This window comes from Alistipes timonensis JC136 (assembly GCF_900107675.1).
Taxonomy (GTDB): Bacteria; Bacteroidota; Bacteroidia; order Bacteroidales; family Rikenellaceae; genus Alistipes; species Alistipes timonensis.
Genome location: NZ_FNRI01000002.1, coordinates 461,374 through 519,044, shown reverse-complemented (window position 1 = coordinate 519,044; position 57,671 = coordinate 461,374). Strand labels below are relative to the sequence as shown.

Below are 57,671 nucleotides of genomic sequence, written 5' to 3'. Positions count from 1 at the left end.
CGACATCACCTTCGGGTTCCTGCCCGCCGCCGTGATGTATGTCCTTTACCAGCGGATGCCGGGTGTATGGCTGCCGGAGGGGAACCTCGGGCTCGTTGTTTTCGCCTTCACGGCCTTTGCGGCGCTGCGGTTGGCGAAATTCAACATCGACGACACGCAGCGAAGCGAGTTCTGCGGGCTTCCTTCGCCGGCCGCGGCGATGCTCTGCGCCTCGCTCGGCCTGCTGGCCGAATGTTACGGACTGACGCTACACCGCGAGACGGTACTGGCCGTAGCCGTGGTCGTGGGGCTGCTGATGATCTCGAACGTGCGGATGTTCGCCCTCAAATTCCACGGCTTCGGCTGGAAAGGAAACGGTTTGCGCTATACGTTCATTCTCGTCAGCGCCGTGATGGCCGTTGTTTTGCGCGGGTACGCCGTGCCGCTGATCATCGTGCTTTACATTCTGATTTCACTCGCCCGGGGGCTTGCCTGCCGGGTAAGCGGCTGTGAGAAAGCCGAATAGTTGGGTATTTAAAATTTTTTAATTAACTTTGCCGCGGATTTCCGCTCTTTGGCTGAATATGTCGGGTTTTTCGAATCGCATATTGCTGGTGTTCCTGCTCGGTCTGCTTTTTGCAGTGCCTCAGGCAGTGCATTCCCAGGGCTTCGATGCGAAGACCCTGCAGCGCGCCCAGCAAAACGGCCAGTCGGGGAACCTCTACGGCAACAACCCTTTCGAACAGCCCGAAGGCGAGGAGGGGGAACAGCAGCCGCAGGATACGACCAAAAAGGAGCGGAAGATCCGCAAGCCGTTGGAGTCCTATCTGTTCAATGACTCGATACGTGCGCTGAACAATTTCAAATGGCACGTGAGCCGCGATTTCAACCGCGTCGAGATCGGGCCTTTGGACACCACGCTGACCGATTACCGGATCGACTATCCGTTCTATCGGGAGGAGGTGGGCGACATCGCCCAGGGAGCCCTGGGGCAGACGTCGCTGCCGCTGAACTACTTCCGGCGGCCTCAGTTCTTTGACTTCAGTTTTGCGAGTCCCTACTACGCGTACACCTACAATATGGAGAACGTGGCTTTCTACAACACGAAGAAGCCGATAATCCGCATGAGTTACGCCGAGTCGGGGCAGAAGCGTTTCCGCGAGGAGAATTTCAACATCATGCACGCCCAGAACGTCTCGCCGACGACGGGTTTCAACGTCGACTACAAGGCGCGGGGCACGCGCGGGCAGTATGTCTGGTCGCGGACCAAGAACCACAACCTCGCGGTGGCCGTCAACCATACCGGAAAACGCTATTCGGTGCACGCGGGTTACTACAACAACCACATCGAGCAGCAGGAAAACGGCGGCGTGGTCGGCAACTGGGCCATTGCGGACACCGTTTTCGAGATGCCTTCGGGCGTGCCGATGCGGCTGGCGGACGCCGAGGCGAAGAATGTCTACCGCAACAACGCCTTCTTCGTCACGCAGTCTTACGGCATTCCGCTGCAGCGGCTTACCGAGCACGATTTCTCGATGGCCAACCTCTCGGCGGTCTACGTGGGCCACTCGTTCGAGTACAGTTCGTGGAGTAAGGTCTACACCGACCGGAACGAGCCCTATACCAACGAGCGCGACCACCGCGACGAGAACGGCAATTACGTCTCGGCCGAGGGCAACTACTACGACAACTGGTACATCAATCCCGTGGAGACGCGCGACTCGATCTACGAACGGGTCGTCTCGAACCGCTTTTTCGTGCAGGCGCAGCCCTGGGACCGCAACGGGGTGGTCGGAACGCTCGACGCCGGCGTCGGCATCGACATGCACACCTACTCGCAGTTCGAACTGAAAGATTACCTGACGGGGAAGTATACGAAGGTCAACAAGACGAGTTACTTCTTTTACGGCTCCGTCAGCGGAAAGATAAAGAAATATGTCGACTGGGACGGAAATCTCAAATTCTACCCGTCGGGATACAGAGGCGGAGACCTTTCGATCGGCGCGCACCTCGCGCTGAAAGGGTACCTCCGCGGACACCCCCTGATTCTCGAAGGACGGTTCACGATGGACCGCCGTTCGCCGAACTACTGGCAGGAGAATCTATTCTCGAACCATTATATATGGAACACTCCTTTGAACAAGGAGAATGAAACTCGGTTCGAGGTCAAGTTTTCGGTCCCCGACTACGCTTTCGAAGCGGGGGCATGGCAGGGAGTCGTCTCCGACAAGATTTACTACGCGTCGGACAGCAACGTCGCCCAGCATAGTGGAAACGTCAGCCTCACGAGTGTGTATGCTCGCAAAGATTTCCGCTTAGGCGGACTTCATTTGGACAACAGGGTATTGTTGCAGTGGAGTACGGATCAAGATGTTGTACCCGTTCCGCTTTTGAGCGCCTTCCTTTCGTATTACTACGAGTTCTGGGTCGTGCGCGATGTGCTGCGCCTGCAGATCGGTCTGGACGGACGCTATAATACACGGTATTATGCGCCCGGTTACAATCCGGCACTGTCGGTGTATTACAACCAACGGGAGGTCGAAGTGGGGAATTATCCCTACGTGGACGCTTTCGCAATGGCAAAGTGGAAGAGAATGCGGATATTTTTGAAATATCAGCATGTGAACAAGGGACTGTTCGGTAACGGAGAGTATTTCTCGGCGGCTCGTTATCCGCTGAATCCGGGCATGTTCAAAATCGGTATCTCGTGGGGATTCTATGATTAGCGTGCTGTTCTGCGCGGTGTAAGCTGCCCGCAAAACAACCTTTTATGTTAAAAAAGACCGTATTAACGTTTGCGTTCTTAACCATTCTGACTACTTTTTACGGCTTCAACGCGCAGTTCAGCGCGCCCGCGACGAACAGCGCGCTGAACGACGAGACCGTGATGGACTATTCGCTGCTCCCCGAGGGCAGCTACCTCATCTCGGCTTACGACAACCTGATCCGCAACATCAGCGAACAGGAGGGGCACGACTGGCGGCTGATGAGCGCCATCGCCTACCACGAATCGCGTTTCACGCCCGACATCACCTCGCGCAGCGGGGCCCGCGGGCTGATGCAGATCATGCCTTCGGTGGCACGTCAGTTCGACGTTCCCGTGACGGAGGTCTCCAATCCGGAGACCAACGTCTGGCTGGCCAACAAGCTGCTGTCGAAGATCATGTCGACGCTCCGTCTTCCCGAGGGCATCTCCGAGAAGGACCGGATGAGCATCGTCCTGGCATCGTACAACAGCGGCATTGGCCATGTGAGCGATGCGCGGCGTCTGGCGAAGCTGAACGGGGAGAACCCCAACTCGTGGGAGGTCGTGGCGCGTTACCTCAGCCTGAAGGCCGACCCCGCGTATTACGAGAGCGAAGTGGTCAAATGCGGACGTTTCACCGGCAGCCGGCAGACGCTTGCCTATGTGAACGACGTGATAGGACGCTACGACCGATACTGCCGCGTTGCCGGGAGGTAACCGCAGGCAGGTGTATAGTAAAAGCAGAACCCGTTTCCGGATTCTGCTTTTTTTGTGCCGTGCAGGGAGGGCGGTTGCGTTGCCTTCGGTCCGTGCCGGCAGATTGCTGGACGGCGTCTCAGAAAGCGTATCCGAACCCGATGTTCAGGTAGATGGGATACATGTTGAAGGAGATGGTTTCGAAGTCCTTCTTGAAAATATTGTTCAGTCCCCACATCAGGTCGCCCGAGACGGTCAGGTGCCGGAAGGCTTTCCAGTTCACGCCGGCCTGTACGCCGTATTGCACCGTGCGGAGGTTGTCTGAGAAGTCGTACAGCGCGATCCGGTCGCCTTCGAACTGCACCTTGTTTCCCGTGGGGTTGTTTTCGCGCAGGTAGCCGTCGTAGACGTGCCCCGAGAAATCCCCGCTCGTTTTGAACGACACGTAGGGACCCGCATTGAGCCGCAGCCGGTTGTTGACCTTGTAGGCCGCCACCAGCGGGATCGAAACGAACGTGCTCCGGTATTTGGTCTTGACCATGCCGGTCCAGTTGCCCTTGATGCGTTCGCCGCCGTCGCCGAAAATCTCCATGCTGTAATTTTTCGTCTGGGCCTTGGTCTGCATGCCTTTCGTCTCCAGGCGCAGGCCGAACAGGAATCCCCAGCGCTGCTTCTCCCCGAACCACTTGATGACATCGCCCTCGATCGAAAAACAGAACGTCGGCGAGTAACCCTCGATTTTGCGGATTTCCTGGGGCAGCGGAAGCGGCGAGGTGCCTCCGATGCTGACGCCCGCTTTCACTTCATATTCCAGTCCGAGGAGCAGCGAACGGATAATTCCGTCCGAACGGTCCTCCTGTGCGTATGTACGGGTTGCGGCGCAGACCGAGACGACCAGCAGAACGACCGCGATAGCATATTTTTTCATGTTCAATTTCTTCGTTTCGGGGTTTATTCGTCTCTGTACTCCATCGTCACTTCGTCCACGCAGAGCGTACTGCCGGGTGCGCCTGAAAAACGGTCGCCGTCGATACTCGATGAGAATACGATGGCCAGGCTGTACTTACCTTCGCTGAGTTTGACCGGGTCCACCGTCTTTCCCGCGCGGAAAACGAACGGGAGATCGAACTCCGTCCACTCGTCCGTCTCTTTCGCATCGGTGATCCGTGCGACAGCGAAGATGTTCGGGTTGTCTTCCGCGAGGGCGTTCGTGCCGTCGAGGGTCTTCATATCCTCCGTACTTTCGTAGAACACGGCGTAGATGTTGAAAATATCCGTCTTGTCCGGTACCGGTTTCAGTTTGTCCGGCCTCGATTTGTCCAGCTCGTAGAACGTTTCACCCGCTTTGTATTTGTAATATCCCTGTATCCTGCTCGGGACCGCGTCGGTCGGGATTCCGAATTTCGTCGCTTTCAGCGGATTGGTGAGGGCGTTCAAGACCTCGAACGTGCCGAGGAAAAGGTTGCCGGCTGCAATGGGCATGTTCATGTCTGCGCCGTATTTGCCGGTTTTGCGGGTCGTCAGCGCCAGGCATTTGTTCCGATAGCCGATATTCGACTGGTAGGTCGGGTAGGTGTCGGCGCCGCTTCCGGCTCCGGTCAGCGCATAGCCTGAGTTTCCGCTGGCCCATACGATCGTCTCTTTTCCCGAATTGTCCGTTTCGTAGAAAATCTGGTATTCGCCTTTGGCCGTTTTCGTCGTGCGCACCTTCTCGAACTGGAAGAGGGTGGGTATGTTGTAGGAGGTCGTGGCTTCGACCTTGTACCGCTTTTTCCATCGGCCGTCCTCGGAGATCACCTCATAGTACTGCGGCGACGAGAAATCGAGTTTCGTGCCGCTTGCGGGTGAGATCGTGGCGCCGGGCGTCAGCGTGAATTCCGGGGCGAGATCGGACAGGTCCGCTGTTTTTTTCAGGTAGAGGGTGACTTTCTCATTTTCGATGACCGGGTCCCGGTTCAGCACGTCGCCTGCAAGCGTGCAGCTTTCGATGTCGGCTTCCGTATTCAGCGCTTCTTCCCGGATACACGAGACGCAGGCTGCGCCGGCAAGCAGCAGGGAGATTGTGAAAATTTTCAATTTCATATCGTTTCAACTTGGAAGTGAACTATATTCGGTACAAAGGTAGGGCCATTTCGCAGAAAATCAGGTATTTTCATCCTATCCCGCGATTGTTGTCACTGAGCCAGGGAGGCTGTGTCCGCGGTTCGGGTTTTTCCGGCGGGATCAATAGACCCATTGGAAATCCTTCACGTAGAATGAATTTTTGCTTCCGTTCAGATAATCCCCGTAACGGCTGCTCGAACAGGAGATGATGATTGTGTAGTTGCCGGTCGGGATTCCCGCATCCTTGTCATAATAATTGAGCGGGATGGTCAGCAGTGTGTCGTTGGCTGCATCCTGATCCGGATAAGCGGCTCCGTAAGCGATCAGACCCGCTTTTTCGGCGTCGGACAATCCGGTCAGGGATTCCGGGTCCCAGCTTCCTGTCGGAGCTCCGTTGTTGCCCGAGGTTACGCTGTGACGCGCATCCCAGTTGATGATGCACACCATAACGCTTGCCTGGTCGTGGTCACCCTCCTTAAGTTCATTTTCATGGGTGTATTTAGTGCATATCTTAGACCCGAATGAAGCTTTGTAATTCAGTTGAAGGGCTGTCGGACGCGCCGTATAGGTATATTTTTGCCCGAATCCGACCGTTCCGTAAGAGGTCGCGCCGAGAAAACCTTGTTTGACGAACGTGAATGTTCCCGTGAAAAGATTGCCGGGGGCCAATATGCCGATAATCTCGTTGGCCTGCATATAAGCATAGGGGCTGCTGAAAGTGCAGAGTTTCGATGCCATCGAGTTGTTTCCGCTGCCCCAGAAAGCTGCGGCCGTGTTGTCTGTTGTAAAACAGCTCAGGTCGGTGGCCAAAACGGGGATTGCGTCGCCCGAGTTGTTGGCCGGCGTAAAGGTCCCTTCGGCTGCTTTGGTTTCGTTGACCAGCAATTGGTATTGATACTCCTTTTGGGCGAAAACGCCCGTTTTCGAATCGACTGCCTGCACGGTCTGTCCCGCTCCGTTCTGTACCGGGGTCCATGTGGGGGCGATCGTCGCCGTGAGCGTGCCGTCTTCGTTGGCGGTCAGGGAGGCCGTTTGCCACCCCTCGTCGCCGACGGCCCGGTATTCCAAGACGGATGCCGCCAGGGCCGCATTGCTGACGGTCAGCGTGGCCGTATTGGTCCAGAGATCGGCGTCGTTGTTGTAAACCACTTCGGCGGGGGCCGGAGCCGACTCCGGGACCTTAAAGGTCAGCGGTTGCACGGTCTCCTGCCCGGCAAGGTCGGTCACATGGACTTCGAAGACGTGCAGGCTGTTTTCCGCACTGCCCATGAGGATCATCGGCAGGAGCCGGGTGATGTCGAACACCGTGGATTTCTTGTACTGCACCTGCGTCGTGCAGGCCAGTTCGAGCTCGGAGAACGGAAGCTCTCCGATGTTGGACTGAATGGCCTCGTCATTGAAGATATCCATGCCGGTTATACCCATCATGACGTTGAGAAATTCCGAAGTGACCTCGATACGAAGCCCTGCGATGCCTGCCGGGGCGTCGATCGTGATCGCCGCAGAGTAGGTCAGGATTTCGTTCCCGTCCACCGTGATCTCGTGCACGTCGTTCAGTTCGCGGTCCGGCCAGTTGAGCGAAGGCGCTTCGGCCGGTCGGAACGTGATGTCGGCGGCCTCTTTCCGGTAGAGCATTCCGGCTGCGAATTTCCGCTCGGGATCGTCGCGGGTGACGGTGACCGTGCCGATTTGTTTCGCTTCGGTGATGACGTCGAACGTGAGGCGGTCGTAGTTGCCGGGCAGGATGTTGAAATAAGCTTCGAACGCGTCGGCTGCGGGAGCCGTTCCGGGGTCGAAGCCCAGAGCGATGACGTTCGACCGTGCCCCGGCGTTGAGGGCGACGTCCGCTCCCAGCGTCGAAATGTCGAAGTCGATGCTTTGGGCCGAGAGCGGCTGCCCGTTGTTCTCCGATGTCAGCAGGATGTGGCGGACCGCGTCGCCGGCGCCTGCTCCTCCCTGTACCGACAGGTTGAGGATCGAGGTGAGGCGGTTGAGGCGGAATTTCACCGGTTCGCCTTCGTCGGTTTCACCTTGCTTGGCATTGCTGAATCCGAGCATTTCGGCCACGAGGGCGTCCGATGCACAGTTGAACTCACTGCCTTTTTGGCTCCGCAGGTTTCCGAAGGGAATGCTGGCCGTGTTTCCGCTGACCGCTGCATGGGGGTAGAAGGCCATGTACTGCCACTCGCCGGTCGCGGTGGGGAGCTCGCCCTCGAAAGCGAATGCGTTGTCGTTGTAGACGAACCGCCCGGGTTCCGAGAATGCGGAGCTTCCGGGGACGGAATAGAGCACGCCCATGGCATCCCCCTCTTCCCACGTTCCGGTGAACCGGTCTCCGTCCACGTCGATGTTGGCGCGGGTCTTGTCGTCGGTGTCGACTGCGGCCTGGAATCGGACAGGGGTCATGCCGCCGGGCGTTGCCGGGGCGTTGGTCTCGTCGCTGTTGCAGCTTGCGAACAAGGCGACGAGAACGATCGAAATTGCCTGGTAAATCGTTTTCATGGTTTGTCGTTTTGTTCGTTATTCGGGATCTTCGTAATTCCTCCAGACGGAGCTCAGGGGCTCTACGCCGCCGCCGGGGTAGGAGTCGGCAAATCCTTTCTCGATCTGCACGTCGATTTGTTCGAGCAGGGGTGCGACATAGCGCGATTTCCCCTCCTCAGTGGTGGATACTCTCTTCATAGTCAAATATTTTAATCGTCGGAAGCAAAAATAGAGCAGGGGAGTTCCAGATGAAAATAAATTCAACGAACCGGTGGATGTTCCCCATGAAGAGGCCGATTTGAATAATGGCGTCGGGGCTGAAAGGATATGGCAAAGGGCGGAAATGTGTATTAAAAAGGCCGCCCGGATTTCCGGACGGCCTGTCTGTGAGCGTTTTGGCCTGTTATTTCACGTATTTGTCGAGCCAGCCGAAAAATTCGCGGTTCCAGACCAGCGAGTTCTGGGGTTTGAAGACCTGGTGCGCCTCGTTCTCGAACTCCACGAGCCGCGCCGGGATGCCCCGTACGCGGGCAGCCGTGAAGGCTTCGAGCGACTGCGTGTAGGGAATGCGGAAGTCCTTCTCGCCGGTGATGATCAGGATCGGGGTGTCCCATTTCGTGACGAACTTGTGCGGCGAATTGGCGTAGGACCGCTGTGCCGTGGCGTTTTTCGTGTCCCAGTAGGGGCCTCCGTAATCGTTGTTGACAAAGAACAGCTCTTCGGTCTCGCCGTACATCGAGTCGAAGTCGAAGATGCCGCAGTGGGCGATGAAGGCTTTGAAGCGCTTCTCGTGGCATCCGGCGAGGAAGTAGACCGAGTAGCCGCCGTACGAGGCGCCCACGCAGCCCATGCGGTCGCGGTCGGCCCACGGTTCGCGGGCCACGTCGTCGATGGCCGAGAGGTAGTCGCGGATGTTCTGTCCCGAGTAGTCGCCCGAGATCTGGTCGAGCCACTCCTGACCGAACGAGGGCAGGCCGCGGCGGTTGGGAGCCACGACGACGTAGCCCTGCGCGGCCATCAGCTGGAAGTTCCAGCGGTAGCTCCAGAACTGCGAAACGACGCTCTGCGGACCGCCCTGGCAGTAGAGCAGCACGGGGTATTTCTTCGAGGCGTCGAAATCGGGCGGCAGGATGACCCACGTGAGCATCTGCTTGCCGTCGGTGGTCTTCACCCAGCGTTTCTGCACCTCGCCCATTTTAATATGGTCATAAACGGGCTTGTTGACGGCTGATATCTGGGTCAGCGTACCGTCCGCAGGGTTCACCTCGAAAAACTCCGTGGCCATCGAGATCGTGCACATCTCGGCGGCGATCCGGCCCGAGGCCATCGTAAAGGCGTTGATGTCGTGGTCGCCGCGGGTGACGACCTCCACCTCGCCGACCGACGGCGAGACGCGGCAGATCTGGTGCGTGGCCTCGATCGGGGCGATGAAGTAGAGCATGTCGTCGCCCTCCCAGACGACGTTCATGGCGTTGTAGTCGAAATCGGCGGTAAGGTCCTGCATTTCGGCGGTGTGGCAGTCGTAGAGGAACAGCCGCGTCTTGTCCGCCTCGTTGCCCGGACGGCGCTGCGAGAGGAAGGCGATTTTCGAATCGTCGGGCGACCAGACGGGGTATTTGTCGTAGCCGACCATCTCGGCCAGGTCGAGGCAGGCCTCGCCTTCCGCGGCGGGTTTGCCCGTGAGCGGTTTGCAGATATTCTTCGTTTCGCCCGTCGCAAGGTCGTAGACGAAGATGTCCGAATCGGTCGACACGGCGTATTCGGTGCCCGTCAGCGGTTTGCAGGTGTAGGCCAGCTTGTCGCCGGCGTTGTTCCAGGCGATCTCGGCCATGTCGAAATAGGGGGCCAGCGGGGCGTCCCACTGTGCGTCGGGCATGATGTCCTTGCCGCCCGTCACGAGCCCCTTGCCCAGCTCGCCGACGAAGATATGGCGGTATTCGCCTTCGTCCCAGTAGTCCCAGTGGCGGGCCATCAGGTCGTCGTAGATGCGGGCCTTCGATTTGTCCATGTCCTTGTAGATGTCCGACGAACGGCGGTCGGCCGTCTGCACGGTCTGCACCCACCAGATGTGTTTTCCGTCGGGGCTCACGCCGAAGCCCTCCACGTCGGGAACGCCCTCGCCGTCGCCGTTGCCCGTGATCTGCGTCGCGTCGCCGCCCGAGGCGTTCATCCGCCACACCTGCATCGAACCGCCGCGGTCCGAAAGAAAATAGATTTGCAGCCCGTCGGCGCTCCATTTCGGCGAGACATTGTTCGACGTGTAATCGGTCAGGCGCGTTACGGCTTTCGACGCCAGGTCCTCGGTCCAGATCGTCGTCACGCCGCGGTTTTCGGCCATGTTATAATCGGTCTGCTGGTACAACAGCGTTTTTCCGTCGGGCGAGAGCGACGACGCGCCCGCGCGGCTCATCTTCCACATCACCTCGGGAGTGAGACGCCCGGCGGCGATCTCCCCGGCCGTCAGCGCATTGTCGATCTTCAGGGGCTCCGGACGCTTTTCGCATCCGCCCAGTCCCACAGCTGCAATAGCCATCATCAGGATAAGTTTTTTCATTTTCATTGAGGTTCCCTTATTTATTCGTAATTTTGTCGTCAAATCTTTTCGAACATGAACCGTACCGTCTATTTCGCCGACAAGGCCGTGCTATTCACGGCCGAAACCCCCGGAGGGGCGTGGTACGCCGTTGCAGCGGATGCTGACGGCGGCGTATCACGGGACAAGATACTGAATTTTCTCGAATCGCACAATAGCGTGGCCGTCGTGGCGGCCGATCCCGACGCGGTGTTCGCGGCGTTCGCGGCGGAGTTCACGCCCGTCGAAGCGGCGGGCGGCGTCGTGGTGAACGGCTGCGGGGAGTGGCTGATGATTCACCGCAACGGCCGCTGGGACCTGCCCAAAGGGCATCTGGAGTGCGGCGAGCGCATCGAGGAATGCGCCGCGCGGGAGGTCTGCGAGGAGACCGGCGTGGCGGCCGAGGTCGTGCGCCCGCTGTGCGAAACCTTGCACGCCTATTATTTCCCGAAAACCGCGCGCTGGGAGCTGAAGCGCACCCGGTGGTACGAGCTTTACACTCCCGCCTGCGCTGCCCTGACCCCCCAGACCGAAGAGGGGATCGACGCCGTGGCGTGGTGCTCCCCGGAGGAGGCCGCGGCCCGTTCCGCCGAATGTTATCCGACCGTCAGGACGGTTCTCGCCTGCCTGAGAGGCGGGATTTAGGAGACGGCTGATGCTTGCATTTTGCAATACGCCCCGGAACTCGATGTCGGTTTCCGGGGCGTATTTTGTTGCGGGACGGGATTTAGCGCTTGTCCTGCTTCCAGACGTAGGCCGGGATGCGGTGGCTGCGCTTGCCGATGGGCACGCCCAGTCCGAGCGTGACGTTCATCATGCTTTGTTTGACGGGTATCCACTGCGGCGTATGCTTGGCTGTCACCACATCGGTGGCGATGAAGAAGTTGATCCAGCTCGGGCAGAGGTTCAGGGCCAGGCCTACGGCTCCGCCGCGGTTGTCGATCACCGAGTAGCTGCCCGTGAGCGTGAACCAGCGCACGGGGTGGAAATTGACCGATCCGGTGATGTTGTGCAGGGTCTTGTACTCCCAGAAGCGGGCTGTGTAGAGCAGGCCGATGCCGATTTTGTGGCGCCACACCTCGTACTCGAGTCCGGCGTTGAGCGACGCGCGCAGCATCTTCGAGGCGCTTTTGGCGTCGGTCGGTCGGAATTTCAGCATCTCGAAGTCGAAATCCGGCGTGGGGTCCGAACCGTCGTCCGGCACCGTTACGCCCGAGAATTCCAGCGTTTGGGTCGATACGCCGGCGACGCTGTTTTTCTTGCTCCAACTGATGAAGCCCAGGTCGGTCACGGCCAGCGATGCCTGCAGGTTGGGCAGGATGTCGTACGTGGCGCCCAGGTCTACGGCAAAGCCGTATCCGGCGGGTTTGGTGGGTTTGATGTCGATATCGCCCGGTTCGAAAATGCCGGTCTCGGGATTCACGTCGACCTCGGCTCCGCCGGCGGTGATGTCGATCGAACCCTGCGTGTCGACGTACCAGCGGTCCTTTTGGAGCGAGACGTTGAAACGGTCGTAGTTGACGTTTGCCCGGGCCAGTCCCGCGAGGAATTTACCCCGCACGCCGACATAGAGCCGGTCGTTCATCAGCGGGAACGAGTAGCTGAAAGCCGCTTCGGCATAGGCACTCGCCGAGGCTCCGAAACCGTTGATGTTGCCCTCCTGGCCGAGTTTGATGAACTCGAAGAGCGAACGGGGCAGGTTGGTGTCCTCGTTGACCCGCAGGTTGAGGTCGAACGACCAGAAATTCTTGTGATTCTTGGTGAAAGCGCCGAATCCGATGACGTTGATACGGGAGCCGATCCCCAGCAGGTTATTGGCTTTGAGGTTTCCCAGCGCTTCGTTCGCCGATACGGAGCCGTCGAGCAGCGTCACCAGCTTGCCGTTGCGGGGGTAAAGGACGTTGTCGAGGGCGAGGTTGCCGCTTACGTTGATATCCACGCCGCCCAGTACGGGGATGTTCACATAGCCGCGCAGCGGCGCGAAAGCGGGGTTGAACTGCGATCGGAAAGTCGAACCCTCCATGAAATAAGCCGAGGGATTCTGCGCAGCGGCGCCGGTCGCAAGGAGCGCCGCCGCGATGAGGGTGTATAGTTTTTTCATGCGATGGTGCTGTTTAGATGTCGAGTTTCAGGCCTCCGTTTTTGATGAGGTGCAGGTTGATTTCGATTTGGGGATTGGCCTTGCCCTCGGGCGTGGTGCCCGTTTCGAAACCTTTGCCCGGATAGTACTTCTCGAGCGTTACCGGAATGTTGATCGCGGCATTGTTGAGCAACTGCCGCAGGCTCTCGGCATAAAGCCGGGTATCCTCGGAATCTTTGATTTCGTTGGTCTCCTGCGTGGCGTCGACTTTGACGTCGAATTTCAGGATCGTCGCGGCGGGAGAGCCGTCCTCGGATACGGATTTCAGTTCGGGCTCGAGGTGCAGGGATATGGGCAGTTTGCTGGTGATCTCCCCGGCGAGGTAGAGCGAATTTTTCGAACTGCCGGATCCTTCGGGATCGAGATTGTCGGCGATCATGTCCACCACGTCGTCGCTGATGTCCACGCGGCCGATGTTGTAGTCGATGGGCTCCACGTTCAGGTCTTCCGTCAGATAGCCGCTGAACTGCGATTTGACCTCGTTGAGAACCTGTTGCTCGGTGTTGCGGACCGCCAGTTTGAAAGCTTCCTTAAACGGCGTTTCGTACGCGTCATTGGCCGGAACGCCGAGGATGGAGGCGAACTCATCGCGGTAATCAGTCCAGATCATGTTGGTTACCTCGTCGAGTTTGGCCGGGGTCGACTGCATTTCGGCGATCAGGGCGTCGAAAAGCCCGTCGGTGTAAGAATTCCGGGAGAGTTGGGTGAGGTCGACATAGTCGGTGTTCCCGGGCAGCTTCGAGGGGAGCCATTTGTCGGCTTTCCCGCAGAGTTCCTGGATATTGACATCGCCGTTGGCAATGTCCTCCAGGGTGACGAGCACCCTGGCCAGCGGAATCTCGAATTTCGACTCGTCGCCGCCGATGGTGACGTTGTCGGTGTCGATGTTTTCGAGATCGTAGTCCTTATCGATGCACGCGGTGAAGAGTGCGCCGGTCAGGAGTAGTAGAAAAAAATTTCTCATAGGCTTGGATTATGTTCAAAATGATGGTGCTACAAATATAGGGTGTTCCGACGAATAAAACAAAATATCGGACTTTTTTTAATATGTTCAGGCTCTTCCCGTTGGCCTGAAACGTCCGGCGGCGGATTTTGCCGAAAAATTGCTACATTTGCCGAACGTATGGGCGGAACCGAGAACATCAGCCTCCGGGAGCAGGTCGCCCTGCTGCCGTTGTCGCCGGGCGTTTACCAGTTTGTGGACCGCTCGGGAACTGTTATCTACGTGGGCAAGGCCAAAAGCCTGCGCAAACGCGTGTCGTCCTATTTCGTACAGTCGAAGGAGCACAGCGCCAAGGTGCGCGTGCTGGTGAAGCAGATCGCCGCGATCCGTCACATCGTCGTGGACAGCGAGACGGACGCCCTGCTGCTCGAAAACTCGCTGATAAAGACCCTTCAGCCCCGCTACAACATCTTGCTGAAGGACGACAAGACCTATCCGTGGATCGTGGTCCGCAAGGAGCATTTTCCCCGGGTGCAGTCCACGCGCATCCTCTCCCGCGACGGTTCGCAGTATTTCGGGCCCTACGGTTCGGTGATGATGCAGCACAGCGTTCTCGACTTCATCCGCGAGGTGGTGCCGCTGCGCACCTGCAAGCTCAACCTCGCTCCGGAGCTGATCGCCAAGGGCAAATACACGGTCTGCCTGCAATACCACCTCGGAAACTGTAAGGGACCCTGCATCGGGCAGCAGTCCGAAGAGGAGTACGGCCGGTTATTGGAGATGGTCGTTTCTGTGCTCAAAGGCGACCTGCGGCCCGTGCGGCAATACCTCGAGGGGGAGATGGCGCGGGCGGCCGCGGAACTGAAATTCGAACTGGCCCAACGTTACAAGCAGCGGCTCGACGCACTCGATAACTATGCGGGCAAATCGGTCATAGTCAGTGCGAAGATTGTTGACGTAGACGTCTTTTCGCTGTTGCCGGACGACGACGTGGCCTACTGTAATTTCGTGCGCATCCGCCACGGTTCGATCGTGGGCGTCTCGACGGTGAAACTCTCGACGGGCGTCGGGGGCGACGAGCGCGACATGCTGACGCTGGCCATCCAGCACATCGTCGAGCATATCGCCGGGGGCGAACTGGCCCGCGAGGTGATCGTGCCGTTTCTGCCCTCGACGACCCTGCTGTTCGACGGCGTGACCTTCACGGTGCCGAAGCGGGGCGAAAAGTTCGAACTGCTGGAATTTTCGCAGAAAAGCGCCCGCATCTACCGCGCCGAGCAGTTGAAAAACCTCGAAATAAAGAATCCCGAACGCTATACCGACCGGTTGATGAATGCCCTGCAGAAAGAGCTGCGCCTCGACCGGCAGCCGCGGCATATCGAGTGTTTCGACAACTCCAACCTGCAGGGGGCTCATCCCGTGGCTTCGTGCGTGGTGTTCCGGGACGGAAAGCCGTCGCGCAGGGAGTACCGCCATTTCAATATCAAAACCGTGGAGGGGCCCGACGACTACGCTTCGATGCGCGAGGTCGTTTTCCGGCGTTATACGCGCCTGATGGCCGAGGGGGCCGCACTGCCCGACCTCGTCATCGCCGACGGCGGAAAAGGGCAGATGGGGGTGATCCACGAGGTGCTGGAGCATCTCGGGCTGGACATACCCATTGCCGGACTGGCCAAGGACGACCGCCACCGCACGGCCGAACTGCTCTGCGGGTTTCCGCCGCTGCTGGTCGGCATCCGTCCCACTTCGCCGCTTTTCCACTTCTTGTCGCAGATTCAGGAGGAGGTGCACCGTTTCGCCATCACCTTCCACCGCCAGAAACGCAGCAAGGCGTTTATCCACAGCGAACTGGAGCAGATCGAAGGGGTCGGGGACAAGACCGTTCAAACCCTGCTGCGCCATTTCCGCACGGTGGAGAAGGTTCGCGCAGCCAATATCGAAGAACTTTCGGCGTTGGTGGGACCGGCGAAAGCGAAAAAAATCAGGACTTTTTTCGAAAAGTAGGGTGATTTTTTGAAAAGTTGCGAAAATCGCGTATCTTTGCCCTCCCGATTCGCCGCGTAATGCGGATATATGCCCGGATGGCGGAATCGGTAGACGCGTTGGTCTCAAACACCAATGACAGCAATGTCGTGCCGGTTCGACCCCGGCTCCGGGTACCGGAACGCCGCCTGATCAATCAGGCGGCGTTTTTTTATTCCTGTGCCCGATCTGGTCTCAGGCGATTCAGGAAATGCATTGTTGATTATTCTCTTTGTGGCGTCAAACCGAACATGGCGAATGTGCATATCGGCTCAAAAACCGCAAGTGCCGGACTATTGCTTTCCGGTGTAACGCCCTCGGTGCAGACCCGGGGCGGGTTCGAGCCCTTGCCGCCCGTCGAACCTAAGCGTACCGAATAAAACATTCCATGATAATTGCATCGCCCTCCGGAAGTTGGATACCCAATTTCCGGAGGGCTTTTTCATAGGATGCAGGGATCGGATAGTTCTGTCCGAAAAAAATATCGTGCGAATTTCGATTTTCGGGGGTCGGTATTCGCAAATGGTGTGTCTACTCAGTGAAAGCAAAGAAAAAATCTGTTTTGTGTAAGTTATGCAGAAGGAGATAGACAGACTGATCAATTCATACCGGAGCAATACCTTAAACAGGGAGGAGGCCGGTATGTTGGCGGAATGGCTGGAAGAGTCCGATGAACACCGGGCTTATTTCAGGGAGTGCCTCGCCGGTCGGGAGCATCCCGTATCGGCCAAGGCGGAGCGGGAGTGGGCGCGGTTCGCCGCCCGCAACAAAATCCTGTTCGCCGTTCCCGAGGGAGTAAATACGCGTCGGAGGTTGTTCAGGCGTTACGTCGCTGTTGCTGCTGCGGTGGCGGTGGGTGTTTGCGCCGTCTGGTTCTGGCAGCGCACTCCTGCGCTCCCCGATACCGGGAGCGGCGTGGAGACCGCGGCTGCACAGCCGTTGGAATATCGTACGGCGCGCGGCGAGAAACTCGACATCGTGCTGCCCGACGGTTCGAAGGTCTGCATGAATTCCGAGGCGACGCTGACCGTGGACCTGAAATTCGGAAAGGCGACACGCGAGATCGAGTTCGACGGCGAGGCGTTCTTCACCATTGCGCCCGACAAGAGCTGTCCGTTCATCATCCACAGCGCCAACAACAATTATACGGTGCTCGGGACCTCGTTCAACCTGCAATCCTATGCCCGGGAGAAGTTCGCCGTGGTGACGCTCCATACGGGCTGTCTGCAGGCGCAGATCAAGAAGGACGTGATCATTCTCGATCCTAACGAGGAGCTGCAGATCGACGCGACGGCCAATACGATCACCAAACGGGCGGTGCATATCGACGATTCGATCGGCTGGATCGAGGGGCGGCTGATCTTCTCGGGGCATCCGTTGAAAGATGTGGCCAACAAGCTTTCGCGCTATTATCAGGTGAGGATCAACATTCACGAAGAGATCGCCAACCTGCAGTATACGGGCATGGTGGACCGGGAAACGCTGCCGGAGGCCCTCCGGATGATCTCCGAAACCTCTCCCGTAAGACTTTCCATCACCAATATCGACGGGGAGTATTTCCTTTCGAGGGCGAAACGAAAATAGAGAATGAATTTTTAACTACCTAAACATTAAGTGAATGAGCAATTTTAACAAATCCGAAGGTCGTTGCACGACCCTGCAACGCTGGCTGGCGTGCGGACTTGCAGCGATGTTCCTGGCAGTCGCAGGCATCGCCCATGCTTCCGAAGCCGGGGAGAAACCCGCGACCGTAACGCTTACCGTCGAACGGGCGCCGCTGGCTACGGTTCTGAAAAAGATCGAGGCCCAGACCTACTACACGTTCTTCTTCAACAACGAACTGGTGGGCAAAGCCGCTCCGGTCACGCTTTCCGTGAAGCAGGTTCCGGTTCCCGACGTGCTGGCGAAGATTTTTGCCGGAAGCGATCTTACTTACGAGTTTCGGGAGGATAAAATCCTGATCAAACGCAAAAATGCGGGCAAATCCGCCTCGCAGGCGCAGGAGCCCGAAGCTGCCGGGACGGTCGGCGGACAGGCAGCCGGCGTGGAACGTCAGGTTACCCCCCCCCAGCAGAAAAGTACCGCCTCGGCAACCCCTGCACTGGTGCAGGGTGTCGTTAAGGACGATGCCGGACAGCCTGTCGCAGGCGTCAGCGTGATCGTGAAAGGTTCGCTCGTGGGCGCCGTCACCGAAAGTGACGGTTCGTACCGTATCAAAGCGCGCCCCAGCGATCAGCTGTCGTTCAGTTTCCTGGGTTACAAGACGCAGGACATCTACGTCGGCAGCAAGACGACGATCGACGTGAGGCTCGTCAGCACGGCGCAGGCCATCGACGATGTGGTCGTTACGGCGCTGGGTATGAAGCGCGAGGAGAAATCGCTGGGTTATGCCGCCACGAAGGTCAAAAGCGACGCCTTTTCGTCGTCGGCTTCGTCGTCCAACTGGATGTCGGGACTTTCGGGACAGGTGGCGGGCCTTACGGTTGCCAAGGCTAATACGGGCGGCGGCGGATCGATGCGCGTGACGCTGCGCGGCGAGTCGTCGATCGACCTCAACAACAACGGGGCGCTGTTCGTCATCGACGGCGTGCCGATGTTCAACACCTCGGCGGCCGGGGGCGAATCCACCGCCTATTCGATCGACTACGGCAACGGTACGGGGGATGTCAATCCCGAGGACATCGAGAATATCACGGTGCTGAAGGGGCCCGCAGCGACCGCCCTTTACGGTTCGGAGGCTGCCAACGGCGCCATCATCATTACGACGAAATCCGGCGAAGGGCAGGACGGCTCCGTTTCGGTGACCTTCACGTCGAATTTCGTCGTAGACCAGATCAACTCCTCGCCCGATTTCCAGTATGTCTACGGCCAGGGCTCGGCGAAGGGCAACGATGGGTTTCATTACGGCGATCCGGTCGACGGTGAGGGCAGCAATACGACCGACGTGTCGTCGTGGGGCCCCAAGATGGACGGAACGCTCTACTACCAGTATTACGACGCGAGCCGCGGTATCGGTGTCGATGAGAACGGCGTGCGTATCAAGACGCCGTTCGTGAGCTACGGCAACTGGTTCAAAAATTTCTTCCAGACGGGTTGGACGGCGACCAACTCGTTGTCGGTGTCGGGTAAGATCAACAAGAACAATGCGATCCGCTTTTCGGTGACCGATTACCGCAGCGAGTCGATCATTCCCAATTCGCCGTGGAGCAAGCAATCGCTGTCGCTCAAAAGCAACAACAAGGTCAACCGCTGGCTTTCGGTGGACACGTCGCTGACCTACTACCGCAAGGACGACGACAACCTTCCGGTGATGGGCTACGGTTCCAGTTCGATCATGTATTCGCTGTGGTGCATGTCGCCCAATATCGACATGGACTGGGCCAAACAGTATTGGCTGCCCGGTCAGGAGCATATCCAGCAGGATTCCGGCCTTTCGGGCGGCAAGAACAACCCCTATTTCGTGGCCTACGAGCAGCTCAACACGCTCGACCGCGACCGCATGTACGGCAATACGGCGCTGAACCTGCATCTCTACAAGGGCCTCGACCTGATGCTCCGCGGAGGTATCGACTTTTCGCGCGACCTGCGCACGACCCGTCATCCGAAAAGCTCCTATTCGCAGAAATACGGTCTGTACAGCGAGCAGGAACTTTCTTCGTTGCAGCTTTCGACCGATTTCCTGCTGAAATACGACCGCAAACTGGGGGCCGGGTTCAACCTCACGGCCAATCTGGGCGGCAGCATCATCAACCGCTCGTTCGTGCAGACTTCGAAGACTGCCGAGCAGCTCAAACAGGCGGGCGTCTATTCGCTGGCCAACTCGGTCAACCGCATCAAAACGGATAGCTACTCCTACGAGCGTCAGACCAACAGCATCTATGGACTCGTTTCGCTTTCGTGGCGCGACGCCGTCTACCTCGACATCACGGGCCGCAACGACTGGTCGTCGACGCTGCCCGTCAGCAACAACTCCTATTTCTATCCGTCGGTTTCGGCCAGCGTGCTGCTCAACGAGCTGATCGACTTCGGCTCGGCGCGCAACGTCGTCAACCTGGTGAAACTGCGCGGCAGCTTCGCGCAGGTGGGTAACGACACGAAGCCTTACCGCACGTCGAACTACCTCACCTCGTCGGATTTCGCAGGCAATTTCCAGATTCCCCGCACGGCGGCCGACCTGAACCTCAAACCCGAAATCGTCAGCTCGTGGGAGGTCGGCGCCGATATCCGCCTCTTCCAGAGCCGCCTGAACCTCGACATCGCCTACTACGACAACGAGTCGAAGAACCAGATCGTGAGCATGCCCGTCAGCCAGGCTTCGGGTGTCGGCAGCCGTTACAGCAATACGGGCCGCATCCGCAACTGGGGTTGGGAGGTTTCGCTCAACGGAACGCTTGTCAAGACCAAGAAGGTGCAGTGGAAAGCCTATGTGAACTGGGCACTCAACCGCAACCGGGTGCTCGAACTGGGCGACGGCGTCGATTCGTGGATCGTGGCTTCCTATTCGTCGCACGCCTACATGACGGCTTACGAGGGACAGTCGCTTTCGACGATGTACGGCCTGGGCTACAAGCGCGCCCCCGAGGGATCGTTCATCGTGGGCAAGGACGGCTCGCTGACCGATGTCAGCGGCCAGCTGGTGATCGACGAGAACGGTTATCCGCAGTATTCCGACGACCTGCAGCGCATCGGCGAGTGCATGCCCGACTGGAAGGGCGGCTTCGGCACGAGCGTCAAATGGAACGGACTGACCCTTTCGGTGGCTTTCGACGGTCAGTTCGGCGGACATGTCTACTCCTACTCCAACGCCCTGCTGGGGTCGCGCGGTAAGGGTACGATCTCGCTTCCGGGGCGTTATGACGGATTGGTGCTCGACGGCGTCAACCAGCTGCCCGACGGCAACTATGTGAAGAACACCCACAAGACGGCCGATATCACCGAGTACTATGGTCTGGCCTACGCGTTCCAGAACGCCGAGCAGAACTTCGTCAGCACGCAGTTCCTCAAACTGCGCGAGCTGCGCCTCGACTACGAATTCCCGAAGAAACTGCTCTCCAAGACAGGCTTCATCAAAGGTCTCGTGCTCTCGGTCTACGGACGCGACCTGTTCTGCTGGTCCGATTTCCCGGGCTGGGACCCCGAGGGCGCCTTCATGCGCGGCTCGTCGGTCGTTCCCGGCTTCGAGATCGCCCAGATGCCCGGAACCCGCGCCATCGGCGGCAGTATCAAGATCACTTTTTAAAGCAGGAGGAACCGAAACATGAAAAATACGATTATAAAACTGACTGCAACCCTCTCGTTCGGCGCGCTCGTCCTGTCGGGCTGCGACAATTTCGACGAGATGAACGTAAACAAGAATGCGTTGCAGACCACCAATGCCACGAGTTACGTGCAGCCGATCACGTTCGGTCTCGAATATGCGCTGCTGGAACGTTCGTTCGACGTCAATTCGCAGCTCATGCAGTACACCGTGCAGGCGCAGACCTCGGCCGAGCGCATCTACAACTACCGCTTCAACAACTCGATCATCAACTACTTCTGGCAGAACATCTACCGCTGGGCCGGCAATGCCGAGACCATGCGCGTGCAGGCCGAGAAGGACAATGACAAGACGGGGCTGGCCATTGCCTGCATCCTCAAAGTGCTGACGCTCTCGCACATCACCGATGCGTTCGGCGATGCGCCCTACTTCGAGGCCGGTAAGGGGTATACCGAAGGCAAGTTCTATCCGGCCTACGACAGCCAGAAGGAGATTTACCGCGACATGTTCGAAAAACTCGAGCAGGCCAACACCCTGCTGGCCGAAGAGGGGACGGATTTCGACATGCTGGAAGATTACATGTATGACGGAAAGGTCGCCCAGTGGCGCAAGTTCGGCAACTCGCTTTACGTCCGCCTGCTGATGCGCGTCGCGTTGAAGGATGAGAGCGATCCGGCCGGCGAGCGTCTCGGCGCCGTGTCGAAGCTCAACGAAATCTTCTCCTATCCGTCGGTTTATCCCGTTTTCGAGAGCCGTGCGGACGCCGCCAACGTGAAGTTCGACAAGAATGTCAACGCGCAGTACACGCCGTTCCACAACACCCGCGCGGGTCTTTGGAACAACAACATGATCTGCGAGCGGCTGATGAACGAGATGTACGATACGTCGGCCGGGCTGAAGGACCCGCGCGTGTCGCTCTATTTCGACAAACTCGTGGGCGTGCCGACGCAGATCACCTACAACGAGCTGATGGGATATTTCGATACGGCGGCCCACTACCGTCGCAATGTGATTCAGGACCGTGACCATTTCCCGCTGATGAACTACTCGGAACTGTGGTTCATCTGGGCCGAGGCCGCTTACCGCGGCTGGATTCCGGGGACGCCGAAAGAGTATTACGTGAAGGCCGTTTCGGAAGCCGTTTTCGAGTGGACCGACGATCCGGATGCTGACCTGACATCGTTCCTTTCCAATCCGAAGGTGTCGGTCGACGCGCTCGACGGCGAGGAGGTGCTCGAACGGATCATGACCCAGAAGTGGATTTCGAATTTCCTGGTCGGCATCGAGTCGTGGTGCGACTACCGCCGCACGGGTTATCCCGAAATGCCTGTCAAGGCGCTGGCCGCCAACGACGGCATTCTGCCCACGCGTCTGCGCTATCCCGCAGACGAGGAGTTCCGCAACCGGGACAACTATTTCGAGGCGGTGAACGGCTGGCTCGGAGGTACGAACAACATGACCACGAACGTTTGGTGGGCCGATCATACCAACAAACGTAAATAAAAGGAGACCAACGATATGAAAAAATATATTTTTCTGATATTTGCGGCGGCGACGGCCGTTTTCGCAGCCTGTTCGTCCGACGAAGGAACGTCGGCATATCCCGATAAACTGGAAGTCGTGCTGACTCCGACGTGGGACGCCACCCGGGGCATGACCAGTTCGAGCCAGACCCGGACCGTGGCCGTGACGCTCAATGTGGAGAGCGTACACTGGACGGTGTCTTCCGATAGCGACTGGTGCGTCGTCGACGAGGAGGAGAGTCACGTGGGCAGCGGTGAATTCACGATCGAGGTGACGGCCAACGAGGATTTCAAGTCGCGCGATGCGATCGTCACCCTTTCGGCGGGCGCTTTCACCTACCGGATGACCGTCGACCAGTCGGGTAACATCTTCATTCTCGACAAGGTTTACTCCGTGGTGGCTCCGAACGATTCCGAAGCCATCGAGGTCGTGGTCAAAACCCTTTCGAAATGGCAGCCGGTGGATTCGGAATGGATTCACGGCGAGGTCGTCGAGACCTCCGAGCCGGATGCCGAAGGCATGACCACCTCGACGCTCCGCATCCGCTGCGACGCCAATACGGGCGCTGCGGGGCGTTATGGCACGCTGACGATCGAACCGACCGACGGGGTGGGTTACAGCACCGAATATGCCGTTTATCAATTCGGAACGGATATGCCGTTCGGCACCGACGGCAAGCTCGGCCTGGCGGCCAAAGGCGAGGTGAAATTCGATGTGGTGGCACCGGCCGAGGCGGTCGTCGGCGTGACCTGCCCGACGTGGATTACCTATGTGTCCGAACCGGACGGGGAGCAGGCGACCTATACCTTTTCCGTTGCGGAGAACCCCAGCGACACGAAAACCGAGCGCGAAGGTGTGATCGAGTTTTCGATTAAGGACATCGAGGCGCAGACCGCTCTGCCCGCCATCAGGCAGGCGTTCTATCCTGCGGGCGGCATCGTTTCGGGCGCCGGCCTGAAGATGTTCGCCGAGGCGTTCAATGCCGGGGAAGACACCTCCGACTGGACGTCGGGCGAAGGCGGCAAGACCGTCGAGGTGCTGGGCGACGTCGATATGAAGGATGTCGAGTGGACCTCGATCGGTACGGCGGAGCGTCCGTTCGACGGCGTCGTTGCCGGCAACGGGCACCTGATCCAGAACTGGAATACGTCAGAACCGCTCTTCGGCCATACGGCCGAGGGTTCGGAGATCCGCGAGCTGACGATCGACGCTGCGTCGAGAGTGACCGCACGAAGCGTCGCTGCGGGCGAATATGCCGCGGCGCTTGTCGGGGTCTGCAACGGCACGCTGCGTAATTGCAGCAACATGGCCGCCGTGACGCTCGATGCCGCCGCCACGGTGGACGGAGCGTGCGGCGTAGGCGGTCTGGTCGGTCTGGTCGGAGCGACCGGACGTGTCGAGAACTGTTCGAACGGCGGGCTCGTTACGCTGGGCAGCGGCGTTGTCGGCAATAAAGTCTCGATAGGCGGCGTTGCAGCCGAAACCGAGTCCGGGTCCGTCGTGTCGGGATGCACCAACGAGGGAGGCATCGCCTCTTCGGGCGCTACGCCCAAAGTCAATACGGCGGGCCTCTATACGGGCGGCGTTGTCGGCTATGCCGGCGGCGCGGTCGAGAACTGCACGACGGAGGGCGGCAAGACCGTCGCCCTGCAGATCAAAGCCGCCTACATGAGTTACACGGGCGGCATTGCCGGTTGGGCCGACGGATCGGTGACGGGCTGTACCAACAAACAACCTCTCTCGATCGCCGCCAACCGTTTGGGCGACGCCTGCCGCTATGCTTATGCGGGCGGTGTGGCCGGCAAGTCGACGGGAGCCATTTCGGGGTCGAAGAACCGCGGCAATCTGACCGCCACGGCGGTCTGCAAGTTCGTCATCATGGGCGGTATCGTGGGTTCGGCCGACGGAGCGGTGTCCGATGTCATCAATGCGGCTTCGGTTTCGGTTCCCGGAAACCCCGAAGGGGCGAACGGTCCGCTGAAAGAGGCTTTCTTCGGTCCCCGCTATGCCTATATCGGAGGAGTGGCCGGTCAGGTGATGGGCAAGGGGTCGGTTACCGGCAACGGCGATACGACCAACTCGGGCGCTGTCTCGATCGAACAGATGGAGTATGCCACGACGGACATCATCGCTGCGGGCGGAATCGTCGGCATGCACCTGGGCAAGGTTTCCGCTGCGGTCAATTCAGGCGCCGTTACGGTATCGGCGACGCCCGCGTCGGGAACTCCCGCCTGGGAAGCCCGCTGCTTGGGCGGTATCGCGGGTCTTGTCGGGGAGATCGGCAAGGATCATTCGGGCGCTTCGGTGTCCGATTCGAAGAACTTGGCCGCCGTCAAGCACGACCGGCTGGTGCGGGCCAATGCCATGCCCGTCTACGAAGGCGGTGTCGCCGGGTATGTGCTCGCTTCGGATTGTACGATTTCGGGCTGTGCCAACAGCGGCGAGGTGAACAGCGATTTTTATAACAATAATATCGAATACGACGACAACGTTAAAGGCAAGCGTGCGAACTGTACGGGCGGTATAGTCGGTGCGGTCGTTTCGACGGCGGAACCCAATGTCGTTTCGACGTGTTCGAATTCGGGTGCGATGGTCGTTTACCGCGGTATGGCAGGCGGAGTGGTTGGCTATGCCCAGAATACGCGGGTTGCGGAGTGTACGAATACGGGCGGCTTCAACGCTTCCAACCGGAACGGGCGGAGCGGCGGTATTGCGGGACAGGCCATGAATTCGCAGATTACGGGATGCGTAAACCGGGCGATGGTCGTGGCCGACGGTACGGGCGATGCGAATCCGGCCAATTTGGGCGGTCTTGTCGGCGTTCTCTCCAAAGGCTCTTCCATGTCGGATTGCCGGCATTACGGAGTCGTCTATGATCGGAACTATACGTCGACGACCGTCTGGGGCGGTGTCGCAGGCGTTTCGGTCGCAGGCGCCACGATCGACAACTGCGGTTTCGGCGGAATTTACCGGAAAAGCATAGACAGTTCGAATTCGACCGAGACGGCGATAAAGCTCTCGGACATCTGCGGCGACACGAACTTCACCGGTTCGGGCAACTCGCTTTGGGACGGAAAATAAACGGTTAGTGGGTCGGGGACGGGGCGAAGCCTCCGTTCCGTCCCCGTTTTTTTAACAATGATGCGCGAATGGTACGACAACTGATATTTGCCCTCGTGGCAGGATGGCTCCTGGCCGCCTGCGGAGGCAGCGATGCGCCCGGAGGGACCGGGCCGGGCGGTCCGGACGCGACCGTCAGCGGAACGGTCCTCGACCAGCGTGGATTGCCCGTCGAAGGGGTGGTAGTGAGCGACGGACTGCTCACGACCCTGACCGACGAGTCCGGGAATTACGCGCTCGACAGCGACCTTTCGAAGCGGAGGTTCGTGCAGGTGACCATCCCTGCGGCGTATGAGATTCCCGTGAAAGACGGCATTCCGCAGTTCTGGCAGCGTATTCCGGAGGGTTCTACGAAAGTCAGGGCCGATTTCACGCTCACGGCCCGCCGCAAGGCGGCCCCGCGTTATACGATCCTGATGACGGCCGATCCGCAGATTCGTTCGCGCAATGCGCGTTACGACAATTTCGCATTCCATTCGATCGACATGTACGAGGAGATGTGCCGCGATTTGCAGGAGACGGCCGCGTCGATTACCGACCGTCCGGTTTACGGCATTTCGCTGGGCGACCTGGTCCACAACGATATGTCGCTCTATCCGACCTATTGCGCCGGGATCGCGGATTTCGATTTCCCGGTCTTCAACGTGATCGGCAACCACGATCATGTGCAGAACGTGGCGACCGACCGCGAGGCGGTGAAGAAGTTCGAGGAGCACCTCGGCCCGACCTGCTATTCGGTCGAACTGGGCGAGCTGCATTTCATCTTCCTCGACAATATCATCATGAAGAACAACACGCTCGATCCGAACGCCACGGGGGCGTATAACGACGGGCTTTCGGACGAGGTGTACAGCTGGCTGTGCAACGATCTGAAATACGTCGACAAAAACAAGATCATCATGCTCTGCGCCCACAGTTCGATGTTCCGCAAACCCGACTCCGAACCTGCCGAGCGCGACAAGCACGGTCCCGACTATGCCTCGCGCCTGGCGCAGTACCGTTTCGTGCACTCCTGGGCGGGCCATTCGCACATCAATTTCAACTATGCCTATTCGGCCGAGGAGCCGGCGGCGAAATTCCCCAATGTCGAGTCGCACATTCTGGCCCGTTCGACCGGGGCGCTGTGGCTCAACGAGCGGATCTCGACCGACGGGACGCCGCGGGGTTATCTGGTCGTGGATGTCGACGGCGAGCAGATCAGCTGGTACTACAAACCTTCGGGGCTGGGGCGCGACCGTCAGATCCGGGCCTATGCTCCGGGAGCCTGGTACAGCGACGGATATGTCTATGCCAACGTCTGGAACCACGATGCCCGGTGGAGCGAAGTCCGCTATACGGACAGCGGCAAGGACAAAGCCGGGATGAAGCGGGTCACCGCCTATGACGGGGCCTTCGTCCGGATGGCCGACTACTATAACTCGACGCAGAACACGGCGACGTTCGAACCTTTCCGAACCTCGCATATGTTCCGCATTCTGCCCACGGCCGGGGCGACGCAGGCGACCATCGAGACGACGGACCGTTTCGGCGAACACTATACGACTACGTTGGAGTGGTAACAAACCTGAAAATTTAACCGAATTATGAAGAAATTGTCATTGACCCTTCTTGCCGTGGCGGTAACTTTGGCCGCTGCTGCGGGAGGCATCTCCTCCGCTGCGGATCTCGCGGCCTTTGCCGAGGCCGTCAATGCGGGCGGCGATATCGCCGCATGGCAGGACGAGCGCGGCGAGGTGCATCTGAAAGCCGATATTGACATGGGTAAGGTAAAACGTTTCGCGCGGATTGCGAATTTCGAGGGCGTTTTCGACGGCGAAGGCCATGCGATCCTCAACTGGAAGACCGACGGCGGATTGTTCCGGCTCGTCGCCGAGGGCAGCACGGTGCGCAATCTCGTGATCGCGCCGAGCTGTTCGATGAAAGTGTCGGACGACGGTGACGACGCGCTCTATGCGGGTTTCGTGGCCGATGTGAACCACGGTACGCTGGAACGCTGCGAGAACTACGGTTCCATTGTGCACCGTTCGCCCCGATCGCAGCACGACAATTACGTGGGCGGCGTCTGCGGCATGAACAAATACATCGTCATCCGTTGCAAGAACGGCGGCGAAATCACCTCGGCGGGCAACTGTCCGTCGCTGGCCCCGACTGCCGAACCGCGGATGTACCTGGGCGGCGTGCTGGGCGGAAGCCTCGGGCGTTCGCTGCCGGGGGCCTTCGTGGCTTATTGCGAGAACACCGGGCGCGTCAGCTATTCGGGCGCGTTCATCGTCTCGCACATCGGCGGCATCGTGGGTTACAACATGCGCGTAAAGACCAAGTTCTGCATCAACCGCGGCGAGATCGTCTCCGCGGCGCGCGGCGTCGAGGAGGGCAGCGACCGTTACTGTCAGGAGATGGCGGGCGGCATCTGCGGCATGGCCAAGGGCGACGTGATGTGCTGCGACAATTTCGGGGCCGTCACCACGCGCGGTTATGCGTACAGCCTCACGGCCGGCATCTGCGGATCGGCCCACGAGTCGCTGACCGTCGGCGACTGCGACAATTTCGCGCCCGTTACCTCGACGAGTTCCTATCAGGCTTCCGTCGGCGGCATTGTCGGATTGTCGGGGCGTCCCGTCGTCGTTTCGCACTGCCGCAACAAGGGGGCGGTACGGTTCGACGGCGTGAGCGTAGACCGCCGCTCGACCGCCGGAGGGATCGTGGGCGATATCTACGCCAAGAAAGACGCCGTCTATGCCGCTTCGGTCCGTGATTGCCGCAACGAGGGCGATGTCTCCTGCGGCCTGGGCGAGAACACGCGCAACAGTGCACGGGGTATCCAGGCGGCCGGCATCGTGGGCTTCGTCAACGGCAATGAGACGGTGAGCGCCGACGTGCGCGATTGTGTGAATACGGGGCGCGTGCGCTCCGAATCGGGACGTGCGGCCGGCATCTGCGGTTTCGCCGGCTATTGCGATTTCGACGGCAACGAAAACCTCGGGACCGTCGAAGGAGGCGGTGCTCTGTTGGGCGGCATCGTCGCGGCTTTTGAAAACGGAGCCGTCAGAGGATGTACGAACCGGGGCGACGTGCTCGCCGGGGCGAAAGGTCAGGCGGGCGGTATCGCCGCCACGACGTGGAACGGCGGGAACTCCCGCATCGAGGCGTGCCGCAACGGCGGCGTGGTGAAGGGGATGTTCGGACTGGCCGGGTCGATCCTCGGCGAAGGCCGTACCGCGACCGACCGCATCGAAGCGTGCGGTGTCGGCGGCGGCGTGGGAACGTCGGCGCAGGGCCGCGATGCGGCGGCGAAGGCTTCGCCCGGGAATTTCGAACAGTTCGTCACCGGGCGCAACGTCGTAAAGAACAAGGCGGTCGTGGACCTCGCAAGCTGTTATTACTGGGACGGGAACAACTAAAAACGCAAGATATGAAACGTTTGATTATCTATATCTGGGCGACGCTGCTCTGCTGCACCGCCTATGCCCAGACTCCGAATGTGACGGGCCGCGTCGTGTCGAGCGGCGGACTGCCCATCGAGGGCGTCGTGGTGAGCGACGGGCTTAACTGTACGCAGACCGATGCCGACGGGCGCTATGCCCTGACGAGCGACCTCTCGCTGCGTCGTTTCGTCTTCATTTCGGTTCCGGCCGAATACGAGATACCGGCGCGTCATGGCTGTCCGCAGTTTTTCAAACCCATCGACCGCTTCCAGAAGGAGGTGAAGGCCGATTTCGTACTCGAACCGCGCATGACGCCCGCCGTACACCATACGCTGCTCGTGCAGGGCGATCCCCAGATCAAAAACTACGGTGTCGACGGTTCGGCCGAGGCTTACCGTTCGGTGGTCATTCCCGACATGATCCGCATGCGCAACACGATCAGGACCCCGTGCTACGGCATCAACCTCGGCGACCTGGTCTACAACGACATGAACGTCTACAACACCTATATCGACAATACGGAGCGGGTGAACACGACGACCTTCAATGTCATCGGCAACCACGACCACGACCAGACGACTATCCTGAGCGATTCGCTGGGCACCGTCTATTTCGAAATGTACCTCGGGCCGACCTGCTATTCGGCCAATATCGGCAACATGCACTACGTCTTTGTGGACAACATCCTCTACGGGCGCGAGGACGCTTCGAAATCCTACGAGCTGGGGCTGAGCGACGAGATCGCCCATTGGCTCAGACAAGACCTGAGCTATGTGCCCAAGGACAAGACGATCATGATCTGCGCCCATTCGCAGATGTTCAAAAAACACAGCAGCTTCTCGACCCGCAACAGGAACTATGCGGTCTACCGCGACGAACTGCTCAAATTCCGGAACGTCTATTCGTGGGCCGGGCACAACCACCACACGTATATCTACAATTACAACCGTTCGGAACAGATGCCCATCGAGAACCTGACGGCCGTTACCGTCACCCGTTCGACGGGTTCGCTGCGCCTGAACAAGCATCTCAACAACGACGGCACGCCGCAGGGCTACATGATCGTCGATGTCGACGGCGACGACGTGTCGTGGTATTACCACTCCTGCGGCAAGGACCGCAGTCACCAGATGCGTCTCTATTCGCCCGTGCGGACCGGAAGCGACTACGTGCTGGCCAACGTCTGGACGTGGGATGATGCCTGGGGACCCGTCGAATGGTGGGAGAACGGCGTGAAAGCGGGCGAGATGGAGCCCTGCGAGGAGTTCGACCCCGATTATGTGGACCTGTACGCCACGGTGACCAATAAGACCACCCGCAAATATTGCCAGCCCGCAAAGTCGTTCCACATGTTCCGTATCAAGCCCACGCCGGGCGTGAAGGCGGGCGAGGTTCGGGTGACCGACCGCTTCGGGACAACTTATACGGAGCACGTGAGTTGGTAAGGTACGGTTTTGGATACTGTTCCGCAGTCAGCTTGCCAGATAGAAGATGTTTCATACCGGAGTCCCATATTTCGGGTATACCGAACAGGAGGTAAAAGAGGTGTTTACGGCTCTTTATCCGCGGTTGTGCGCCTATATCGGCGGCGTGACCGGCCGCGGGGACCTCGGTGACGATGTCATTCAGGAGATCTTCTACAAGTTCCTCCGGCGCCGGCCCTGCCTGGACCGCGCCAAGGTGCCGTCCTACCTCTTTTCGATGGCCCACAACGAGTGCCTGAACTGGCTGCGGCAGAATAAGATACTTTACAACAGCGTCGACCTGGGCAAATTGCAGGAATCCCGGGCGTGGGAGACGCTCGCTCTGTGCGATTTTCTCGACGCGCCCAACGACTCTCCGCTGGCCACGCTGCTGATCGAGGAGGTGTTGGCGTTGTGCGACCGCCTGCCGCCCCAGACTGCGCGGATTTTCCGGATGAGCCGCATCGACGGCCTGACCAACCGGGAGATCGCCGAACGGCTGCACATTGCGCAGCGCACGGTTGAAAAACATATTTCCCTTTCGATCCGCTGGTTCCGCCGTTCGCCGCAGTTCAAGGGCCGCTGGCCGGATTCGGAATGAAACGACTGACAAACTGAAAAACCTGATATGAAGAAACTGTTTATCCTTTTTTGCGCCGCTGCGTCCGCAACGGCGTTCCCTGCCGCTGCGCAGACCTTTTCGACGGGAACCTACAACGTGCGGCAGCTCAATGCCGCGGACGACGCCCGGGGCGACGGCTGGCAGCAACGCCTGCCGGTGATCGCGTCGCTCATCCGCTTCCATGATTTCGATATTTTCGGGGCCCAGGAGGTGTTCCACAGCCAGTTGGAGGACCTTTTAGGGGCGCTGCCCGGTTACGGCTACACCGGTGTCGGGCGTGACGACGGCGCCGAGGCAGGCGAATATTCCGCCGTGTTCTACAAGCGCGATCGTTTCGAACTGCTCGACTCGGGCCATTTCTGGCTTGCCGAGGACCCTTCGCGCCCGAACAAGGGCTGGGATGCCAAGTATGTCCGCATCTGTTGCTGGGGGCGTTTTTTCGACCGCGAAACCCGGGAACGGTTCTGGTTCTTCACCCTGCACACCGATCACAAGGGCGAACGTGCGCAGGTCGAGAGCTGCCGGCTGGTGCTGGATAAAATCCGGACGATGTGCCGCGGCGAACGCGCCGTGCTGACGGGCGATTTCAACGTCGGCGAGACGAGCGAAAGCTACGCCGTGCTGCGCGACTCGGAACTGCTCGCCGACACCTACGACCTGGCCGAGATCAAATACGCCTGGACCGGGACGGAAAACGGCTTCGATCCCGACCGTAAGACCTTCCGCCATATCGACTACGTCTTCGTGACGCCCGGTTTCCGGGTCCTGCGCTACGGCATCCTGACCGACACCTACCGTTCGGAGGAGCCCGTGGGCAGCGCAAAGCCTTTCCGCGCCCGCACGCCTTCGGACCACTTCCCGGTGCTGGTCGAGCTGGCTTTCACCAAGTAAAATTCACCGTAACCTGAAACTATTTCCGAACAAACGAATGAGCATACTCTCTTTCTTTCGTAAAAGCGAGCCTTCGGCGCCCTTCACGGGCGACGACGCGGCGCGCATGAAACTTTACAAGAAGCTGCGTTTCCAGAGCTTCATCGCCGGCACGGTCGGTTACAGCCTCTATTACGTCTGCCGCACGAGCCTCAATGTGGTCAAGAAGCCGATCCTCGAGAGCGGGGCGCTCGATGCCACGCAATTGGGCATCATCGGTTCGGCGCTGCTGTTCGCCTACGCCATCGGCAAATTCGTCAACGGATTCCTCTCCGACCACAGCAACATCAAGCGTTTCATGGCTGCGGGACTGTGCGTCTCGGCCGTCGCCAACCTGCTGGTCGGGGCGCTGGGCTTCGCCAACGGCGGGGGCATGGTCGGCAACATGACGCTCTTCATCGCCTTCGCCGTGATGTGGGGCGTCAACGGATGGTCGCAGTCGATGGGCGCGCCCCCGGCGATCATCGCCCTCTCGCGCTGGTATCCCCTGAGCAAGCGCGGCACCTACTACGGATTTTTCAGCGCCAGCCACAACCTCGGCGAGTTCCTCTCGTTTCTCTTCGTCGGGGCCGTCGTCGGCATCTTCGGCTGGCAGTGGGGATTCGTCGGATCGTCCCTGGCCGGGGTGCTGGGCGTGCTGGTGATCGTTTTTCTGCTCCACGATACGCCTGAATCGAAGGGCCTGCCCCCGATCGAGGTGCTGACCGGAGAGGAGGCTCCCGAACAGAACCATAACCACGGTTCGACCTCCGAATTGCAGCGTTCGGTCATCCGCAATCCTTTCGTCTGGGTGCTGGCGCTGTCGAGCGCCTTCATGTATGTCTCGCGCTACGCCATCAACGGCTGGGGCGTGCTGTTTCTGCAGGAGGTCAAAGGATATTCGCTGGCTACGGCCACGCAGGTCATCTCGGTCAACGCCCTGCTGGGGATCGTCGGAACGGTCTTTTCGGGATGGTTGTCCGATACGCTGTTCCACGGCCGCCGCAACGTGCTGGCTTTCGGTTTCGGCGTGCTGAACACCATCGCCCTGTGCCTGTTCCTCTACTCGGGCGACAGCATGTTCGTCAACCTGCTGAGCATGGTGTTATTCGGCATGGCCATCGGGGTGCTGATCTGCTTCCTGGGCGGGCTGATGGCTATCGACATCGTGCCGCGCGAAGCTACGGGTGCGGCCCTCGGGATCGTCGGAATGGCCAGCTATGTCGGCGCCGGGTTGCAGGACATCGTCAGCGGATGGCTCATCAATTCGGGCAAGACGGTCACCGACGGTGTTACGACCTACGATTTCGATACGGCGATCATCTTCTGGATCGCGGCTTCGGCGCTCTCGTTCATCCTCGCGCTGTTCGTTTCGAAGAGAGCGCACGCCTGAGAGAAGGCCGGTCCGGTAAGTGAAACGCCGCCTGATTGTTCAGGCGGCGTTTTTTCAGGTTGCCGGAATCACAGGAATCCGCCGGGGAGGGAGGACCGTACCTCGGGCGCGTTTCGTATCGCTTCGGGGATCGCATTCCTCGTATAGATGCTCACCTCGGCAATGTCGGTGTCGCTGGTCATCGTCATCGTTTTTCTGTCGCCGCTCAGTTCGAAGGCGTAGTCGGTTTTCCAGGGCTTGCCGCTGTTGTAACGTCCCGAGAGCCGGGTGCTCACCTCCGGAGGCTGCAATACGGCGCAGGAGGGTATCGGGACGCTGCGCGCCTTGGCGGCGCAGGCGGCCGGACGCATCGGGGTCATGGCGGGGAGCGGCGTCAATCCGTCGAACGCCCGTCTGCTGGCCGCCGCGGGAGTCGATGCCCTGCACTTCAGCGCCCGCCGGGAACGTGAGGGAGCGATGCGATTCCGCAATCCGCAGGTTTCGATGGGCGGGTGTGCCGGTGTTCCGGAATACTCCGTGACCGATGCCGACGAAACTCTCGTCCGGCAGATACTCGCTGAATTGAACAGGGCATAGCCCCTCCCTCGTTCGGCGTCGTCAGCCGGCCACCCCCATTGCTTCGCGGACCCGTTCCGCCTCCTGACGGCCCTGTTCGGTCGCGGAGCCGCGCACTACGGTGAAGAGCACGCGCAGGGTGACTTCGCGGTGCCGGGTTCCGGCTGTGACGTTCTGCCAGAAAAGCTGTTCGAACAGTTCGTAATAGGCTTCGCCGAGCAGGTAGCCCTGTTCGACTCCCTGCCGGAAGATCGTGTGCTGCTGTTCCTGCAATTTTTGCCGTTCGAGTTCGATGGCGTCGACCACGGCAGGGTAGTAGGGTGCGTCCTCGGAGAACATCCAGCTCATCTGCCCGAAAGCGTCGCAGGCCGTGACGGCCGTGCGGATCAGTGCTTCGACGGGATTCGCGGACGAAGCCTCCACGGCTTTCAGCGTCTCGTCGAGCTGTTGCAGACCGTATTCGACGCTCTGTTCCGCCAGTTCGCGCTTGTCGCCGACGGCGGCGTGCAGGTCGTGGCGGGAGACGCCGAGCTTGTCGGCGATCTTGTGCAGGTTCAGGTCCCGGATTCCTTCGCGCAGGAAAATCCCGTAAGCGGCTTTCAGCATTTCTTCTCGGTTCATAGTCGTATGGTTTTGAGGTGTCGTCCGTAAATGGGTTCTATGCCTGCTTGCGATAGGTCGCGGCAGCAAGCGTGAAGGCCAGCCGGCGGCACTCTCGAGTGTCACCTGTGCGCCGGCCGAAAGTCCGGCCGGCCGGCATCCGCACGGAAGGGCGATTCGTTTCATGGTCATGCTTTTTTGAGTCGGCGCAGGATGATCTCCACGTTTTCCGCCCTGCGCATTCCGAAGAAATGTTCCCGGTCGCCGGAGAGGTCGCCGAAGACAGGCTCGATGATGTGGAACCCGATGAACGGGAAGACGTTGAGCGAAATGATGTCCAACAACAGCATCCGGGCGTCGACCGGCTCGGTTTCGCCGCGGGCTGCCGAGGCATCCAACTCCTGCTGGATGTCGTGCATCAGCCCTTCGGCGATGGTCCGGATGCGGCGGCGCATCGCTTCGTAACGCTCGGGACGCGAAAAGACCTCGTTGACGATGAAGCGCGGCAGGTCGGGATTCGCCGCGATAAAGTCGAAGTGGCTCTCGACGCCGTCCCGGATGCGTTCCTGCAGAGGCAGGTCCGGCTGGCCGAAGGCGGTCAGCACCGACTGGCTCATCAGGCGCGTCTTCTCGTCGAGGATGCGTTCGAACAACTGCTCCTTGGTCCGGAAATAGTAGTGCAGCATGGCGTGCGTCACGCCCGCCGCCTCGGCGATCGAGGTCGTGCGCGCCCCGGCGAATCCTTTGTCGAGGAATTCCCGTTCGGCGGCTTCCAGAATCGCCTGTTCCTTGTTTCTGGCCGGTTTGGTCATGGTATCGTGCGGCTTTAACAATTTTGTCAATGTAAATATACGACTGATTTTTGATATTCAACAAAATTGTTAGATTATTTTGTTAACACCTGCGGATTTTTTGTCCGGACCGCCCGGGAGGATCGTTCTCGGCCGGTTTTGTCCGATTCTGCAGCGATGGAGGGCCCCGGGTTGGGCAAATCCGGGAAATTCTTTATACCTTTGTCCGCTGGAATGAAAGCATCTTTCAAAAAAATATACGCTTCGCTGGACGCCGATCGGCTGGTGCTCCTGTGGCTTGCCGTGTGGTGGGTGTGCAACCTCCTGCAGGCCGGGCTGACGGAACTCGCCAACGACGAAGCCTATTACCACCTGTTCGCCGAACGGCTCGCATGGGGCTATTTCGACCATCCGCCCATGACGGCCCTGCTGGTCTGGGCCGGGGAACACCTCTTCGGCGGCGAACTGGGCGTGCGGTTCTTCTTCACCGTGCTCCAGCCCCTCTACCTCTGGATTCTGTGGCGCATCGTCCGCCCTGCGGATGCGGACCGCAGGGATGCCGCGCTGTTCGTGGTGCTTGCGGCCTCGACGCTGATGCTCCAGCTCTACGGCTTTATCGCCGTGCCCGACGGGCCGCTGATGCTCACTGCGGCGCTGTTCCTGCTGACGTTCAAAAGATTTACCGAAGGCCGCCGCATGGCGTGGCTCTGGATGGGCGTCGCCATGGCGCTGATGGCTTACAGCAAATACCATGGGGCGCTGGTGGTCCTCTTCGCGCTGGCGGTGACCCCCCCCCGCCAACTGCTGCGTCCCTCGCTATACCTGAGCGGAGCCGTGGCCCTGCTGCTGCTCGTGCCGCACCTCGTGTGGCAGTACGACCACGACTGGGCGTCGTTCGCCTACCACCTCTCGGGCCGCAATTCGGTCTTCAAACCCAACTACGTCGTCGAGTTTCTGGGCAACATGCTGGTCGTCTTCAATCCGTTCCTCGTGCCGCTGTACGTGCAGGCGTGGCGGAAAGTGAAGCCGCAGACGGTGGTCGGACGCGCCCTGAAACTCCTGCCCGTGGCCTTCATCGGCTTCTTCCTGCTCTCGTCCCTGCGGGGATACGTGCAGCCCCAGTGGGTGATCGTGGCGTGCTTCGGCCTGATTTACGTGCTGTTCACCTATGCGCGGCGCCATCCCCGCACGCACCGTTACGTGATGTGGGCGGGCGGTGTGACCGTCGCGCTGATCGGGCTGGTGCGGCTCGAGATGATTTTCAATCCGCTGGGCATCCGCTTCGAGGTGTTCGACAACCGCGCGAGCTACGGCGCCATCGCCGAAGCGGCCGACGGCCGGCCGGTGATCTTCCGGCAGGGCTATGCCGTGGCGGCCAAATATGCGTTCTACACGGGCGGCGAGGCCTATTGCCAGCCCAATATTCGTTACCGCACGCACCAGTGGCAGTTCCGGGACGACGATTCCCGCTTCACGGGGCGCGAAGTGCTCGTCGAATGTCCGGCCGAAATGGCCGATACGACCCGGGAGGTCCGGAGCCTCACGATGGCCAACGGCCGGCGGTTCACGTGGTTCGTCGACCGGAGTTTCCATCCGGTGCGGCTGGTGGACATTGCCGTGACGGGGCTGCCTGCCGAGGTGGCTGTGGGCGAGGTGTTGCAGTTGGAACTGACGATCACGAACCCTTATCCTTACGATATTGCGGTCGGCGGGACGGATGTGCAACTGGCGATGTTGTGGAAGCACGGACGTTTCCGGGTCGACGAGTTCCCGACCGGGGCGCAGTTCACGATTCCGGCGGACAACGTGCTGACCCGCACGGTGACCTTCTCCGTGCCGCCGCAGCTGGCCGGGGAAAAGTTCGACGTGGGGTTTGCCCTGCGCCGCGAAGGGTATACGAATTGGTTTAACGGAAAAGCGGTCCCGACGGAAGTGGTCGGAAACTTATGATAGAACAATTTATAAAATTCTGCGTAGTCGGCGGTTCGGGCGTCTTCGTCGATTTCGGTATCACCTACCTCTGCAAGGAGTTCCTGCGGCTGAACAAATACGTGGCCAACTCGCTGGGATTCCTCTGCGCGTCGACCACGAATTATATTTTGAACCGTATCTGGACGTTCCACAACGAAAATCCCGACATTACGGGCCAGTACCTCCGTTTCCTGGGTATCGCGGTGATCGGACTGGCTATCAACAACGCCACGATCTACGTCCTGCACAACCGTTTCCGGCTGAATTTCTACCTGGCGAAACTCTTCGCTACGGGCGTGGTGACGTTCTGGAACTTCTTTATGAACTATTTCTTCACGTTTTAAGCGGCTTCGACCCGCTTCATCGGTTCCGGAATGCGGATGAATGCCGTCCAGCACATCCGCAGCCACAGGGCCAGCAGCAGCCACAGGTTAAGCTGCCATCCGTAGAAGAGCTGCATCACCTTCGGCGGGCACAGTATGTCTACCGGCATCACGACCACGATCACGAAGGTCGCCCAATAGGCGATCCGGTCGGCGAGACGGATTACCCCCCCCCGGCGCATCGTCCAGTACCACATCTGGTAGCCGATCAGCATAATCACATAGGTATGTCCCTCGCTGGAGTTGCTGAACAGGATGACGTACCCCATCAGGATCGCCAGGCAGGCGATCCTGAAGAAGGGCAGCCGCCAGTTGCGCCAGTTCGCCAGCACCCCGACGGCCAGCAGCGCCAGTACGCCGATCTGTATGTACATCCGGTAGGGCAGCAGTCCGAGCGGCCGCAGGTAGAAGACGTTCATCCATGTCCGGGTGCCCGGGTGTTCCGTCAGGGCGCCGATCCACTGGCCGTAGTAGTCGGGCAGTTCCGTAAGCGGCATGTTGACGGCCGGAGCCAGCAGGAAAGCGATGCCGATCAGCGCGGCGTAACCCAGGTTGCGCCAGAAATGCGGATAGAACAGCAGCATCGCCAGTTGGAAGATGCCGTATATTTTCGTGAATCCCGAGACCATAATCAGCAGCACGGCCCAGAACCCCTTGTCGCGTTCCAGCAGCGAGTAGGCGAACAAGAACATATAGCCTACGGCGACGTTGTACTGGAACGACAGCTGCGTGCAGGCCAGGATCAGGAAGGTGAAAAGGAACGATTTGCACTTCTCCTCGCGGGTGAATTTTCCGGGCAGGGTGAAGATCGCCGCGAACCAAAGCGTGAAGTTGAAGACATTCCATGCGATCGGCCCCAGCCATGCGGGCAGGTAGGCGAACGGTGCGAAGAGGATGTTGAAAAGCGGTCCGTAGAGGAAATAGTCGAGCCGGATGGGGAATCCCGCGGGCGGCCAGTTGGCGCCGTAGGGGGACACCTGCTGCCAGAAGAGCTTTGTCGACTCGGCGAAGATCATGAAATTGCGGTGTTTGCCGCGCGTGACTTCCGAGATTGAAAGTGCCAGCACCAGCAGCAGTCCGATGATGTAGAGGTTGCGGGGGTTGAGGAAAAACGCCCCGATGCGCCGCCAGACGGAACCCTCGGTTCCCGGCCGTGTGTTCAGCATTCCCTGCTCCATGTCTGCTTACCGGCGTTTGCGGATTTTGCGGAACGGGAGTCCCAGCACGCCGAAGAAGGCTTCGCGGAAGATGCCGCCGCTCATTTTCGACGTTCCCTCGCGGCGTTCGACAAAGATGATCGACACCTCTTTGAGCTTCATGCCCAGCCGCCAGGCCGTGTATTTCATCTCTATCTGGAAGCCGTAACCCTTCATCCGGATGGCGTCGAGGTCGATGGTCTCCAGCGCCCGCCGCGAATAGCAGACGAATCCTGCCGTGGCGTCGCGCAGCGGCAGGCGCGTGACGATGCGCACGTACATCGAGGCGAAGTAGGACATCAGCAGACGCGACATCGGCCAGTTGACGACGTTGACGCCCTGCACGTAACGCGAACCCACCACCACGTCGTTGCCCTCGGCGGCCGCCTCATACAGCCGCACCAGGTCGTCGGGGTTGTGCGAAAAGTCGCAGTCCATCTCGCAGATGTAGTCGAAACCCTGCTCCAATCCCCAGCGGAATCCCGTGAGGTAGGCCGTTCCGAGCCCCTGTTTGCCCGAGCGTTCCAGCAGGTGAAGCGCCGCGGGGAACTCCTTCTGGCGCTCTTTGACGATTGCGGCGGTTCCGTCGGGCGATCCGTCGTCGATGACGAGCATTTCGAAGGGTTCGGGAAGCGAGAAGACCTTGTCGATCATCGCCGATATGTTCTCCTTTTCGTTGTAAGTCGGAATGATTACGAGTTTACGCATGGTGTGAATGTTTTTACAAAACAAAGATAACAAAAAAACGGACGGGTGCAAAGCCTGCCAAAAGCAGTGACGGGCAAAAGTACGCTTTTTTCACGGATCGCCCTAACGTTTCACATAAAAAGGTTATCTTTGCGGATATGGAACTTCGTGTGAAACAGGTACGGGAAATCACCGGTCCGCTGCTCGACGCGTTTGCGCGGCTGATGCCGCAGCTTTCGCCGCAGCTTGCCGCTCCCTCGGCCGCACGGCTGCGGGAGATCGCGGCGTCTCCCGGGACGGCGCTTTTCGCTGCGGAGGCAGGAGGCCGCGTCTGGGGGCTGCTGACCCTCGTATGGTACGACGTGCCGTCGGGCCGCAAGGCGTGGATCGAGGATGTAGTGGTCGACGCCGAAGCCCGCAGAATGGGGGCGGGGCGTGCGCTCGTGGCCGCCGCGCTGGAGCATGCCGGGGTCATCGGAGCGGGTAAGGTCTTGCTGACCTCCAACCCTGCGCGGGAGGCCGCGCGGGCGCTCTATCGTAAAATGGGATTTGAAGAGGCCGCAACGACGGTCTTTGCTATTAAAACAGATGCGAAATGAAAAAGTTCGTAAAGATCGCGGCCATCGTGGTGGCCGTCATGCTGGCGGTCGCCCTGATCGCGCCGTTTGCGCTGCGGGGCAAGATCGCCGACATCGTGAAGCGCGAAGCCAATGAAATGCTCGCAGCGAAGCTCGATTTCGAGAAACTCGATATCAGCCTCCTGCGCCATTTCCCGAACGCTTCGCTGGATTTGAAAGGGCTCACATTGGTGGGCGTGGACCGTTTCGAGGGCGACACGATCGTCGCCGCGCAGCGGATTTCGGTGGTCGTCAACCTGATGTCGCTGTTCGGCGACAGCGGGTTCGAGGTGACGAAGGTGATCCTCTCGTCGCCGGCCGTGCATGCGCACAAGCTGGCCGACGGGGCCGTCAACTGGGACGTGATGAAGCCTTCGGACGAGGCCGCGGAGGAGACGCCCGCCGAAGAGCCGGCCGAACCCTCGTCGTTCCGGATGTCGGTGCGCGATTTCCGGATTTCGGACGCCGCAATCCGCTACGAGGACGACTCGACGAACATGCGTTTTTCAACCGCGCCCCTTTCGCTGCGGCTCCGGGGTAACATGTCGGCCGACCGCACCGATCTCGACCTGCGGCTCACGGCGCAGGAGATGCGTTTCGTTTCGGGCGGCATTCCGCTGCTGAGCGGCGCCGAGGCGGAACTCGTCGCGGTGATCGACGCCGACCTGGCGAACAGCCGTTTCACCTTCTCGCGCAACACGCTGCGGCTGAACGCCATTTCGGTGGGGCTCGACGGCTGGGTCGAACTGGGTGACGATGCCGTGGCCATGGACCTCACGGCGGGCTGCGACAAGGTGCAGTTCAAAGACGTGCTGTCGCTCATTCCGGCGTTCTACACCCGGGAATTCAAAAACCTCACGGCGGGCGGCGAGCTCTCGATGGCCCTTTGGGCCAAGGGGGAGATGCGCGGTTCGGCGCTTCCGGCCTTTGAACTGAAGACCGAGGTCCGCGACGGCAGTTTCCAATACTCCTCGCTCCCGAAGGCCGTGACCGGCATCAACATCGCCGCCAAGGTGGCGAATCCCGGCGGCGTGATGGACAAGACGGTCATCGACCTGTCGAAATTCGGCCTTAAGATGGCCGGGAACTCCGTTTCGGCGACGTTCCATGCCACGAATCTCGTCAGCGATCCCGTATTCCGTGCTGCGGCTGCCGGGCGTGTCGACCTGGGAGCCGTGAAGGAGGTCTATCCGTTGGAGAAGGGCGTCGAACTGGGCGGCCAGATCGCTGCGGACCTGAAAGTGTCGGGCCGCATGTCCGATATCGAGAAAAACCGCTACGAAAAACTCGGCGCGCAGGGAACCTTCACCGTCGAGGAGCTGGGGCTGACGCTTCCGAACCTGCCGGCGGTGCACATCCGCCGCGCCGCGGCCACCATCACGCCCGCCGCGATGACCCTCGGCGAATTCGGGGTGACGGTCGGCAGAAGCGACCTCTCGGCCAACGGCCAGTTGACCAACTACATCGGCTACCTGCTGCGGGGCGACATGCTTTCGGGGCGTCTCTATGTGAAATCCGAACTGCTCGACCTGAACGAGATCATGGACGCCATGCCCGCTGCGGACGGGGCGGCTGCGGGCGAAGAGGCTCCCGCCGAGCCGATGCGGGCCGTCGAGGTTCCGCGCAACCTGAACCTTTCGCTCAACACCGACCTGCGCAAAGTGCTCTTCGGCAAAATGACCGTCAGCGACATCTCGGGCGAGATGAGCGTTGCCAACGGTGCGTTGTCGCTCAACAGACTGGGGCTGGGCGTCTTCGGCGGCAGGGCCACCGCGTCGGGCAGCTACTCGACGGCGGCCGATCCGGCGAAACCTGCGCTGAAACTCAATGCCAACATTGCGGGCGCCTCGTTCCAGCGGAGTTTCGAGGAGCTGGAGATGGTGCAGCAGCTCGTGCCGATCTTCGCCAAGACCGGCGGCGATTATTCGCTGGCGCTCGACATGCGCACGTCGCTCGACTCTCAGATGTCGCCCGACCTGCATACCCTCACCGCCACGGGCGAGATCAGGTCGGCCAATATCCATGTGCAGAACATCGAGGCGTTCGACGCGCTGGCCAAGGCGCTGAACAACGACGAACTGCGGAAGATCGAGGCCAAAGACGTTGCGATCCGTTTCGCCATCGAGGACGGCCGGATCACTACGCAGCCTTTCGACCTGAAACTGGGCAATGTCGGGATCAACCTTTCGGGCTCCACGGGCCTCGACCAGACTATCGACTACACGGCCAAGGTGGCCATTCCGGGCGGCAAGACCCTCCAGTCGATCGGCGTGGGCATCGGCGGCACGTTCTCTTCGCCCAAGATCACGCTCGGCGTGAAGGAGGCTGCCGAGGAGGCCGTGAAGAACATCGTCAATGAGCAGATCCAGAAACTCACCGGCAGCGAGTCGCTCTCGGAGGAGATTCAGAAGCAGGCCGAGAACCTCCGTGCGGAGGCCAAACGGGCCGGGGAGAAACTCGTCGAAGCGGCCCGGACCCAGAAGACGAAACTCGTCGAAGGCGCCGCCTCGAAGGGGGCTCTGGCCAAGATAGCCGCCGAGAAGGCCGGGGACAAACTGGTGCAGGAGGCTGAGAAGCAGGCTTCGAGCCTCGAAGCCGAGGCCGAGCGGCAGATCGAAAAACTCACGGCGAAAAAGGAGTAACCGGAATGCTCGTAATTTTTGCCGTCATCATCGGAGGCATTGCGACGGGGCGTCTGCTTATCGGCCGGCGCCTCGCCTTTGTACAGCGTCTTATCACCGTCATCATCTGGGCCTTGTTGTTCCTGCTGGGCGTCGAGGTGGGCGGCGACCCTGCGGTCGTGGGCTCGCTGGCGACGCTCGGAGCGGCGGCGCTGGCGATCTTCGCCTTCTCCGTCGCGGGAAGCATCTTCGCCGCGTGGCTGCTCTGGCGGCGTATCCGCGGACGCGCCGTGCCCGGGGACGACGGAGAGGCCGATGCGGAAGCCCCGGTCTCCACATGGACGGCCTTTTGCGGCAGTCTCGTGATCGTCGCCTTTTTCGTGGCGGGATGTGTCGTAGGACTTTTCGCACCGCTCGATCCGGCCGGATCGCGGATCAGCGCCTACGTGCTCTATGCGCTGATGTTCTGTGTAGGAATCACGTTGGGCAACGACCGCACATTGGCCGGACGGGTCCGGCGGCTCGATCCGCGGCTGGCGTTGCTGCCCCTCGCCACCGCTGTCGGAACGCTCGCCGGGGCCGCCCTCGCGGCTCCGCTGCTCGCGCAGTGGTCGCTGGCCGATTCGCTGGCCGTGGGTGCGGGGTTCGGCTACTATTCGCTTTCGAGCATCTTCATCGCCGATCTCCGGGGGGCCGAACTGGCAACGATCGCCCTGCTGTGCAACGTCATGCGCGAGCTGTTCACCCTGCTGGCCGCGCCGCTCGTGGCGCGCTGGTGCGGGCCGCTGGCCGCCGTGTCGATCGGCGGGGCGACGACCTTCGACACGACGCTCCCGATCATCACGCAGGCGGCGGGACGCCCCTATGCCGTGGTGTCGGTCTTCCACGGCTGCGTGCTCGATTTCAGCGTCCCGTTTCTGGTGACGCTCCTCTGCGCCCTCTGAAAAAATAAGCGTCCTGCGGGACGCTTATTTTTTTATGTAGGATTGCAGGGCTTCGACGTATTCGGCAAAGGCGTCGCGCCCGGCCGCGGTGATGCGGCACACCGTGCAGGGCATCTTTCCCCGAAAGGTCTTTTCGACCTCGATATAACCGGCTTTGGCGAGTTTGTCGAGCTGCACCGAGAGGTTTCCCGCCGTGGCCCCGGTCTGTTGCCGGATGAAGACGAAATCGGCGCTCTCGACTCCGATCAGGATCGAGACGACAGCCAGCCTCAGTTCGGAGTGCAGCAGGGGATTCAGTTCTTTGAACATCGCATTATCGTTGCGGGCGGTTCGACGTATGGTTGAGGATGTGGCCCGGGACGATCATCATAACCACGAATCCCGCGATGAAGAGCAACGGCTGCCACATGTTGCCGGCAAGCAGCGTGCACGGGGCGAGGATGATGGCCGCGATGCCTCCGACGATGGTGGGCGTGAAGCGGATGATGAGTCCCGTGACGGCGGTCCCCATGCCCATGATGAGCAGGATGATGAAGAGTATCGGCAGACGCATGGGCGTGAAGAGCGTCAGCAGGCTGACGAAGAGGGCTGTGGACCCCATGACGAACCAGACATTTCCGATCACGCGGTCAACGAACGTGCGGGCCTCGCCCTCGGTGGGTTTTCCGCGTGTGAGCCACATCAACAGCCATCCCAGCACGGGCAGCAGCAGCCACAGGTAGTTCCAGCGCGGGTTCCGGAACCCGACCACGGCGGCCCATACGATGATTGTCGTGACGACGGTGGCATAGCCCCACGCCAACAGCGGGCGTCCCGAGTTGCGGACGATGCGGCTGCGGGTGTTTTCGATCATGCGGCCGATGAGCTCCAGGCTTTCGGCGGCCTCCAGTTTACGGTCTTCCATAGGTGTGATTTTTTAACGGTTGCGGCAATCGTCCTCGTCGTCCTGGTCGAACAGGTAGCGGATGAGCGAAAGCAGGATGCTCAGTCCCCACCCGGCGATAACCCAGACCACCCACCAGTAGTGGGGCGAGGTGTACCAGTTGACGAAAGCTAAGAAGCCGCAGACCGCAAAACAGGTCGTGACGCGGCGGCTGAACCGGCGCGCGAAAAGGCGGCGTTTGTCGGTGTTGGCAGGGGTGATTTCCATTGTTTTCGGTTTTACGGCCGGGCCGGTTCTTAAATGTGTTACAAATATAAAGTAGTTTATAGTATAAACCAAATTTCGAGCCGGAAATTTTTCGGAAAAATCGGATACATATATTTATGAAGGAGTGGGGCGGATTGAATGCCGTATTTTGACCGGCGATTGTATTTTTTGATTGAGTTGGCTGCCGATGCCTCATTTTACCGATTAAGTGCGTTCCGATTCCGGCAAAAAAATGCTAAGTTTGCAGAAACCCGAACGAAAACCTGCTATGAAAAAAATGTTATTGCTCCTCTTCGGCCTTGCCACGGTGTGGAGCGTTGCGGCAAAGGTTACCCTTCCCGATGCCATCGGCAGCAACATGGTGCTGCAACAGAATACCGACGTGAGACTCTGGGGATGGGCCGACCCGCACGCGGCGGTGAAGGTCGAGGCCTCGTGGGGCGCAAAGGCGTCTGCAAAAAGCGACGGCGAGGGCCGCTGGGAGGTGACGCTGAAAACCCCCGCCGGCAGTTACGAACCGCAGCGGATCACCGTTGCGAGCGGCGACAAGCGGGTATTGGACAACGTGCTGATCGGCGAAGTGTGGTTTTGCAGCGGCCAGAGCAATATGGATATGCCCCTCGGCGGCTATTGGAACGGCCTGATCGAGGGCGGCAACGAGGTTATCGCCTGCGCTGACGCGCAACGTGACCGCATCCGTTTCCTGAAAGTGGCCTATTCGCAGGGCTATACGCCGCAGGATCGCGTTCCGGGCGCCTGGAATGAATTCACGACGGCCACCGCCGCGCGGTGCAGCGCCACGGCCTATTTCTTCGCCGAGATGCTTTCGCGGGCGTTGAATGTTCCGGTCGGGGTGATCGACAGCTCGTGGGGCGGCAGCCGCATCGAGTGCTGGACCCCGCGCGCGGCATTGGAAACCTATCCCGATATCGACCTGGACGAAAAGGCCGTCGCCGAACTGCCCGACTATATGCGTCCGATGGCGATGTACAACGCCATGGTGTACCCCCTGACCCGCTATGCCGTCCGCGGATTCCTCTGGTATCAGGGCGAGTCGAACATCGGCCGTCACACGGAGTATGCCGCGCGGATGGCCGACATGGTGGCCGGGTGGCGCGCGCAATGGGGGCTGGGCGAACTGCCTTTCTATTTCGTCGAGATCGCGCCTTTCGGCTATGGCAACGGGCTGTCGCCCTACCTGCGCGAGGCGCAGTGCCGGGCGCAGGCGTTGATTCCCGGCAGCGGCATGGTCTCGACCAACGATCTGGTCCTTCCCTGCGAGGAGGGCAACATCCACCCCCGCGACAAACGCAGCGTGGGCCGGCGGCTGGCTTTCTGGGCCCTGAACCGCACTTACGGCAGGAAGGACGTGGCGTGCGAGAACATGCAGTTCCGCACGATGGAGATACGGGACGGCAAGGTCTTTCTCTCGTTCGACAACACCTTCGGCGGGTTCGGCCGGGCATTCGACCTCCGTGGCTTCGAAATTTGCGGTCCCGATCGGGTGTTCCGTCCCGCGCAGGTGCATTTCGAGGGCAATGAGCGGCTGATCGTCTTCCTGCCCGACATTCCCGAGCCGGTGGCCGTGCGTTACGGCTTCCGTGATTTCCAGCCGGGCAACGTGGTCAACACCCGCGAACTTCCCCTCGTGCCGTTCCGCACCGACGATTTTTAACCTGAAACCATTAACTCTGATCTTATGAAACGAATCCTGCTGTTAGCCGCCGCGCTTGCCGCGGCATGGACCGCTGCCGCGAAGATCACCCTTCCGGAGATTATCGGCGACAATATGGTGTTGCAACAAAATGCCGAGGCCCGGCTTTGGGGCTGGGCCGAGCCGCATACGGCGGTGAAGGTCGCCGCCTCGTGGGGCGCGAAGGCCACCGCCCGGAGCGGTGCCGACGGTCGCTGGGAGGTGATGCTGAAAACCCCTGCGGGCGGTTATGACCCGCAGCGCATCACGATCGCCGGGGACGGCAGGCTCGAACTGAACGATATCCTGATCGGCGAAGTGTGGTTCGCCGGCGGGCAGAGCAATATGGAGATGGGCGTGGAGGGATTCCTCAACTGTCCCGTGGCCCGCTCCAACGAGGTCATCGCCCGGGCCGATGCCCGGCGCGGCAAAATCCGTTATGTGAAGATCCCTAAAACGGCCTCTTACACTCCTGAAGAGCGTGTCGCAGGCCGCTGGAACGAGTTTTCGACCGAGACGGCGCCGCTGTGCACGGCCGTCGGCTATTTCTTCGCTGAAATGCTCAACGACGTGCTCGGTGTTCCCGTGGGCGTCATCGACTGCTCGTGGGGCGGCAGCCGCGTCGAGAGCTGGACCTCGCGGGAGATTCTGGAGACCTATCCCGATATCGACATTTCGGAAAAGGGCATTGCGGCGACCGACGAGTGGCTGCGGCCGCTGGTGATGTACAACGGCATGCTGCGTCCCGTGGCGGGCTACACCGTTCGCGGATATCTCTGGTATCAGGGCGAATCCAACGTCGGGGCCCATACGGTCTATGCCGAACGGCTGGCCAACATGGTGAAGCTGTGGCGCGGCCTGTGGGGGCAGGGCGAACTGCCTTTCTATTTCGTCGAGATCGCTCCGTTCAACTACTGGGGCAGCGACCTTTCGGCTTTCCTGCGCGAGGCGCAGTGCCGGGCTCAGGACGTGATCCCGAACAGCGGCATGGTCTCGACGAACGATCTGGTCGAGCCCTACGAGTGGTGCAACATCCATCCGGCGAACAAGCACGACATCGGCTACCGGCTGGCCTGCATGGCCCTGAACCGGACCTACGGAAAGAAGGCGGTCCATTGCGACAGTCCCCGTTTCCGTTCCGCGGAGTTTGCCGACGGCAAGGCGGTCGTTTCGCTGGACAACGCCGAATACGGGTTCAACCGTCTGGTGGGCATCGAGGGCTTCGAGCTCTGCGGCTCCGACGGGGTGTTCCATCCGGCCGACGTCTCGGTCGACGGGCAGATGCGGCTGGTCATTTCGTCGAAGGAGGTTCCGGAACCCTCGGCCGTGCGCTACTGCTTCCGCAACTTCCGGATCGGCAACCTCGCCAACAGCTGGGGACTGCCCGTCATTCCGTTCCGCACGGACGACTTCCAGCCCCGGCCCTGAGGCCCGGCATACTGAAAAGTTCGAAGGGACCCTGAGCAGGGTCCCTTCGTGCGTTTGTCAGCGTTTGGCCGATTCGGCGGTCAGCACCAGGTCCATCCATTCGGGATGGCGCCGGATGTAGGTCACGACGAACGGGCACTGCGGCACGACCAGCAGCCCTTTGCTGCGGATGTCCTCCAGGGCAGCCAGCACCAATTCTTTGCCGATGCCCTGACCCTCGTACTTGGGCGGGACCTCGGTGTGGGTCAGGACGACGAGCCCTTTGCCCGGCACGTACTCGAGCAGCGCCATGTCGCCCTCCCCGAGATCGAGTTCGTAGCGTTTCTCGGCGGTGTTGTGGATCACGGTGTGTTTCTTTTCCATAACGTTGGTGTTTTTGGTTGAACGTATTGCGATTTATCGTACTTTTGTCTCCGGTTATGAACTCCGTCGCAGACATACTTCTCGACTGGTACGCCCGGGAAGGGCGTGACCTGCCGTGGCGCCGCACGCGCGATCCCTACCGCATCTGGCTCTCGGAGGTGATCCTCCAGCAGACCCGCGTGGCGCAGGGAATGGAGTATTACCTCCGCTTTACGGAGCGGTTTCCCGACGTTGCGTCGCTCGCCGCCGCCCCCGTGGACGAGGTGCTGAAGCTCTGGCAGGGGCTCGGCTATTACAGCCGTGCCCGCAACCTTCATGCCGCGGCCCGGCAGGTCGTCGAATGCTTCGGCGGACGGTTTCCCGTCGCATTGGACGAGGTTCGCTCGCTGCGCGGCGTGGGCGACTATACCGCTGCGGCCATCTGTTCGGCGGCTTACGACACCCCGTGCGCCGTGGTCGACGGCAATGTCTACCGGGTGCTCGCGCGGCTCTTCGACCTCGATGCGCCGATCGACTCCACGGCCGGAAAGCGGTCCTTCGCCGAACTGGCGCAGTCGCAGCTCGATACCGCGCATCCGGGACGCTACAACCAGGCGATCATGGACTTCGGGGCGCTTCAGTGCACCCCTTCGTCGCCCCGCTGCGAGGCGTGCCCGCTGGCCGGACGGTGCCTGGCCCTCGCCGCCGGAACCGTCGCCGCGCGTCCCGTGAAGCAGTCGAAGACCAAGGTTCGTGACCGCTGGTTCAACTACCTGCACATCTCGTCGGGTGACCGGACCCTGCTTCGCCGCCGCGAGGGCCGCGACATCTGGCAGGGGCTTTATGAGTTCCCGCTCATCGAGACCGAAGGTCCCGTCGAACTGCCGGAACTCCTGCGGCTGCCGCAGTTCGCCGAACTGCTGGGCGACGCCCCGTGGCATCTCGTGCGCAGCATCCCGCTGCCGAAGCACCAGCTCTCCCACCAGACGCTCCATGCGGTCGTCCACCGCATCGAAACTCCTTCGCTGACGCCTGCCGCCGCTGCGACGGCCGTTCCGACCTCCGCGCTGGGCGACTATGCCGTGCCGCGGCTGATCGACCGTTACCTGATCAAATACCAGATATAGGCGATGTAAATTGCCACGAACAACGTTCCCTCCCAGCGGTCGACGGCCTTGCGTTTGAAGGTGAAGGCCGCGAGGAACACCACGACCGAACTCAGCAGGACCATCAGCAGGTCCCGGACCGTGATGCCGCCCATCGAGAGCGGATTTATCGTGGCGCTCACACCCAGGATCAGCAGGATGTTGGCGATGTTCGATCCGATGACGTTACCCAGCGCCATGTCGGCTTTGCCTTTGAACAGCGACACGAGCGACGAGGCCAGTTCGGGCAGCGACGTGCCGCCCGCCACGAGCGTGATGGCGATCACCGATTCGCTGATTCCCAGACTGCGGGCTATCGACGTGGCGCTGCGGAGGAACATCTCGCCGCCGAAGACCAGCCCGGCGAGTCCCCCGACGATCATCACGGACATCAGCCATCCGGGCATCGGTGCTTTGGAACTTTCCGTCGGAGCTGCCGCTTCGGGGCGCTTCGTCTTCCGGATCGTGTACCACATCAATGCGACGTAAAGCCCGATCATCACCGCGCCGTCGATGCGCCCGATGCGGTCCGCCGCCGTTTTGCAGAAGAGCGAATCCTGGGCCAGCGCCAGCAGCAGCAACGACACGAGCACCCCGAACGGGATGTCGCGGCGGATGTTCCCCGCCGTGAGCGGTACGGGACGTATCAGGGCGCAGACGCCCAGGATGACGAAGACGTTGAAGATGTTCGATCCCACGACGTTGCCGATCGCCACGTCGCTCTGGCCTCCGATGGCCGAGAGCACCGACACGACCAGTTCGGGCGTCGAGGTGCCGACGGCCACCACCGTCAGTCCGATGATGAACTCCGGCACCCGGAAGCGCTGTGCCAGCGCCGCGGAGCCGTCCGTGAGAAAATTCGCGCCGGCGAGGATCAGCCCCAGCCCGACGATCAATAGCAGGATATCCATAGTTTTAAGCGAGCATGATAAGACTTACGGCCATCAGGGCCATGCCGGCCACCACGCCGTAGATGGAGATATGCGCCTCGCCGTATTCGCGGGCCGCGGGAAGCAGTTCGTCGATCGAGATGAAGACCATGATGCCCGCCACGCCCGCGAGGATGCACCCCATCAGCGTCGGGGACATAAAGGGCATCAGCACCAGATAGGCCAGCACGGCGCCCACCGGCTCGGCGAGTCCCGACAGCAGCGACAGCCGGAAGGCCTTCCTGCGGTCGCCCGTGGCGTAGTAGATCGGGATCGACACGGCGATTCCCTCGGGGATGTTGTGAATGGCGATGGCCACGGCGATCGCCACGCCGAGGGCCATGTTGTCCACGGCCGAGGTGAAGGTGGCGATGCCTTCGGGGAAGTTGTGGATGCCGATGGCCAGCGCCGTCATCACGCCCATGCGCATCAGTTTGGGGTTGCGGGGCTGGTGGTCCATCTCCTCGACGCTGTGGGCCTCGTGGGGGTTTTCGAACGAGGGCACCAGCCGGTCGATGATGCCGATCAGCAGGATGCCCGCGAAGAAACTCGCCACGGTGACGACCGTGCCGAGACGGGGACCCCATTCCGCCGTGAGGGAAATGTTGGCCTGCTGGAACAGCTCGACGAACGAGACGTAGATCATCACGCCGCCCGACAGGCCCAGCGAGAACGACAGCAGCCGTTTGTTGGTGCGTTTGGCGAAAAAGGCGATGGCGCTGCCGATGCCCGTCGCAAGACCCGCGCCGAGCGTCAGCAGCAGGGGGATCAGGATATTGGGTTCTTCCATACGAATCGTTTTATGTTTGTCTTCGGCAAAGACAGTGCAAGCCGAGAGCAGAGGCGAATTTATTCGACTATGCCGAGGCGCAGCCTGTCTGAGCGGAGGTTCATCCTCCGCAAAGATAGTGCATAAAACGAAATACCGAACCCGCAAGGATTCGGTATTTTCTGATCGGGCTATTGTTATGACTTATAGACCTTTTATGCGTAGTTATTCGTGGGCTTCGCGGAGCAGCCGGCCCAGAATCTCGATGCTGTCGGCCGTGATGTGGGGCTGCGGGTCGGCCTTGTCCGCCACGTCGAGCGTCGTCTCGCCCGAGAGAACCAGCACGCCCATCGCTCCGGCGTTGTGGGCCATCTGTACGTCGGTGTAGATGCGGTCGCCGACCATGGCGATCTCCGACGGCTGCAATCCGTGGCGGGCGAGGATGCCCGAGAGCATGTTGGGATCGGGTTTCCCGAGCGTGATGTCCGGACGGCGTCCGGTAGCGTGTTCGAGACAGGCGCAGATCGAGCCGCAGTCCACGAGCACCGTCGGCAGGTCGGTGGGGCACACCCGGTCGGGGTTGGTGGCGATATAGGGCACGCCCTGTTTGACCCACCATGCCGCGCGGCACAGCCGGTCGTATTGCAGCGTCATGTCGAACGCCGCCACGATGACGTCCGGCACGTCGTCCGCCGAATCGGCGCAGGACTCGAAACCTGCGGCCTCGAATTCCGAGATCATCGAGGGCGTTCCCAGCAGGAAGAGCCTCCGGGCGGCGGGGTAGTGGGATTTGATGTAGTCGATCGTGGCCAGCGCCGTCGTGTACATCTCGTCGCGCGTGGCCTCGATGCCCAGCGACGCGAGCTTGTGGAGGTAGTCGTCGATACACTTCGACGGGTTGTTCGTCAGGAACGAGTAGCCGATGCCCTGTTCGCGCAGCCCGCGCAGGAAAGCCTGCGTGTAGGGGAAGAGCGACATGCCCATATAAATCGTGCCGTCCATGTCGAGCGCCACGTGGCGGATGCGGCGCAGGCGCTCCATCAATTCGCCGTGCTCCCAGACGGAGCGGTATTCGTGAAAGTTTTCCATCGTATAGTTTTATTTTTTGTCGATGCGTTGCTGTTTGACGAGTTTGCCGGCGGTGTCGAAAACCTTCAGGTCGATGCCCGAGGCGTCGGCCGATACCGCGAGGCGGTCGACGTTCGAATTGACCAGGATCGGGAAATCGACCCCGCGGCTGCCGTCGTCGATCCACTGGTAACGGTGGTAGTGGCCGCAGAGCATCACGTCGATGCCCTTTCCGACCAGCTCCGGGACGAACAGCCGGCGGATCTGCTGCTCGCCGTACCAGCTCGACGCGCCTCCGGGGATCATGTGGATCAGGATGATGCGCACGGGCGCCGTGCGGAACTCCTCGCTTTCGACGACCTTTTTCAGCCATGCGGCCTCCCGCTGGCGGTAGGCGTCCCAGTCGCCCAGTCCGTAGTAGCGGATATCGCTGTCGGGCTTGTCTTCGCAGCCGTCGAGCACGAGGAAGAAGGCCGGGCCCCGGCGGAATGTATAATAGGTCTCCCCGGTCGGTGTGGGAAAGAAATCGGACCAGCATCCGGAGCAGACGCCGCGGTTTTCGTGGTTGCCGCGCACGGCGACCAGCGGAATGCCCGCAGGCGTGAGAATCTCCGATGCCGATGCGAGACAGGCGTCCCAGAGCGTCTGTCGGGTCTCGATCTGGGTGGCCAGGTCGCCGTTCAGGCAGACGAAATCGGGTTTCTCCTCCGGAGCGGTGCGGATCAGCCGGCGGAAGATCGAGTCGCGCGAGTGGATGTCGTTGACGACCCAGAAATCGACCCGCTCCTGTGCGGGGTCGGGGGTCGTTACGGTGTAGGGTTTGTGTTTGAGAATGTCGTTGCCGTAGCCCTCGTCGAGGATGACGCGCTTGTTGCCTTCGTTGAGGACGACGCCCCGCTGCATGATGCGGTAACGGTAGGTCGTGCCGGGTTGCAGACCGCTGATGCGCACGCTGTGCATGCGTCCGATGCGCTGGCGCCCGAGGTGCGAATCGTAGAATTTCGGGCGTTCCGCGGCATAGAAATGCGAACCGTCGTCCGGGGCCAGCTCCACCCATCCGGCGGCGTCCGCCGTCGAGCTCCAGATGACGGTGAAACCCTCTTCCGTCACGTTTTGCAGGTAGGGGCCGTGTTCGATGCGGATGCGGGGCTGTGCGAGTGCCGCGGCTGTCGTCAGGAGGGCGGCCCACAGCAGGATCATTCGTTTCATAGCGAAAGTAGTTTCGTTCGGTGCCCAAAGTTATGTTTTTATTTTCTTTTTTCCAATTATTGACTCGGAAAAACCGAAATGGAAACAAAATGGACACCGAAAAGAAATATTTTTTCTTGCGTTTTGTTGTTGAAAGGAAAATAATTCTTATATTTGCCTTTGCTTTAAGAGCACTCCGGTATTTCCGGCGATGTTTCGTTTACACAATTGCTATTATGAATAAAGTAGAGAGCGCCCTTCAGCGCACGACCGACACCAAAGCGCTGGTGATCGGTGTCGATACCCTTCCGCAGACTGCGGAGATGTTCAAAAGCCTGTTTCCCGCCGGCCGCGCCCTCGTGGTTGCGGACCTCAATACGTGGCGGGTGGCCGGGAAGGAGGTGCACCGCATCCTCGCCGAAGCGGGCATCGCGCAGGACGAGCCGCGCATCTTCACCGATCCGAAACTCTATGCCGAATGGACGTTCGTCGAAGAGTTGGACGGCGTGCTGGCCGCGACCGACGCCGTGCCCGTCGCCGTAGGTTCGGGCGTTATCAACGACCTGACGAAACTTTGTTCGCACCACAACGGCCGCCGTTACATGGTGGTCGGCACGGCTGCCTCGATGGACGGCTATACCGCCTACGGAGCCTCGGTCACCAAGGACGGCAACAAGCAGACCTTCGATTGTCCTGCACCGCTGGGCATGGTGCTCGATCCGTCTATCTCCGCTGCGGCGCCTGCCAAAATGTCCGCTTCGGGCTATGCCGACCTGATCGCCAAGATTCCCGCCGGGGCCGACTGGATGCTGGCCGACGCCGTGGGGGCAGACAAGATGGACGACTTTGCCTTCGGATTGGTGCAGGAGGGGCTGAAAGAGGCCCTCTGCGACCCTGCCGGGGTGCATGCCGGCAATGTGGCGAAGGTCGAGCAACTGGCCGAAGGGCTGCTGCTGAGCGGCTTTGCCATGCAGGCCACGCTGTCGAGCCGCCCGGCTTCGGGCGCCGAACACCAGTTCAGCCACCTGTGGGACATGGAACACCTGCGGTTCAACGGCGCTTCGGTGTCGCACGGCTTCAAAGTCGGTATTGGTACGCTCGCCTCGACGGCTTTCCTCGAGATGCTGCTCGACGCTCCCGTGGAGCAGTTGGATGTCGAAAAATGCGTCGCTGCATGGAAATCGTGGGAGGAGACCGAGCGGGATATCCGCGCTGTTTTCGACAACGATCCCGAATTCGTGGCCCGCGGCCTGAAAGAGACCCGCGATAAGTATGTCGATAAAGAGGGGCTGCGCGAGCAGCTTACGCGGCTGAAGCGGGCGTGGCCCGAGCTGCGCGGCCGTATCCGCAGCCAGATCATCCCCTTCGGCGAGGTTCACCGCCGGCTGGAGCTGGTCGGAGCTCCCTGCGAACCGGAGCAGATCGGCATTTCGCGCGCCCGCTTCCGCGCTTCGTTCGAGAAGATTCCCTACATGCGCAGCCGCTATACGGTTGTCGACGTGGCTTTCCGCTGCGGCTGGATGGAGGAGTGGCTCGACCGGCTGTTCGGCAAGGGCGGCGTCTGGCAGGTCGAAGACCGCGGGCAGGTCAGCATCGGACGGGGCGTTCCGGCCGCTTCGGGAATGTAGCGGAGGGCGATTTTCGGAAATGAAGCGGAATTTTCACGGAAAACGTGCATAATATCGCTCCGAAAGTTGTATATTTGAAATCTGAAACTGCTAACTTTCATTTCGAAATGATGTCTGAACAATCCAAGCGCTTTAAGTACTGGCAGATGCGTACGATCATCGCCACGATGGTCGGTTACGCGCTCTTCTACTTCGTGCGCAAGAACTTCTCGCTGGCCATGCCCGGCCTCGAGGCCGACCTCGGTATTTCGAAGACGAGCCTCGGTATCTTCCTCACCCTGAACGGTCTGATCTACGGCTTTTCGCGCTTTGCCAACGGTATCCTGGCCGATCGGATGAACGCCCGCTGGTACATGGCCGTCGGCCTTGCGCTGTGTGCGCTGGCCAACTTTGCGTTCGGCTTCGGCGAGGACATCTCCTACTGGATCACAGGCCAGCACGACGGCAGCCAGTTCACCAATACGCTGATCCTCTTCATGGGCGTCATGTGGGTCGTCAACGGCCTGTTGCAGGGAACGGGATTTCCGCCCTGCGCGCGTCTGCTGACCCATTGGATTCCGCCCACGGAGCTGGCGACCAAAATGTCGGTCTGGAATACCTCGCACTCGATCGGTGCGGGCCTCGTGGTGATCCTCTGCGGCTATGTCATGGGCACGCTGGGGACCAACATGACGGCCGATCCCGATGCCGTGGCGACCATCGCCGCCAACCTGGGCGTCGCACCCGACGATGCCGAGGGTATGGAACGGGTGATGGTGGCCGCCGCACACGTCGGGGCGTGGAAATGGTGCTTCTGGATACCTTCGGCCATCGCTTTTGCGGGGGCCATCGGACTGGTCGTCTTCCTGCGCGACACGCCGACCTCGGTGGGGCTTCCCGAGCTGGAAGGCACCGAGACCGCCAAGGTGAAAGCCGAGAAGAAGGGCGCTGAGCACAAGGCGTTCCTGATGAAATACGTCTTTAAGAATCCGCTGATCTGGATTCTGGGTTTTGCCAATTTCTTCGTCTACATCGTCCGCTTCTCGGTGCTGGACTGGGGACCTTCACTGCTGAGTCAGTCGAAGGGCGTCTCGATGTCGCACGCCGGATGGCTCGTTGCGATGTTCGAGATCGCCGGAATCCTCGGCATGCTCTTCTCCGGATGGGCGACCGACAAATGGCTCAAAGGCCGTGCGCACCGCACCTGCGTCTTCTGCATGGCGGGTGCCGCGCTGTTCGTCTTCCTCTTCTGGCAGCTTCCCTCTGACGCCCCGATCTGGCTGCTGTTCGCCACGCTGTGTGCCGCAGGTTTCTGCATCTACGGCCCGCAGGCGCTCATCGGCATCGCTGCGGCGAATCAGGCTACGAAGAAGGCTGCCGCCACGGCCAACGGCCTCACGGGGCTGTTCGGCTATGCTTCGACGCTCGTTTCGGGCGTGGGCTTGGGTTACGTCGCTCAGCACTACGGCTGGAGTTGGGCCTATGTGGGCATCCTCGGCATGGCCGTCGTGGGCATGCTGGTCTTCCTGCTGATGTGGGGCGCCAAGGCCGACGGCTACGAGGCTGAGGCTGAATGACGGAAAACGTTCTGTTTTAGATGATACGGACTGCGGTCCGGAAGGGTCCGGCCCGTGAGGGGTGCGGACCCTTTTTTTGCGATATATGAAAACTTTTCTTATCTTTGGTGTCGTTACGACACTTTTATCAGGCGGAATGTTTTGCCGAACCGTATGCAATTCGGGTTTGCACCCGTCCGGCTTTTTTGTACCTTTATTATGATAACACTTTAAATATCCGACCGATATGCTGAGCATCGCCGAACGGCACAAATACATCCTCGACAATCTGAACAAGTACGGGTTCGTCCGGATCACGGACGTGGCCAATGAGCTGGGCGTTACGAAGGTGACGATCCGCAAGGATATCAAAATACTCGAGAGCAAGGGTTTATTATATAAGGTGCACGGCAGTGCGCGTCCGGCCAATCCCCATGTCGCGGACCTCGATGTGCATGTGAAGGACAACATCAACCGCGACGCCAAGCGGCGCATTGCACAGCGGGCGGTGGAGATGCTCGGCGATGCCGATTCGATCATCGTGGCCTCGGGCTCCACGGTCTACGCCTTTGCCGAGGAGATCAAAATGCGCGCGTGGCACCACCTGAACATCGTTACGCCGTTCCTGCGGCTGGGCGTGCTGCTCAACGAGGCGGAGAATGTCGCCGTCGTGCAGCTGGGCGGCACGGTGCACAAGAAGTCGCTTTCGGTGCTGGGTGAGGAGGCCGCCCGCGAGCTGGACGACTGCATCTGCTCGAAGGTTTTCTTCGGGGTGGACGGCATCGACCTCGAACACGGCATCACGACCTCGACGATCGACGAGGCGAAACTCACGCGGCGGATGATGCGCGCGGCATCACAGGTGGTCGTGCTGGCCGACTCGTCGAAATTCGGGCAGCGGGGCTTCGGCCGCATCTGTGCTCTGGAGGATATCGACGTGATTGTCACCGACGAACGTATTCCCGAGCAGATGGTCTCGATCATCGAGGAGGCGGGCGTCGACCTGATTATCGTGAAGTAGCCGGGACGGAGG

At 60.3% G+C, this 57,671-nt stretch carries 47 protein-coding genes and 1 tRNA gene (1 of these 48 running past the window's edge); 28 read left to right on the top strand and 20 right to left on the bottom strand.

Annotated elements, in window-relative coordinates; genetic code table 11:
• The 3 genes in view from pssA to BLU78_RS04385 are tightly spaced (at most 58 nt apart) and all read left to right on the top strand, a layout consistent with a single transcriptional unit that may run on beyond the window.
• On the top strand, positions 1 to 505 hold the 3' portion of the coding sequence (gene pssA / locus BLU78_RS04395) for a CDP-diacylglycerol--serine O-phosphatidyltransferase (RefSeq protein ID WP_010262874.1). It extends 215 nt beyond the left edge of the window; the window shows 505 of its 720 coding nt (coding positions 216–720); the start codon falls outside the window, past its left edge; it ends in the stop codon at positions 503 to 505.
• A 58-nt stretch (positions 506 to 563) separates the two neighbouring features.
• Positions 564 to 2,705, top strand: a complete 2,142-nt coding sequence (locus BLU78_RS04390; protein ID WP_026020739.1) for a putative porin — start codon at positions 564 to 566, stop codon at positions 2,703 to 2,705.
• Between the two features lie 44 nt (positions 2,706 to 2,749).
• Positions 2,750 to 3,442, top strand: coding sequence for a transglycosylase SLT domain-containing protein (locus BLU78_RS04385; RefSeq protein WP_010262880.1), 693 nt, complete (start codon positions 2,750 to 2,752; stop codon positions 3,440 to 3,442).
• Between the two features lie 118 nt (positions 3,443 to 3,560).
• Here BLU78_RS04385 and BLU78_RS04380 read toward each other — a convergent pair whose 3' ends face one another.
• The 5 genes from BLU78_RS04380 to dpp5 form a co-directional block, all read right to left on the bottom strand.
• Positions 3,561 to 4,349, bottom strand: a complete 789-nt coding sequence (locus BLU78_RS04380; protein ID WP_010262882.1) for a porin family protein — start codon at positions 4,347 to 4,349, stop codon at positions 3,561 to 3,563.
• A gap of 23 nt (positions 4,350 to 4,372) precedes the next feature.
• Positions 4,373 to 5,503 (bottom strand): PCMD domain-containing protein, encoded by a 1,131-nt coding sequence (locus BLU78_RS04375; protein ID WP_010262884.1) that lies wholly within the window; start codon positions 5,501 to 5,503, stop codon positions 4,373 to 4,375.
• A 141-nt stretch (positions 5,504 to 5,644) separates the two neighbouring features.
• Positions 5,645 to 8,026, bottom strand: a complete 2,382-nt coding sequence (locus BLU78_RS04370; protein WP_010262886.1) for a PCMD domain-containing protein — start codon at positions 8,024 to 8,026, stop codon at positions 5,645 to 5,647.
• An 18-nt stretch (positions 8,027 to 8,044) separates the two neighbouring features.
• Positions 8,045 to 8,206 (bottom strand): hypothetical protein, encoded by a 162-nt coding sequence (locus tag BLU78_RS14085; RefSeq protein WP_010262889.1) that lies wholly within the window; start codon positions 8,204 to 8,206, stop codon positions 8,045 to 8,047.
• 205 nt (positions 8,207 to 8,411) lie between these two features.
• The gene (dpp5, locus tag BLU78_RS04365; RefSeq protein WP_010262891.1) at positions 8,412 to 10,568 is read right to left on the bottom strand and encodes a dipeptidyl-peptidase Dpp5; all 2,157 of its coding nucleotides are present in this window, start codon (positions 10,566 to 10,568) and stop codon (positions 8,412 to 8,414) included.
• A gap of 48 nt (positions 10,569 to 10,616) precedes the next feature.
• Between dpp5 and BLU78_RS04360 the strand changes: the two genes are divergently transcribed.
• A complete protein-coding gene (locus BLU78_RS04360) occupies positions 10,617 to 11,225 on the top strand; it encodes an NUDIX hydrolase (RefSeq protein ID WP_010262894.1) in 609 nt (202 codons plus the stop codon).
• 82 nt (positions 11,226 to 11,307) lie between these two features.
• Here the strand turns inward: BLU78_RS04360 and BLU78_RS04355 are convergent, their stop codons facing one another.
• Both BLU78_RS04355 and BLU78_RS04350 read right to left on the bottom strand, forming a co-directional pair.
• Positions 11,308 to 12,681 carry a DUF5723 family protein gene (locus BLU78_RS04355; RefSeq protein WP_010262896.1) on the bottom strand — a complete coding sequence of 458 codons (1,374 nt, stop codon included), beginning with the start codon at positions 12,679 to 12,681 and terminating at the stop codon, positions 11,308 to 11,310.
• 13 nt (positions 12,682 to 12,694) lie between these two features.
• Positions 12,695 to 13,684, bottom strand: coding sequence for a hypothetical protein (locus BLU78_RS04350; RefSeq protein WP_010262898.1), 990 nt, complete (start codon positions 13,682 to 13,684; stop codon positions 12,695 to 12,697).
• 159 nt (positions 13,685 to 13,843) lie between these two features.
• Here BLU78_RS04350 and uvrC point away from each other — a divergent pair, with 159 nt between their 5' ends.
• The 12 genes from uvrC to BLU78_RS04290 all read left to right on the top strand — a co-directional run bounded on the left by uvrC (position 13,844) and on the right by BLU78_RS04290 (position 33,398).
• Complete coding sequence (gene uvrC, locus BLU78_RS04345) at positions 13,844 to 15,667, top strand: excinuclease ABC subunit UvrC (protein WP_010262901.1); 1,824 nt, start codon at positions 13,844 to 13,846, stop codon at positions 15,665 to 15,667.
• 71 nt (positions 15,668 to 15,738) lie between these two features.
• Positions 15,739 to 15,822: transfer RNA gene (locus tag BLU78_RS04340), tRNA-Leu, on the top strand.
• 436 nt (positions 15,823 to 16,258) lie between these two features.
• Entirely contained in the window at positions 16,259 to 17,269 is a 1,011-nt protein-coding gene (locus BLU78_RS04335) for a FecR family protein (RefSeq protein WP_010262904.1), read from the top strand.
• 34 nt (positions 17,270 to 17,303) lie between these two features.
• Complete coding sequence (locus BLU78_RS04330; protein WP_010262906.1) at positions 17,304 to 20,924, top strand: SusC/RagA family TonB-linked outer membrane protein; 3,621 nt, start codon at positions 17,304 to 17,306, stop codon at positions 20,922 to 20,924.
• Between the two features lie 18 nt (positions 20,925 to 20,942).
• Entirely contained in the window at positions 20,943 to 22,445 is a 1,503-nt protein-coding gene (locus BLU78_RS04325; RefSeq protein WP_010262910.1) for a SusD/RagB family nutrient-binding outer membrane lipoprotein, read from the top strand.
• Between the two features lie 15 nt (positions 22,446 to 22,460).
• Complete coding sequence (locus BLU78_RS04320) at positions 22,461 to 25,547, top strand: BACON domain-containing protein (protein ID WP_010262912.1); 3,087 nt, start codon at positions 22,461 to 22,463, stop codon at positions 25,545 to 25,547.
• A gap of 68 nt (positions 25,548 to 25,615) precedes the next feature.
• Entirely contained in the window at positions 25,616 to 27,145 is a 1,530-nt protein-coding gene (locus tag BLU78_RS04315) for a calcineurin-like phosphoesterase C-terminal domain-containing protein (RefSeq protein WP_010262913.1), read from the top strand.
• A 24-nt stretch (positions 27,146 to 27,169) separates the two neighbouring features.
• A complete protein-coding gene (locus BLU78_RS04310) occupies positions 27,170 to 28,987 on the top strand; it encodes a hypothetical protein (RefSeq protein WP_010262915.1) in 1,818 nt (605 codons plus the stop codon).
• 11 nt (positions 28,988 to 28,998) lie between these two features.
• Positions 28,999 to 30,456 carry a calcineurin-like phosphoesterase C-terminal domain-containing protein gene (locus BLU78_RS04305; protein ID WP_010262917.1) on the top strand — a complete coding sequence of 486 codons (1,458 nt, stop codon included), beginning with the start codon at positions 28,999 to 29,001 and terminating at the stop codon, positions 30,454 to 30,456.
• A gap of 100 nt (positions 30,457 to 30,556) precedes the next feature.
• Positions 30,557 to 31,075 (top strand): sigma-70 family RNA polymerase sigma factor, encoded by a 519-nt coding sequence (locus BLU78_RS04300; RefSeq protein WP_231290849.1) that lies wholly within the window; start codon positions 30,557 to 30,559, stop codon positions 31,073 to 31,075.
• Between the two features lie 27 nt (positions 31,076 to 31,102).
• Positions 31,103 to 31,987, top strand: coding sequence for an endonuclease/exonuclease/phosphatase family protein (locus BLU78_RS04295; RefSeq protein WP_010262924.1), 885 nt, complete (start codon positions 31,103 to 31,105; stop codon positions 31,985 to 31,987).
• 37 nt (positions 31,988 to 32,024) lie between these two features.
• A complete protein-coding gene (locus tag BLU78_RS04290; protein ID WP_010262927.1) occupies positions 32,025 to 33,398 on the top strand; it encodes an MFS transporter in 1,374 nt (457 codons plus the stop codon).
• Between the two features lie 68 nt (positions 33,399 to 33,466).
• Here BLU78_RS04290 and BLU78_RS04285 read toward each other — a convergent pair whose 3' ends face one another.
• Entirely contained in the window at positions 33,467 to 33,673 is a 207-nt protein-coding gene (locus BLU78_RS04285; RefSeq protein WP_026020741.1) for a hypothetical protein, read from the bottom strand.
• Here BLU78_RS04285 and BLU78_RS04280 point away from each other — a divergent pair.
• A complete protein-coding gene (locus BLU78_RS04280) occupies positions 33,666 to 33,974 on the top strand; it encodes a copper homeostasis protein CutC (protein ID WP_231290850.1) in 309 nt (102 codons plus the stop codon). The genes BLU78_RS04285 and BLU78_RS04280 overlap by 8 nt on opposite strands.
• 21 nt (positions 33,975 to 33,995) lie before the next feature.
• Here BLU78_RS04280 and BLU78_RS04275 read toward each other — a convergent pair whose 3' ends face one another.
• Together BLU78_RS04275 and BLU78_RS04270 are read right to left on the bottom strand one after the other, a co-directional pair.
• Positions 33,996 to 34,574 carry a TetR/AcrR family transcriptional regulator gene (locus tag BLU78_RS04275; RefSeq protein ID WP_010262935.1) on the bottom strand — a complete coding sequence of 193 codons (579 nt, stop codon included), beginning with the start codon at positions 34,572 to 34,574 and terminating at the stop codon, positions 33,996 to 33,998.
• A 167-nt stretch (positions 34,575 to 34,741) separates the two neighbouring features.
• The gene (locus BLU78_RS04270; RefSeq protein ID WP_010262940.1) at positions 34,742 to 35,365 is read right to left on the bottom strand and encodes a TetR/AcrR family transcriptional regulator; all 624 of its coding nucleotides are present in this window, start codon (positions 35,363 to 35,365) and stop codon (positions 34,742 to 34,744) included.
• Between the two features lie 213 nt (positions 35,366 to 35,578).
• Here BLU78_RS04270 and BLU78_RS04265 point away from each other — a divergent pair, with 213 nt between their 5' ends.
• A complete protein-coding gene (locus tag BLU78_RS04265; protein WP_074712000.1) occupies positions 35,579 to 37,294 on the top strand; it encodes an ArnT family glycosyltransferase in 1,716 nt (571 codons plus the stop codon).
• Positions 37,291 to 37,659, top strand: a complete 369-nt coding sequence (locus BLU78_RS04260; RefSeq protein ID WP_010262944.1) for a GtrA family protein — start codon at positions 37,291 to 37,293, stop codon at positions 37,657 to 37,659. The genes BLU78_RS04265 and BLU78_RS04260 overlap by 4 nt, the downstream gene beginning before the upstream one ends.
• Here the strand turns inward: BLU78_RS04260 and BLU78_RS04255 are convergent.
• Positions 37,656 to 38,876 (bottom strand): glycosyltransferase family 87 protein, encoded by a 1,221-nt coding sequence (locus BLU78_RS04255; RefSeq protein ID WP_010262947.1) that lies wholly within the window; start codon positions 38,874 to 38,876, stop codon positions 37,656 to 37,658. The two genes, BLU78_RS04260 and BLU78_RS04255, sit on opposite strands and share 4 nt — an antisense overlap.
• A gap of 6 nt (positions 38,877 to 38,882) precedes the next feature.
• Positions 38,883 to 39,602, bottom strand: a complete 720-nt coding sequence (locus BLU78_RS04250) for a polyprenol monophosphomannose synthase (protein ID WP_010262950.1) — start codon at positions 39,600 to 39,602, stop codon at positions 38,883 to 38,885.
• A 137-nt stretch (positions 39,603 to 39,739) separates the two neighbouring features.
• Between BLU78_RS04250 and BLU78_RS04245 the strand changes: the two genes are divergently transcribed.
• Genes BLU78_RS04245 through BLU78_RS13970 form a run of 3 tightly spaced genes read left to right on the top strand, consistent with a single transcriptional unit; the run spans position 39,740 to position 43,763 of the window.
• Positions 39,740 to 40,180 (top strand): GNAT family N-acetyltransferase, encoded by a 441-nt coding sequence (locus tag BLU78_RS04245; RefSeq protein WP_010262952.1) that lies wholly within the window; start codon positions 39,740 to 39,742, stop codon positions 40,178 to 40,180.
• Complete coding sequence (locus BLU78_RS04240) at positions 40,177 to 42,840, top strand: AsmA family protein (protein ID WP_010262954.1); 2,664 nt, start codon at positions 40,177 to 40,179, stop codon at positions 42,838 to 42,840. The genes BLU78_RS04245 and BLU78_RS04240 overlap by 4 nt, the downstream gene beginning before the upstream one ends.
• Positions 42,841 to 42,845: 5 nt before the next feature.
• Positions 42,846 to 43,763 carry a LysO family transporter gene (locus BLU78_RS13970; protein ID WP_010262956.1) on the top strand — a complete coding sequence of 306 codons (918 nt, stop codon included), beginning with the start codon at positions 42,846 to 42,848 and terminating at the stop codon, positions 43,761 to 43,763.
• A gap of 24 nt (positions 43,764 to 43,787) precedes the next feature.
• Here BLU78_RS13970 and BLU78_RS04230 read toward each other — a convergent pair whose 3' ends face one another.
• Genes BLU78_RS04230 through BLU78_RS04220 form a run of 3 tightly spaced genes read right to left on the bottom strand, consistent with a single transcriptional unit; the run spans position 43,788 to position 44,913 of the window.
• The gene (locus tag BLU78_RS04230; protein ID WP_010262959.1) at positions 43,788 to 44,072 is read right to left on the bottom strand and encodes a winged helix-turn-helix domain-containing protein; all 285 of its coding nucleotides are present in this window, start codon (positions 44,070 to 44,072) and stop codon (positions 43,788 to 43,790) included.
• Positions 44,073 to 44,076: 4 nt separating this feature from the next.
• Positions 44,077 to 44,667 (bottom strand): hypothetical protein, encoded by a 591-nt coding sequence (locus BLU78_RS04225; RefSeq protein ID WP_010262961.1) that lies wholly within the window; start codon positions 44,665 to 44,667, stop codon positions 44,077 to 44,079.
• Positions 44,668 to 44,679: 12 nt separating this feature from the next.
• Positions 44,680 to 44,913: a 2TM domain-containing protein gene (locus tag BLU78_RS04220; protein ID WP_010262963.1), complete on the bottom strand. Its 234-nt coding sequence runs from the start codon at positions 44,911 to 44,913 to the stop codon at positions 44,680 to 44,682.
• A 268-nt stretch (positions 44,914 to 45,181) separates the two neighbouring features.
• On the opposite strand from BLU78_RS04220, the gene BLU78_RS04215 reads away from it, so the two are divergent.
• Together BLU78_RS04215 and BLU78_RS04210 are read left to right on the top strand one after the other, a co-directional pair.
• Positions 45,182 to 46,588, top strand: coding sequence for a sialate O-acetylesterase (locus tag BLU78_RS04215; protein WP_010262965.1), 1,407 nt, complete (start codon positions 45,182 to 45,184; stop codon positions 46,586 to 46,588).
• A gap of 24 nt (positions 46,589 to 46,612) precedes the next feature.
• Complete coding sequence (locus BLU78_RS04210) at positions 46,613 to 48,034, top strand: sialate O-acetylesterase (protein WP_010262968.1); 1,422 nt, start codon at positions 46,613 to 46,615, stop codon at positions 48,032 to 48,034.
• Positions 48,035 to 48,091: 57 nt separating this feature from the next.
• On the opposite strand, the gene BLU78_RS04205 is transcribed toward BLU78_RS04210, so the two are convergent.
• The gene (locus BLU78_RS04205) at positions 48,092 to 48,397 is read right to left on the bottom strand and encodes a GNAT family N-acetyltransferase (RefSeq protein ID WP_010262971.1); all 306 of its coding nucleotides are present in this window, start codon (positions 48,395 to 48,397) and stop codon (positions 48,092 to 48,094) included.
• Between the two features lie 56 nt (positions 48,398 to 48,453).
• On the opposite strand from BLU78_RS04205, the gene mutY reads away from it, so the two are divergent.
• Positions 48,454 to 49,503: an A/G-specific adenine glycosylase gene (gene mutY, locus BLU78_RS04200; protein ID WP_010262974.1), complete on the top strand. Its 1,050-nt coding sequence runs from the start codon at positions 48,454 to 48,456 to the stop codon at positions 49,501 to 49,503.
• Here mutY and BLU78_RS04195 read toward each other — a convergent pair.
• The 4 genes from BLU78_RS04195 to BLU78_RS04180 form a co-directional block, all read right to left on the bottom strand.
• Positions 49,479 to 50,432 (bottom strand): calcium/sodium antiporter, encoded by a 954-nt coding sequence (locus BLU78_RS04195; RefSeq protein WP_020693452.1) that lies wholly within the window; start codon positions 50,430 to 50,432, stop codon positions 49,479 to 49,481. The genes mutY and BLU78_RS04195 overlap by 25 nt on opposite strands.
• Before the next feature lie 4 nt (positions 50,433 to 50,436).
• Positions 50,437 to 51,240 carry a zinc transporter ZupT gene (gene zupT, locus BLU78_RS04190; RefSeq protein WP_010262982.1) on the bottom strand — a complete coding sequence of 268 codons (804 nt, stop codon included), beginning with the start codon at positions 51,238 to 51,240 and terminating at the stop codon, positions 50,437 to 50,439.
• Between the two features lie 204 nt (positions 51,241 to 51,444).
• Entirely contained in the window at positions 51,445 to 52,308 is an 864-nt protein-coding gene (locus BLU78_RS04185; RefSeq protein WP_010262985.1) for an HAD-IIA family hydrolase, read from the bottom strand.
• 9 nt (positions 52,309 to 52,317) lie between these two features.
• Positions 52,318 to 53,487 (bottom strand): purple acid phosphatase family protein, encoded by a 1,170-nt coding sequence (locus tag BLU78_RS04180; RefSeq protein ID WP_010262988.1) that lies wholly within the window; start codon positions 53,485 to 53,487, stop codon positions 52,318 to 52,320.
• Positions 53,488 to 53,711: 224 nt separating this feature from the next.
• Here BLU78_RS04180 and BLU78_RS04175 point away from each other — a divergent pair, with 224 nt between their 5' ends.
• The 3 genes from BLU78_RS04175 to BLU78_RS04165 all read left to right on the top strand — a co-directional run bounded on the left by BLU78_RS04175 (position 53,712) and on the right by BLU78_RS04165 (position 57,659).
• Positions 53,712 to 55,103 carry a sn-glycerol-1-phosphate dehydrogenase gene (locus tag BLU78_RS04175; RefSeq protein ID WP_010262990.1) on the top strand — a complete coding sequence of 464 codons (1,392 nt, stop codon included), beginning with the start codon at positions 53,712 to 53,714 and terminating at the stop codon, positions 55,101 to 55,103.
• Positions 55,104 to 55,210: 107 nt separating this feature from the next.
• Positions 55,211 to 56,659: an MFS transporter gene (locus tag BLU78_RS04170; RefSeq protein ID WP_010262992.1), complete on the top strand. Its 1,449-nt coding sequence runs from the start codon at positions 55,211 to 55,213 to the stop codon at positions 56,657 to 56,659.
• A 226-nt stretch (positions 56,660 to 56,885) separates the two neighbouring features.
• Positions 56,886 to 57,659 carry a DeoR/GlpR family DNA-binding transcription regulator gene (locus BLU78_RS04165; protein ID WP_010262995.1) on the top strand — a complete coding sequence of 258 codons (774 nt, stop codon included), beginning with the start codon at positions 56,886 to 56,888 and terminating at the stop codon, positions 57,657 to 57,659.
• The last annotated feature ends 12 nt before the right edge of the window (positions 57,660 to 57,671 follow it).

Coding starts and splice junctions, on each gene's coding strand:
- BLU78_RS04390 (WP_026020739.1), top strand. CDS start 564: ATGTCGGGTTTTTCGAATCGCATATTGCTGGTGTTCCTGCTCGGTCTG.
- BLU78_RS04385 (WP_010262880.1), top strand. CDS start 2,750: ATGTTAAAAAAGACCGTATTAACGTTTGCGTTCTTAACCATTCTGACT.
- BLU78_RS04380 (WP_010262882.1), bottom strand. CDS start 4,349: ATGAAAAAATATGCTATCGCGGTCGTTCTGCTGGTCGTCTCGGTCTGC.
- BLU78_RS04375 (WP_010262884.1), bottom strand. CDS start 5,503: ATGAAATTGAAAATTTTCACAATCTCCCTGCTGCTTGCCGGCGCAGCC.
- BLU78_RS04370 (WP_010262886.1), bottom strand. CDS start 8,026: ATGAAAACGATTTACCAGGCAATTTCGATCGTTCTCGTCGCCTTGTTC.
- BLU78_RS14085 (WP_010262889.1), bottom strand. CDS start 8,206: ATGAAGAGAGTATCCACCACTGAGGAGGGGAAATCGCGCTATGTCGCA.
- dpp5 (WP_010262891.1), bottom strand. CDS start 10,568: ATGAAAATGAAAAAACTTATCCTGATGATGGCTATTGCAGCTGTGGGA.
- BLU78_RS04360 (WP_010262894.1), top strand. CDS start 10,617: ATGAACCGTACCGTCTATTTCGCCGACAAGGCCGTGCTATTCACGGCC.
- BLU78_RS04355 (WP_010262896.1), bottom strand. CDS start 12,681: ATGAAAAAACTATACACCCTCATCGCGGCGGCGCTCCTTGCGACCGGC.
- BLU78_RS04350 (WP_010262898.1), bottom strand. CDS start 13,684: ATGAGAAATTTTTTTCTACTACTCCTGACCGGCGCACTCTTCACCGCG.
- uvrC (WP_010262901.1), top strand. CDS start 13,844: ATGGGCGGAACCGAGAACATCAGCCTCCGGGAGCAGGTCGCCCTGCTG.
- BLU78_RS04335 (WP_010262904.1), top strand. CDS start 16,259: ATGCAGAAGGAGATAGACAGACTGATCAATTCATACCGGAGCAATACC.
- BLU78_RS04330 (WP_010262906.1), top strand. CDS start 17,304: ATGAGCAATTTTAACAAATCCGAAGGTCGTTGCACGACCCTGCAACGC.
- BLU78_RS04325 (WP_010262910.1), top strand. CDS start 20,943: ATGAAAAATACGATTATAAAACTGACTGCAACCCTCTCGTTCGGCGCG.
- BLU78_RS04320 (WP_010262912.1), top strand. CDS start 22,461: ATGAAAAAATATATTTTTCTGATATTTGCGGCGGCGACGGCCGTTTTC.
- BLU78_RS04315 (WP_010262913.1), top strand. CDS start 25,616: ATGGTACGACAACTGATATTTGCCCTCGTGGCAGGATGGCTCCTGGCC.
- BLU78_RS04310 (WP_010262915.1), top strand. CDS start 27,170: ATGAAGAAATTGTCATTGACCCTTCTTGCCGTGGCGGTAACTTTGGCC.
- BLU78_RS04305 (WP_010262917.1), top strand. CDS start 28,999: ATGAAACGTTTGATTATCTATATCTGGGCGACGCTGCTCTGCTGCACC.
- BLU78_RS04295 (WP_010262924.1), top strand. CDS start 31,103: ATGAAGAAACTGTTTATCCTTTTTTGCGCCGCTGCGTCCGCAACGGCG.
- BLU78_RS04290 (WP_010262927.1), top strand. CDS start 32,025: ATGAGCATACTCTCTTTCTTTCGTAAAAGCGAGCCTTCGGCGCCCTTC.
- BLU78_RS04275 (WP_010262935.1), bottom strand. CDS start 34,574: ATGAACCGAGAAGAAATGCTGAAAGCCGCTTACGGGATTTTCCTGCGC.
- BLU78_RS04270 (WP_010262940.1), bottom strand. CDS start 35,365: ATGACCAAACCGGCCAGAAACAAGGAACAGGCGATTCTGGAAGCCGCC.
- BLU78_RS04265 (WP_074712000.1), top strand. CDS start 35,579: ATGAAAGCATCTTTCAAAAAAATATACGCTTCGCTGGACGCCGATCGG.
- BLU78_RS04260 (WP_010262944.1), top strand. CDS start 37,291: ATGATAGAACAATTTATAAAATTCTGCGTAGTCGGCGGTTCGGGCGTC.
- BLU78_RS04255 (WP_010262947.1), bottom strand. CDS start 38,876: ATGGAGCAGGGAATGCTGAACACACGGCCGGGAACCGAGGGTTCCGTC.
- BLU78_RS04250 (WP_010262950.1), bottom strand. CDS start 39,602: ATGCGTAAACTCGTAATCATTCCGACTTACAACGAAAAGGAGAACATA.
- BLU78_RS04245 (WP_010262952.1), top strand. CDS start 39,740: ATGGAACTTCGTGTGAAACAGGTACGGGAAATCACCGGTCCGCTGCTC.
- BLU78_RS04240 (WP_010262954.1), top strand. CDS start 40,177: ATGAAAAAGTTCGTAAAGATCGCGGCCATCGTGGTGGCCGTCATGCTG.
- BLU78_RS13970 (WP_010262956.1), top strand. CDS start 42,846: ATGCTCGTAATTTTTGCCGTCATCATCGGAGGCATTGCGACGGGGCGT.
- BLU78_RS04230 (WP_010262959.1), bottom strand. CDS start 44,072: ATGTTCAAAGAACTGAATCCCCTGCTGCACTCCGAACTGAGGCTGGCT.
- BLU78_RS04225 (WP_010262961.1), bottom strand. CDS start 44,667: ATGGAAGACCGTAAACTGGAGGCCGCCGAAAGCCTGGAGCTCATCGGC.
- BLU78_RS04220 (WP_010262963.1), bottom strand. CDS start 44,913: ATGGAAATCACCCCTGCCAACACCGACAAACGCCGCCTTTTCGCGCGC.
- BLU78_RS04215 (WP_010262965.1), top strand. CDS start 45,182: ATGAAAAAAATGTTATTGCTCCTCTTCGGCCTTGCCACGGTGTGGAGC.
- BLU78_RS04210 (WP_010262968.1), top strand. CDS start 46,613: ATGAAACGAATCCTGCTGTTAGCCGCCGCGCTTGCCGCGGCATGGACC.
- BLU78_RS04205 (WP_010262971.1), bottom strand. CDS start 48,397: ATGGAAAAGAAACACACCGTGATCCACAACACCGCCGAGAAACGCTAC.
- mutY (WP_010262974.1), top strand. CDS start 48,454: ATGAACTCCGTCGCAGACATACTTCTCGACTGGTACGCCCGGGAAGGG.
- BLU78_RS04195 (WP_020693452.1), bottom strand. CDS start 50,432: ATGGATATCCTGCTATTGATCGTCGGGCTGGGGCTGATCCTCGCCGGC.
- zupT (WP_010262982.1), bottom strand. CDS start 51,240: ATGGAAGAACCCAATATCCTGATCCCCCTGCTGCTGACGCTCGGCGCG.
- BLU78_RS04185 (WP_010262985.1), bottom strand. CDS start 52,308: ATGGAAAACTTTCACGAATACCGCTCCGTCTGGGAGCACGGCGAATTG.
- BLU78_RS04180 (WP_010262988.1), bottom strand. CDS start 53,487: ATGATCCTGCTGTGGGCCGCCCTCCTGACGACAGCCGCGGCACTCGCA.
- BLU78_RS04175 (WP_010262990.1), top strand. CDS start 53,712: ATGAATAAAGTAGAGAGCGCCCTTCAGCGCACGACCGACACCAAAGCG.
- BLU78_RS04170 (WP_010262992.1), top strand. CDS start 55,211: ATGATGTCTGAACAATCCAAGCGCTTTAAGTACTGGCAGATGCGTACG.
- BLU78_RS04165 (WP_010262995.1), top strand. CDS start 56,886: ATGCTGAGCATCGCCGAACGGCACAAATACATCCTCGACAATCTGAAC.